The organism is Streptomyces sp. NPDC048441 (genome assembly GCF_043200235.1).
Lineage (GTDB): Bacteria > Actinomycetota > Actinomycetes > Streptomycetales > Streptomycetaceae > Streptomyces.
Window position 1 is genome coordinate 111,439 of the sequence record NZ_JBICXM010000014.1, and the last position, 56,417, is coordinate 167,855.

The 56,417-nt window shown below is 69.2% G+C and carries 52 protein-coding genes, 2 tRNA genes and 1 riboswitch (2 of these 55 only partly in view); of the genes, 25 read left to right on the top strand and 29 right to left on the bottom strand.

The annotated features are described in order from the left end of the window. Both ACGFSB_RS29875 and nagB read left to right on the top strand, forming a co-directional pair. A protein-coding gene (locus ACGFSB_RS29875; RefSeq protein ID WP_393405648.1) for an SDR family oxidoreductase crosses the window boundary here: on the top strand, positions 1-309 show its final stretch. 438 nt of this gene lie to the left of the window's left edge; the window shows 309 of its 747 coding nt (coding positions 439-747); its start codon lies beyond the left edge, outside the window; its stop codon occupies positions 307-309. Positions 310-562: 253 nt separating this feature from the next. Next, entirely contained in the window at positions 563-1,348 is a 786-nt protein-coding gene (nagB, locus tag ACGFSB_RS29880; RefSeq protein ID WP_393405895.1) for a glucosamine-6-phosphate deaminase, read from the top strand. Positions 1,349-1,510: 162 nt separating this feature from the next. Here nagB and ACGFSB_RS29885 read toward each other — a convergent pair whose 3' ends face one another. The 4 genes from ACGFSB_RS29885 to ACGFSB_RS29900 form a co-directional block, all read right to left on the bottom strand. After that, positions 1,511-3,004: a glycoside hydrolase family 3 protein gene (locus ACGFSB_RS29885; protein ID WP_393405650.1), complete on the bottom strand. Its 1,494-nt coding sequence runs from the start codon at positions 3,002-3,004 to the stop codon at positions 1,511-1,513. Positions 3,005-3,012: 8 nt separating this feature from the next. Continuing rightward, a complete protein-coding gene (locus ACGFSB_RS29890) occupies positions 3,013-3,819 on the bottom strand; it encodes a carbohydrate ABC transporter permease (RefSeq protein WP_393405897.1) in 807 nt (268 codons plus the stop codon). 56 nt (positions 3,820-3,875) lie between these two features. Further along, a complete protein-coding gene (locus ACGFSB_RS29895; protein WP_393405652.1) occupies positions 3,876-4,856 on the bottom strand; it encodes a carbohydrate ABC transporter permease in 981 nt (326 codons plus the stop codon). Between the two features lie 129 nt (positions 4,857-4,985). Further along, on the bottom strand, positions 4,986-6,260 hold the full coding sequence (locus ACGFSB_RS29900) for an extracellular solute-binding protein (protein WP_393405654.1): 1,275 nt from the start codon (positions 6,258-6,260) through the stop codon (positions 4,986-4,988). A 323-nt stretch (positions 6,261-6,583) separates the two neighbouring features. Between ACGFSB_RS29900 and ACGFSB_RS29905 the strand changes: the two genes are divergently transcribed. The 5 genes from ACGFSB_RS29905 (at position 6,584) to mctP (ending at position 11,847) form a co-directional block, all read left to right on the top strand. Next, the gene (locus ACGFSB_RS29905; protein ID WP_393405899.1) at positions 6,584-7,357 is read left to right on the top strand and encodes a GntR family transcriptional regulator; all 774 of its coding nucleotides are present in this window, start codon (positions 6,584-6,586) and stop codon (positions 7,355-7,357) included. A gap of 82 nt (positions 7,358-7,439) precedes the next feature. Next, complete coding sequence (locus ACGFSB_RS29910; protein WP_393405656.1) at positions 7,440-9,593, top strand: carbon starvation CstA family protein; 2,154 nt, start codon at positions 7,440-7,442, stop codon at positions 9,591-9,593. Then, positions 9,590-9,787 (top strand): YbdD/YjiX family protein, encoded by a 198-nt coding sequence (locus tag ACGFSB_RS29915; RefSeq protein ID WP_393405658.1) that lies wholly within the window; start codon positions 9,590-9,592, stop codon positions 9,785-9,787. The genes ACGFSB_RS29910 and ACGFSB_RS29915 overlap by 4 nt, the downstream gene beginning before the upstream one ends. A 144-nt stretch (positions 9,788-9,931) precedes the next feature. Further along, positions 9,932-10,201, top strand: coding sequence for a DUF3311 domain-containing protein (locus tag ACGFSB_RS29920; RefSeq protein WP_393405660.1), 270 nt, complete (start codon positions 9,932-9,934; stop codon positions 10,199-10,201). Further along, entirely contained in the window at positions 10,198-11,847 is a 1,650-nt protein-coding gene (mctP, locus tag ACGFSB_RS29925) for a monocarboxylate uptake permease MctP (protein WP_393405662.1), read from the top strand. The genes ACGFSB_RS29920 and mctP overlap by 4 nt, the downstream gene beginning before the upstream one ends. Before the next feature lie 94 nt (positions 11,848-11,941). Here the strand turns inward: mctP and ACGFSB_RS29930 are convergent, their stop codons facing one another. Further along, positions 11,942-12,679, bottom strand: a complete 738-nt coding sequence (locus ACGFSB_RS29930) for a hypothetical protein (protein ID WP_393405664.1) — start codon at positions 12,677-12,679, stop codon at positions 11,942-11,944. Between the two features lie 98 nt (positions 12,680-12,777). Beyond that, positions 12,778-12,915: riboswitch (cobalamin riboswitch) on the top strand. A gap of 135 nt (positions 12,916-13,050) precedes the next feature. Between ACGFSB_RS29930 and ACGFSB_RS29935 the strand changes: the two genes are divergently transcribed. From ACGFSB_RS29935 to ACGFSB_RS29945, 3 genes are all read left to right on the top strand, one after another. Beyond that, positions 13,051-15,453 carry a ribonucleoside-diphosphate reductase subunit alpha gene (locus ACGFSB_RS29935; protein WP_393405666.1) on the top strand — a complete coding sequence of 801 codons (2,403 nt, stop codon included), beginning with the start codon at positions 13,051-13,053 and terminating at the stop codon, positions 15,451-15,453. Further along, complete coding sequence (locus ACGFSB_RS29940; RefSeq protein ID WP_393405668.1) at positions 15,453-16,475, top strand: ribonucleotide-diphosphate reductase subunit beta; 1,023 nt, start codon at positions 15,453-15,455, stop codon at positions 16,473-16,475. Before ACGFSB_RS29935 ends, ACGFSB_RS29940 begins: the two co-directional genes overlap by 1 nt. Before the next feature lie 252 nt (positions 16,476-16,727). Further along, a complete protein-coding gene (locus tag ACGFSB_RS29945) occupies positions 16,728-17,735 on the top strand; it encodes a helix-turn-helix domain-containing protein (protein WP_393405670.1) in 1,008 nt (335 codons plus the stop codon). Here the strand turns inward: ACGFSB_RS29945 and ACGFSB_RS29950 are convergent. From ACGFSB_RS29950 to ACGFSB_RS29995, 10 genes are all read right to left on the bottom strand, one after another. Further along, complete coding sequence (locus ACGFSB_RS29950) at positions 17,689-19,044, bottom strand: cytochrome P450 (protein ID WP_393405672.1); 1,356 nt, start codon at positions 19,042-19,044, stop codon at positions 17,689-17,691. The two genes, ACGFSB_RS29945 and ACGFSB_RS29950, sit on opposite strands and share 47 nt — an antisense overlap. Then, the gene (cyc1, locus tag ACGFSB_RS29955; protein WP_393405674.1) at positions 19,041-20,162 is read right to left on the bottom strand and encodes an epi-isozizaene synthase; all 1,122 of its coding nucleotides are present in this window, start codon (positions 20,160-20,162) and stop codon (positions 19,041-19,043) included. Before cyc1 ends, ACGFSB_RS29950 begins: the two co-directional genes overlap by 4 nt. 322 nt (positions 20,163-20,484) lie before the next feature. Beyond that, positions 20,485-21,135 (bottom strand): peptide deformylase, encoded by a 651-nt coding sequence (gene def / locus ACGFSB_RS29960; protein WP_393405676.1) that lies wholly within the window; start codon positions 21,133-21,135, stop codon positions 20,485-20,487. Between the two features lie 64 nt (positions 21,136-21,199). Further along, positions 21,200-22,180 carry a tetratricopeptide repeat protein gene (locus ACGFSB_RS29965; protein WP_393405678.1) on the bottom strand — a complete coding sequence of 327 codons (981 nt, stop codon included), beginning with the start codon at positions 22,178-22,180 and terminating at the stop codon, positions 21,200-21,202. Between the two features lie 102 nt (positions 22,181-22,282). After that, complete coding sequence (locus tag ACGFSB_RS29970; RefSeq protein WP_393405680.1) at positions 22,283-23,515, bottom strand: HD-GYP domain-containing protein; 1,233 nt, start codon at positions 23,513-23,515, stop codon at positions 22,283-22,285. A gap of 71 nt (positions 23,516-23,586) precedes the next feature. Continuing rightward, entirely contained in the window at positions 23,587-24,930 is a 1,344-nt protein-coding gene (locus ACGFSB_RS29975) for an HD-GYP domain-containing protein (RefSeq protein WP_393405682.1), read from the bottom strand. A 234-nt stretch (positions 24,931-25,164) separates the two neighbouring features. Continuing rightward, positions 25,165-25,515, bottom strand: coding sequence for a mycothiol system anti-sigma-R factor (rsrA, locus tag ACGFSB_RS29980; protein ID WP_393405684.1), 351 nt, complete (start codon positions 25,513-25,515; stop codon positions 25,165-25,167). Next, positions 25,512-26,192: a sigma-70 family RNA polymerase sigma factor gene (locus tag ACGFSB_RS29985; RefSeq protein ID WP_393405686.1), complete on the bottom strand. Its 681-nt coding sequence runs from the start codon at positions 26,190-26,192 to the stop codon at positions 25,512-25,514. Before ACGFSB_RS29985 ends, rsrA begins: the two co-directional genes overlap by 4 nt. Before the next feature lie 221 nt (positions 26,193-26,413). Then, the gene (locus ACGFSB_RS29990) at positions 26,414-27,067 is read right to left on the bottom strand and encodes an alpha/beta family hydrolase (RefSeq protein WP_393405688.1); all 654 of its coding nucleotides are present in this window, start codon (positions 27,065-27,067) and stop codon (positions 26,414-26,416) included. Between the two features lies 1 nt (position 27,068). Beyond that, on the bottom strand, positions 27,069-27,884 hold the full coding sequence (locus ACGFSB_RS29995; protein WP_393405690.1) for an SOS response-associated peptidase: 816 nt from the start codon (positions 27,882-27,884) through the stop codon (positions 27,069-27,071). Between the two features lie 61 nt (positions 27,885-27,945). On the opposite strand from ACGFSB_RS29995, the gene ACGFSB_RS30000 reads away from it, so the two are divergent. From ACGFSB_RS30000 to ACGFSB_RS30015, 4 genes are all read left to right on the top strand, one after another. Beyond that, positions 27,946-28,668, top strand: a complete 723-nt coding sequence (locus tag ACGFSB_RS30000) for a M50 family metallopeptidase (protein WP_393405901.1) — start codon at positions 27,946-27,948, stop codon at positions 28,666-28,668. Positions 28,669-28,712: 44 nt separating this feature from the next. Continuing rightward, complete coding sequence (aroA, locus tag ACGFSB_RS30005) at positions 28,713-30,029, top strand: 3-phosphoshikimate 1-carboxyvinyltransferase (protein WP_393405692.1); 1,317 nt, start codon at positions 28,713-28,715, stop codon at positions 30,027-30,029. Between the two features lie 16 nt (positions 30,030-30,045). After that, positions 30,046-31,056 (top strand): ribosome small subunit-dependent GTPase A, encoded by a 1,011-nt coding sequence (gene rsgA / locus ACGFSB_RS30010; RefSeq protein ID WP_393405694.1) that lies wholly within the window; start codon positions 30,046-30,048, stop codon positions 31,054-31,056. A gap of 137 nt (positions 31,057-31,193) precedes the next feature. Continuing rightward, positions 31,194-31,517 carry a DMT family transporter gene (locus ACGFSB_RS30015; protein ID WP_393405696.1) on the top strand — a complete coding sequence of 108 codons (324 nt, stop codon included), beginning with the start codon at positions 31,194-31,196 and terminating at the stop codon, positions 31,515-31,517. A gap of 22 nt (positions 31,518-31,539) precedes the next feature. On the opposite strand, the gene ACGFSB_RS30020 is transcribed toward ACGFSB_RS30015, so the two are convergent. Further along, a complete protein-coding gene (locus tag ACGFSB_RS30020) occupies positions 31,540-32,145 on the bottom strand; it encodes a TetR/AcrR family transcriptional regulator (RefSeq protein WP_393405698.1) in 606 nt (201 codons plus the stop codon). A 182-nt stretch (positions 32,146-32,327) separates the two neighbouring features. Between ACGFSB_RS30020 and hisN the strand changes: the two genes are divergently transcribed. Both hisN and ACGFSB_RS30030 read left to right on the top strand, forming a co-directional pair. Beyond that, positions 32,328-33,128, top strand: a complete 801-nt coding sequence (hisN, locus tag ACGFSB_RS30025; protein ID WP_393405700.1) for a histidinol-phosphatase — start codon at positions 32,328-32,330, stop codon at positions 33,126-33,128. Between the two features lie 190 nt (positions 33,129-33,318). Further along, the gene (locus ACGFSB_RS30030; RefSeq protein WP_393405702.1) at positions 33,319-33,720 is read left to right on the top strand and encodes a cyclic nucleotide-binding/CBS domain-containing protein; all 402 of its coding nucleotides are present in this window, start codon (positions 33,319-33,321) and stop codon (positions 33,718-33,720) included. A gap of 88 nt (positions 33,721-33,808) precedes the next feature. Here ACGFSB_RS30030 and ACGFSB_RS30035 read toward each other — a convergent pair whose 3' ends face one another. Further along, positions 33,809-35,278, bottom strand: a complete 1,470-nt coding sequence (locus ACGFSB_RS30035) for a catalase (RefSeq protein ID WP_393405903.1) — start codon at positions 35,276-35,278, stop codon at positions 33,809-33,811. 126 nt (positions 35,279-35,404) lie between these two features. Here ACGFSB_RS30035 and ACGFSB_RS30040 point away from each other — a divergent pair, with 126 nt between their 5' ends. The 4 genes from ACGFSB_RS30040 to ACGFSB_RS30055 all read left to right on the top strand — a co-directional run bounded on the left by ACGFSB_RS30040 (position 35,405) and on the right by ACGFSB_RS30055 (position 38,898). Beyond that, a complete protein-coding gene (locus ACGFSB_RS30040; protein WP_393405704.1) occupies positions 35,405-35,821 on the top strand; it encodes a Fur family transcriptional regulator in 417 nt (138 codons plus the stop codon). A 217-nt stretch (positions 35,822-36,038) separates the two neighbouring features. Further along, positions 36,039-36,824 carry an ABC transporter ATP-binding protein gene (locus ACGFSB_RS30045; protein ID WP_393405706.1) on the top strand — a complete coding sequence of 262 codons (786 nt, stop codon included), beginning with the start codon at positions 36,039-36,041 and terminating at the stop codon, positions 36,822-36,824. Next, positions 36,821-37,699, top strand: a complete 879-nt coding sequence (locus tag ACGFSB_RS30050; RefSeq protein WP_393405707.1) for an ABC transporter permease — start codon at positions 36,821-36,823, stop codon at positions 37,697-37,699. Before ACGFSB_RS30045 ends, ACGFSB_RS30050 begins: the two co-directional genes overlap by 4 nt. After that, positions 37,696-38,898: an ABC transporter substrate-binding protein gene (locus ACGFSB_RS30055; RefSeq protein ID WP_393405708.1), complete on the top strand. Its 1,203-nt coding sequence runs from the start codon at positions 37,696-37,698 to the stop codon at positions 38,896-38,898. The genes ACGFSB_RS30050 and ACGFSB_RS30055 overlap by 4 nt, the downstream gene beginning before the upstream one ends. Positions 38,899-38,969: 71 nt before the next feature. Here ACGFSB_RS30055 and ACGFSB_RS30060 read toward each other — a convergent pair. From ACGFSB_RS30060 to ACGFSB_RS30075, 4 genes are all read right to left on the bottom strand, one after another. Beyond that, a tRNA-Met gene (locus ACGFSB_RS30060) sits at positions 38,970-39,043 on the bottom strand. A 222-nt stretch (positions 39,044-39,265) separates the two neighbouring features. After that, positions 39,266-41,113, bottom strand: coding sequence for a sel1 repeat family protein (locus ACGFSB_RS30065; protein WP_393405709.1), 1,848 nt, complete (start codon positions 41,111-41,113; stop codon positions 39,266-39,268). A 221-nt stretch (positions 41,114-41,334) separates the two neighbouring features. Beyond that, positions 41,335-41,408, bottom strand: a tRNA-Met gene (locus ACGFSB_RS30070). A 50-nt stretch (positions 41,409-41,458) separates the two neighbouring features. Continuing rightward, complete coding sequence (locus tag ACGFSB_RS30075; RefSeq protein ID WP_393405905.1) at positions 41,459-44,377, bottom strand: UPF0182 family protein; 2,919 nt, start codon at positions 44,375-44,377, stop codon at positions 41,459-41,461. Between the two features lie 146 nt (positions 44,378-44,523). Between ACGFSB_RS30075 and ACGFSB_RS30080 the strand changes: the two genes are divergently transcribed. After that, the gene (locus ACGFSB_RS30080; RefSeq protein WP_393405711.1) at positions 44,524-45,066 is read left to right on the top strand and encodes a PPA1309 family protein; all 543 of its coding nucleotides are present in this window, start codon (positions 44,524-44,526) and stop codon (positions 45,064-45,066) included. A 98-nt stretch (positions 45,067-45,164) separates the two neighbouring features. Here ACGFSB_RS30080 and ACGFSB_RS30085 read toward each other — a convergent pair whose 3' ends face one another. The 4 genes from ACGFSB_RS30085 to ACGFSB_RS30100 all read right to left on the bottom strand — a co-directional run bounded on the left by ACGFSB_RS30085 (position 45,165) and on the right by ACGFSB_RS30100 (position 48,357). Beyond that, positions 45,165-46,256, bottom strand: a complete 1,092-nt coding sequence (locus ACGFSB_RS30085) for a PDZ domain-containing protein (RefSeq protein ID WP_393405713.1) — start codon at positions 46,254-46,256, stop codon at positions 45,165-45,167. Positions 46,257-46,349: 93 nt separating this feature from the next. Continuing rightward, a complete protein-coding gene (locus ACGFSB_RS30090) occupies positions 46,350-46,520 on the bottom strand; it encodes a hypothetical protein (protein WP_393405715.1) in 171 nt (56 codons plus the stop codon). A 152-nt stretch (positions 46,521-46,672) separates the two neighbouring features. Further along, positions 46,673-47,137, bottom strand: coding sequence for a molybdenum cofactor biosynthesis protein MoaE (locus ACGFSB_RS30095; protein WP_393405717.1), 465 nt, complete (start codon positions 47,135-47,137; stop codon positions 46,673-46,675). Positions 47,138-47,244: 107 nt separating this feature from the next. Beyond that, positions 47,245-48,357 (bottom strand): NAD-dependent epimerase/dehydratase family protein, encoded by a 1,113-nt coding sequence (locus ACGFSB_RS30100; protein ID WP_393405719.1) that lies wholly within the window; start codon positions 48,355-48,357, stop codon positions 47,245-47,247. A 191-nt stretch (positions 48,358-48,548) separates the two neighbouring features. Between ACGFSB_RS30100 and ACGFSB_RS30105 the strand changes: the two genes are divergently transcribed. Beyond that, positions 48,549-50,030, top strand: coding sequence for a zinc-dependent metalloprotease (locus ACGFSB_RS30105; protein ID WP_393405721.1), 1,482 nt, complete (start codon positions 48,549-48,551; stop codon positions 50,028-50,030). After that, entirely contained in the window at positions 50,027-50,557 is a 531-nt protein-coding gene (locus ACGFSB_RS30110) for an NUDIX hydrolase (RefSeq protein ID WP_393405723.1), read from the top strand. Before ACGFSB_RS30105 ends, ACGFSB_RS30110 begins: the two co-directional genes overlap by 4 nt. Before the next feature lie 110 nt (positions 50,558-50,667). Here the strand turns inward: ACGFSB_RS30110 and ACGFSB_RS30115 are convergent, their stop codons facing one another. The 4 genes from ACGFSB_RS30115 to ACGFSB_RS30130 form a co-directional block, all read right to left on the bottom strand. Beyond that, positions 50,668-51,423, bottom strand: a complete 756-nt coding sequence (locus ACGFSB_RS30115) for an AIM24 family protein (RefSeq protein ID WP_393405725.1) — start codon at positions 51,421-51,423, stop codon at positions 50,668-50,670. Positions 51,424-51,439: 16 nt separating this feature from the next. Then, on the bottom strand, positions 51,440-52,120 hold the full coding sequence (locus ACGFSB_RS30120) for an AIM24 family protein (protein WP_393405727.1): 681 nt from the start codon (positions 52,118-52,120) through the stop codon (positions 51,440-51,442). A gap of 11 nt (positions 52,121-52,131) precedes the next feature. Next, positions 52,132-53,832, bottom strand: a complete 1,701-nt coding sequence (locus ACGFSB_RS30125) for a TerD family protein (RefSeq protein ID WP_393405729.1) — start codon at positions 53,830-53,832, stop codon at positions 52,132-52,134. A gap of 117 nt (positions 53,833-53,949) precedes the next feature. Continuing rightward, positions 53,950-54,546, bottom strand: coding sequence for a M48 family metallopeptidase (locus tag ACGFSB_RS30130; RefSeq protein WP_393405731.1), 597 nt, complete (start codon positions 54,544-54,546; stop codon positions 53,950-53,952). A gap of 219 nt (positions 54,547-54,765) precedes the next feature. Here ACGFSB_RS30130 and ACGFSB_RS30135 point away from each other — a divergent pair, with 219 nt between their 5' ends. Continuing rightward, on the top strand, positions 54,766-55,914 hold the full coding sequence (locus ACGFSB_RS30135; protein ID WP_393405733.1) for a ThiF family adenylyltransferase: 1,149 nt from the start codon (positions 54,766-54,768) through the stop codon (positions 55,912-55,914). Between the two features lie 41 nt (positions 55,915-55,955). Continuing rightward, positions 55,956-56,417 carry the 5' end (the start) of an ABC1 kinase family protein gene (locus ACGFSB_RS30140; RefSeq protein ID WP_393405735.1) on the top strand. It continues 927 nt past the right edge of the window, so only the first 462 of its 1,389 coding nucleotides appear in the window; the start codon lies at positions 55,956-55,958; its stop codon lies off the right edge, out of view.

A 56,417-nucleotide genomic window follows, 5' to 3' on the forward strand; every position in this document is an offset into this window, starting at 1 on the left:
GCCTTCCCGCTCACCATCGGGTACTCGATGACCAAGGGCGCGCTGAACGTTCTGACACACACACTGGCGCAGGATCTTGGCCCGCGCGGGATCACGGTCAACGCGGTGGCGCCGGGAATCATCGAGACGGAGATGATGACCGGCATCCCCGATGGCCAGCACACCGAGATGGCCGGTTACTCGGCCTTCGGCCGCATAGGCCAGCCCGCCGACGTGGCGGACATCGTCACTTTCGTCGCCTCGGACGACGCACGCTGGATCACCGGGCAGTACATCGACGCGACGGGAGGATCGGCGCTCGGGCTGTGACGGGCGGGCGCTGGGTCGACGGGGGAGGCTTGGTCGACGGGCGGGCGCTTGCTGGACGGGCGGGGCCTGCTCGACGGGCGGGGCCTGCTCGACGGGCGGGGCCTGGTCGGAGAGTCGAGCATGGAATGCGGGAACTCTGAGCCTGGAACCTGGGCTCTGGCGGGCCAGCTCTGCTAGATTGGTCTATACCACATAGTCCCCCGTGGGTCCCTCCCAGACCCGTGAGTCCCCTCTCCAGATCGGCAGGCCCAGCGTGGAAGTTGTCATCGTCCCGGACGCCAAGGCAGGCGGCGAGCTCATCGCGGAGGCCATGGCCGCCCTGGTGCGCCGTAAGTCTGACGCCCTGCTCGGTGTCGCCACCGGATCCACCCCGCTGCCCATCTACGAAGCCCTGGCCGCCAAGGTCGGCTCCGGTGCCGTGGATGCCTCGCGGGCGCGGATCTGCCAGCTCGACGAGTACGTGGGGCTGCCCGCCGGGCACCCCGAGTCCTACCGCTCCGTGGTGCTGCGCGAGGTCGTCGAGCCGCTGGGGCTCAGCGAGAAGTCCTTCATGGGGCCCGACGGCAGCGCGGAGGATGTGCAGGCGGCCTGTGAGGCGTACGACCAAGCACTCGCGGACGCCGGGGGTGTGGACCTCCAGCTGCTCGGGATCGGCACGGACGGGCACATCGGGTTCAACGAACCCTGCTCCTCGCTCGCCTCGCGCACGCGGATCAAGACGCTGACGCAGCAGACGCGGGTGGACAACGCGCGCTTCTTCGACGGGGACATCGAGCAGGTCCCGCACCACGTGATCACTCAGGGGATCGGGACGATCCTCGAAGCCCGGCATCTGGTGCTGCTCGCCACGGGTGAGGGCAAGGCGGATGCGGTGGCGGCGACTGTGGAGGGGCCGGTAGCGGCGGTTGTTCCGGCTTCGGCTCTGCAATTGCACCGACATGCCACCGTTGTCGTGGATGAGGCTGCTGCTTCCAAGTTGAAGCTTGGGGAGTACTTTCGGGCCACGTTTGCGGCGAAGCCGGCCTGGCAGGGGCTTTAGGCGGGCCCCTGGGCCTTATGCGAGGGTGCCGGGGCGCCACCTGCTGGGGGGTGCCCCGGCACCTTGTTGTTTGTAGCCACACCGGCCGGTGCGTGGGGGCTGGGCGCGCCCGCGCGGCGGAGCCGTAGGTGTCACAGCCCCGCGCCCCTTACGGGGCGCTTTCTAGGCCCCCGTGATGACCTCTGCCGCCGCCAAGCCGCAGACCCTTGCCGCGCCATGTGTGGCGATGTGGAGGGAGCCCGTCGGCGGGGACTGGGGGACGCCCATCTCGACGACGATGGTGTCCGGGCGGGCCGAGAGCAGCACGTCCAGAGACTCCGCCATCCACGCGTGCCGGTGGGCATCGCGGACCACCGCCACCACCCGCCGCTCCCCCGCCTCCGCGAGGGCCAGCGCACCCGCGTCGGCGCCCGTGAAGCTGCCCGTCTCCGTGCCCGGCAGCAGGCGCTCCAGCTCCGCTGCCACGCCCCACGGGGTCTCGTCACCCACCGCGATGTTGGCCATCGGGGTGAACGCGGCGACGTACGGAGGATCGGTGAGCGGGGCCGTGTAGGACTCGCCCCGGGTGACCGTCAGGGCGCGGCGGGCCGCGGTCAGGCCGATCTCGGTGCCGGGCGCGCCCCCCGGACGCTTGGCCGCGCCCGGCACCGAAGTCCAGTGGGCCAGCGCTCGTACACGCGTGGCCGCATCGGCGAGGCGCTCTTCCGAGAGTTCGCCGGAGCGGACGGCCGCGACCAGCGCGTCGCGCAGGCGCAGCACCGTGTCGTCGTCCGCGAGGCCGCCGCCCACGCAGATCGCGTCGGCGCCCGCGGCGATGGCGAGGACGCTGCCGCGCTCGATGCCGTAGGTGGCGGAGATGGCCTGCATCTCCATGCCGTCCGTGACGATCAGGCCGTCGTAGTTCAGTTCTTCGCGCAGGATGCCTGTCAGGATGCGGCGCGAGAGCGTCGCCGGGTACTCCGCGTCCAGGGACGGGACCAGGATGTGCGCGCTCATCACCGCTCGCGAGCCCGCGGCGATCGCCGCCCGGAACGGCGCCAGGTCACGCGCCCGAAGGACCTCGGAGTCCACCCCGATGCGCGGCACGTCATGGTGCGAGTCGACCGCGGTGTCGCCGTGCCCCGGGAAGTGCTTGGTGCAGGCGGCGACGCCCACGGACTGCAGCCCCTCCACGTACGCGGCGGTGTGCCGCGCGACCAGGAGCGGGTCCGCGCCGAAGGAGCGTACGCCGATGACGGGGTTGTCGGGGTTGGAGTTGACGTCCGCCGACGGCGCCCAGTTGAGGTTGACCCCGCAGGCGGCCAGGCGGCGGCCGAGCTCGGCCGCCACGTCACGGGTGAGTGCCGTGTCGTCGACCGCGCCGAGCGCGTGGTTGCCGGGGAAGGAGGAGCCGGAGCGGACCTCCAGTCGGGTCACGTCACCGCCTTCCTCGTCGATGGCAACCAGGACGTCGTCGCGCTCGGCACGCAACTGGGCGGTCAGCGCGGCCAGTTGTTCGGGCGATGCGATGTTCCGGCCGAACAGGCCGACCGACGCGAGGCCTTCGCCGATCCTGCGGAGCAGCCAGTCCGGCGCGCTCGTCCCGACGAAGCCGGGCTGGAGGACCGTCAGGGCGTCGCGGGTCAAGGTGTCGGTGGGGCGGGTGAGTGTCGTCATAAAGCGTGTTATCCCTTCACGGCGCCGTCGGTCAGACCGCTGACGGCCCTGCGCTGCAGGAAGACGAAGAGGACCAGGATCGGGATGGCGAAGAGCGAGGCAGCGGCCATGGTGGCACCCCAGTCGTCTCCGAAGGCTGTCTGGAAGCCGGAGAGCCACACCGGCAGCGTCTTGGCATCCGCCTCCTTGTTGAGGACAAGGACGAGCGGGAATTCGTTCCAGGCGGTGATGAAGCCGAAGAGCGAGGTGGACATCAGGCCCGGTGCGAGCAGCGGCAGGATGACCCGGCGGAACGCCTGCATCCGTGAACAGCCGTCCACCATGGCCGACTCCTCCAGCTCGCGCGGCACCGCGGCGACGAAGCCGCGCAGTGTCAGGAGCGTGAAGGGCAGGATCATCACCATGTAGAAGAGGGTGAGCGGGACCAGGCTGTTCAGCATGTCGGCGTCGCGCACGATGATGTAGATCGCGATGACCATGACTTCCCAGGGCGCCATCTGGGCGAGCATGAAGCCGATGATGAAGCCCTTGCGGCCCTTGAACCGCATCCGGGCGAGCGCGAACGCCGACGCGAGGCCGATGATCAGCGAGAAGACCACGGCGAGGACCGTGACGGTGAGGGAGTTGCCGACCATGGTCCAGAAGTGGTCGGCCTCGATGGCCGTCTTGAAGTGCTCGAACGTCGCGTCGGTCGGGAACCACACCGGGTCCTCGCTGATGATGTCGCCGGTCGGCTTGAAGGCCGTGGCGAACATCCAGTAGACCGGGAAGACGAAGCCGATGAAGAGTACGACGGCCACCGCGTTGGGCCAGATACGGCGGATGCGGCGGCTACGGTGACCACGGCGGGACGTCGACGAAGCGGTGCTCGTCACAGCTCGTCCTCCTCTTGCTTGAGCACGATCCGCAGATAGAAGGCGGTCAGGGACAGCAGGATGACGATGGTGAGCAGCGCAATCGCCGCACCCATGCCGAAGTGCTGGTTGCCCATGCCCTCGATGTAGGCGTAGACGGGCAGGATCTCGGTGAGCCGGTCGGGGCCGCCCTCGTTGAGCGCGAAGACCTGTGCGAACGCCTTGAAGACCCAGATGATCTCGAGGAACGTCGTCGCGTAGAGGAAGGGCCGCAGGTAGGGCATCGTGACGTTGGTGAAGCGCTTCCACGCGCCGGCGCCGTCCAGTGACGCGGCTTCGTAGAGCTCCTTCGGGATCGTCGTCGTCGCGGCGTACAGGTTGATCGCCACGAACGGGATCGACTGCCAGACGATCAGGACGATGACCACGAAGAAGGTGGAGTACTGGCTGCCCATCCAGTCGTACTCGGCCATCGAGTGCCAGCCGGCCTTGTCGAGGACCCAGTTGACGACACCGAAGCGCGTCGCGAACAGCCACTGGTAGACGGTCGTCGATGCGATGACCGGCATCGCCCAGGCGAGCACGAGTCCGACGAGGAGCAGTACGCGCATCCGCTTGCCGAGCCGCGCGAGCAGCAGGCCCACCAGGGTGCCGAGCACCATGATGAGTACGACGTTGACCGCGGTGAACGCGATCGAGCGGCCCGTGACCCGCCAGAAGTCCTCACCGGCGAGGACGTCCTTGAAGTTGTCGATCCCGTTCCACTCGGTGAGGTGGAGGATGAACTGCCTCATGTTGAGGTTCTGGAACGACAGGATCCCGTTGTTGACCAAGGGCCAGCCGAGGAACACCAGGGTGGCCGCGATCGCGGGCAGCAGTAGCAGGTAGGGCGCGAGCGACCTGGCCCGCTCGCGGGGCTTGCCCGGATCCCCCGGCCGTCCGTCCGATTTCAGATCCTCCGTCGGGCCGGAGGGCGGCCGTTCGGTCTGCACGGTCATGCTCGCCATCTCTTTCGTGGGCATCGCTGGGCATCGCGGAACGCAGCGCTGTGCCGGGGCAGCGGGCCCGGGGGCGGATGACACCCCGGGCCCGAAGTCCCCGGCTGGAGCGCGCCCTTACTGCTTCTGCTACTGCTTCTGCGACAGACGCTTGTTGAACTCGCCCTCGACCTGCTTGGCGGCATCGGTGTTCGACTTACCGCCAAGGACCGCGGTCATGTAGCTCTTGATCGGGTTCGGCGGGTTCTCCACCGCGGCCCACTCCGGGATCAGCGGCGTGGTGCCGCCGCCGGCGGTGGCGGGGGCCATGGCCTCGGCGGCCGGGTTGCCCTTGAGCTGGGCCTCCAGGGACTGCTTGTTCGGGATGACGCCGCCTTCCTTGGCGAGCGCGCCCTCGTGCTCGTCGTTCAGCGCGATCTTCAGGAACTCCTTGGCGAGCTCCTGCTTCTTGCTGGTCGCGGCGACGGCGAGGTTTGAGCCGCCGAGAAAGACACCCTCGGGCTTGGCGGTGGTGGCGCCGGGGATCGTGAAGTAGCCGATATCCTTCTCGATCTTCGGGTTGGCCTTGATCGCGGTCGCGGCCTCCCAGCTCATCCCGATGAAGGCGCCGGTCTTGCCCTTGGCGAAGACCTCGGCCTGCTGCGGGGTGGCCTCGTCCTTGTTCTTGGGGGCCTTGGAGAGGTCCGCGAACTGCTTGTACGTCTTCATGGCCGCGGCGACCTTGGGGTCGGCGAGGTTGGAGACGTACTTGTCGCCGTCCTTCTTGACCAGTTCGGCGCCCTCGCCGAGGGTCAGGCCGACGAAGTGGTACCAGTTCTGGCCCGGCAGGTAGATCGGCTCGGCCTCGGTCTTGGAGCCGACCTGCTTGAGGTCCTTGAGGAACTCGGCGCGGGTCTTGGGGGTGTCCTTGATGCCGGCGTCGGCCCAGACCTTCTTGTTGTAGATCACGACGCGGTTCAGGACGAACCACGGGGCGGCGTACTGCTTGCCGTCCACGACCGAGGACTTGTTGATCGACTCGGTCCAGTCGGCGCCGAGCCCCTTCTTGAGGTCGCTGAGGTCGGCGAGGCCGCCGGTCTTGGCGTACGCGGCGGTCTGTGTGTTGCCGATCTCGAAGACGTCGGGCGGGTTCTCCTCGGAGAGGGCCGTCGTCAGCTTCTGCTGGATGCCGTTCCACTGCTGGACTTCGACGTTCAGCTTGGCGCCGGTCTTCTTCTCGAAGGCGGCCTTCACGTCCTTGGACCAGCCGGGGGGCGTGGAACCGTCCATCGCCCAGAGCGTCAGGGTCTCCCCCTTGAAGCCGTCCGCCCCGGCCTTCTTGTCGTCACTGTCGTCGCTGCCGCAGGCCGCGATCGACACCAACATGCCCGCGACACCGATGGCCGCTATGAGCTTGCGCTGCACGTCACCCTCCTCAAGGGATGCCAGTCAACCCCCCACCCGCAGCGACCAATAGGACCGAGATCTGCCCGTGGGACTGGAACCTGGTCTTTAATGGTGTAGACCAGTACGGGGAGCTTGGCCTAGACCTTTAGGGGTGTCAAGGGTGTATAAGAAGGGCTGTCAGGTCCGTTATCGGACCGACACCTGAGGGACGCAGCCTCCCCCCAGCTCTCGACTTCGCTCGAGCAAGGGGGACCCCCACGACCCGGTACGTGCCACGATGTGAGCCGCGACAGACGGAGGAGCCGGTGACGGCAGCAGCACAGGAGCCGGGAAGGCAGCACATGGTCAGCGAGGCAGGCAGTACAGAGACCGACGCGGGCGGGGCCCCGAGCGTCGGCCGCACCGCGCGCGTGCCCAAGTACTACCGCCTGAAGCGGCACTTGCTCGACATGACGGAGACCCTGCCGCCCGGCACCCCGGTCCCCCCGGAGCGCACGCTCGCCGCCGAGTTCGACACCTCCCGTACGACGGTGCGCCAGGCCTTGCAGGAGCTGGTCGTCGAGGGCCGCCTGGAGCGGATCCAGGGCAAGGGCACCTTCGTGGCCAAGCCCAAGGTCTCCCAGGCGCTGCAACTCACCTCGTACACCGAGGACATGCGGGCCCAGGGCCTCGAACCCACCTCACAGCTCCTTGACATCGGCTACATCACCGCCGACGACACTCTCGCCGGTCTCCTCGACATCAGCACCGGCGGCCGTGTCCTCAGGATCGAGCGGCTGCGGCTCGCGAACGGCGAGGCGATGGCCATCGAGACGACGCATCTCTCGGCCAAGCGCTTCCCCGCCCTGCGCCGCTCCCTGGTCAAGTACACCTCGCTCTACACGGCACTCGCCGAGGTGTACGACGTCCATCTGGCGGAGGCCGAGGAGACCATCGAGACCTCCCTCGCGACCCCGCGCGAGGCGGGCCTGCTGGGTACCGACGTGGGCCTGCCGATGCTGCTCCTGTCGCGGCACTCCCTGGACGGCGGCGGCCAGCCGGTGGAATGGGTGCGCTCGGTCTACCGCGGCGACCGCTACAAGTTCGTGGCTCGCCTCAAGCGGCCCACGGACTGACCTCCGTACGGGGTCTGGCGCGGGGTCGCCCCGCTGCTCTACGTTCCTCCCGTCATCGCATGATGAACGGGAGGACGACCCGGTGCGCACAGCGAATCCCCGATCCATCGTCATCTGGACCCTCGTCGCGCTGGTGGGCGCCGCGGGCTGGACCGTGCTCGCGCTCTCGCGCGACGAAGAGGTGTCGGCGGCCTGGATGGTCGCGGCGGCCCTCGGCTCGTACGCCATCGCCTATCGCTTCTACTCCAAGTTCATCGTCGACCGTGTCCTGAAGGTCGACAAGAAGCGGGCCACTCCGGCGGAGCGCCTGAACAACGGCATCGACTTCCACCCGACCGACCGCCGCGTCCTGCTCGGCCACCACTTCGCGGCGATCGCGGGTGCGGGGCCGCTCGTGGGACCCGTACTGGCCGCGCAGATGGGCTACTTGCCGGGCACGATCTGGATCATCGTCGGGGTGATCTTCGCGGGCGCCGTGCAGGACATGGTCGTCCTCTTCTTCTCCACGCGGCGCGACGGCAAGTCGCTCGGGCAGATGGCGCGCGAGGAGATCGGTCCTTTCGGCGGGGCCGCCGCGCTGCTCGCCGCGTTCGCCATCATGATCATCCTGCTCGGGGTGCTCGCCCTCGTCATCGTCAACGCGCTCGCGGACTCGCCGTGGGGGACCTTCTCCATCGCGATGACCATTCCGATCGCGCTCTTCATGGGCTTCTACCTGCGAATCCTGCGGCCAGGGCGGGTCAGCGAGGTCTCCCTCATCGGGATCACCCTGCTGTTGATCGCGCTTGTCGCGGGCCGCTGGGTCGCCGAGTCGTCCCTCGCGGACACTTTCACCCTCGCGCCGTCGACGCTGGTCATCTGGCTGGTGGCGTACGGGTTCATCGCCTCGATCCTGCCGGTGTGGATGCTGCTCGCGCCGCGCGACTACCTCTCCACCTTCATGAAGATCGGCACGATCCTGCTGCTCGCGCTCGGGGTCGTCATCACGCTGCCGACGCTGAAGATGGACCCGGTGACCGACTTCGCCTCGCGCGGCGACGGACCCGTCTTCGCGGGCTCGCTCTTCCCGTTCGTCTTCATCACCATCGCCTGCGGGGCCCTGTCCGGTTTCCACGCGCTGATCTCTTCGGGTACGACACCGAAGATGGTCCAGAAGGAGACGCAGATCCGGATGATCGGCTACGGCTCCATGCTGATGGAGTCGGCCGTCGCGATCATGGCGCTCGTCGCGGCGAGCATCATCGATCCGGGCCTGTACTTCGCGATGAACGCGCCCGCGGGGGTCATCGGGGACAACGTCCAGGCCGCGTCCCAGGCCGTCGCGGGCTTCGGATACTCCATCTCCCCCGAGGACCTTGCGCAGGCCGCCAAGAACGTCGAGGAGTCCTCACTCCTCTCCCGCACCGGTGGCGCGCCGACGCTCGCCATCGGGGTCTCCGAGATCTTCTCGAAGGTCACCGGCGGCTCCATGCGGGCATTCTGGTACCACTTCGCGATCATGTTCGAGGCGCTCTTCATCCTGACCGCGCTCGACGCGGGCACGCGCGTGGGCCGCTTCATGCTCCAGGACATGCTCGGGAACGTGTACAAGCCCTTCAAGAAGGTCAGCTGGAAGCCGGGGCTCGTCATCACGAGCGCGATCGTCACCGGTCTCTGGGGCTACTTCCTGTGGGTGGGCGTGCACGAGCCGCTCGGCGGGATCAATCAGCTCTTCCCGATCTTCGGCATCTCCAACCAGCTCCTCGCGGCGGTCGCGCTCGCCGTCTGCACGACGCTCCTGGTGAAGTCGGGCCGCCTCAAGTGGGCCTGGATCACCGGCATTCCGCTCGCCTGGGACGCCACGGTCACGCTCACCGCCAGCTGGCAGAAGGTGTTCTCCAGCGACCCGCGCGTCGGCTTCTTCAAGCAGCGCTCGATCTACCAGGACGCGATCGACGACGGAAAGATCCTGCCGCCCGCCAAGTCCATGGACGACATGCACACCGTCGTCACCAACTCCACGGTGGACGGCGTCCTTTCGGCCGCGCTCGCCCTGCTCATCGTCATCGTGATCGCGGACGCGGCCCGGATCTGCGTCAAGCACGTCCGCAACCCGCAGTCGTCCAAGCTGAGCGAGGCGGAATACGTCGAGTCGAAGCTGACCGCACCGGCCGGGCTCATCCCGACCCAGGAGGAGAAGGCGGAGCTGGCCGCCGCGGAGGCGAGGGCTGCCGACGACGTGCAGGTGCCGTCATGACGTGGATCCTGCGTGGGCTGCGCTGGGTGCGTTGGTACGCACGGGAGTTGACCGACGAGTCCGCGTACGACCGTTATGTCGCGCACACGCGGAAGACGCATCCCGGGGCATCCGTCCCCTCCCGGAGGGAGTTCGAGCGAATGCGGACGGATCAGCAGGAGTCAGACCCACGGCAAGGGTTCCGCTGCTGCTGAACAGGCGCCCATCAGGGACTGATCAGGCATGTCGAGGACATCGCGGCCTCGTCCGGTATCCGGACGGGGGTTCCATAGATCAAATCTCTCGCTTAGATTTCCCGCACGTTAAAGGTGAGATAAGCGAGAAAGCGGAGCCGCGAAGTGTCAGATGCGCCTGAAGTGAGCAGACCGGTGATCACGCCGGTCCGCGTGATCATTGCCCTCTGTCTCGTCGCGCCGTTCGTGGCGATGCTCTGGGTGAGCTCCTACGCGAAGGTCGAACCGACCTTCATCGGCATCCCGTTCTTCTACTGGTACCAGATGCTGTGGGTGCTCATATCCACCGCCCTCACCATGATCGCGTACAAACTGTGGCAGCGTGACCAGCGCGCCCGCAAGGCCGAGCAGGCCCAGGGGGGTGCGACCCGATGAACGTGCTCGCAGCGGACACGGGCGGTGTCAACGGCATCGCCCTCGGCGTCTTCATCTTCTTCTTCATCGCCGTCACGGCGATGGGCTTCCTGGCAGCGCGCTGGCGCAAGTCCGAGACCGAGAGCCTGGACGAATGGGGCCTGGGCGGCCGGTCGTTCGGCACCTGGGTCACCTGGTTCCTGCTCGGCGGCGACCTCTACACGGCGTACACCTTCGTGGCCGTCCCGGCGGCGATCTACGCGGCGGGCGCGGCGGGATTCTTCGCGGTGCCGTACACGATCCTCGTCTACCCGCTGATCTTCACCTTCCTGCCGCGCCTCTGGTCGGTGTCGCACAAGCACGGATACGTGACCACGTCCGACTTCGTGCGCGGCCGCTTCGGTTCGAAGGGGCTCTCGCTCGCCGTCGCGGTCACCGGCATCCTCGCCACGATGCCGTACATCGCGCTCCAACTGGTCGGCATCCAGGCCGTACTCGACGTCATGGGCGTCGGCGGCGGTCCCGACACGAACTGGTTCATCAAGGACCTGCCGCTCCTGATCGCGTTCGCGGTGCTCGCCGCGTACACGTACTCGTCGGGTCTGCGCGCCCCCGCGCTGATCGCGTTCGTGAAGGACGGCCTGATCTACCTCGTCATCGCCGTCGCGATCATCTACATCCCGATCAAGCTGGGCGGGTTCGACGAGATCTTCCAGGCGGCGAGCGACAAGTTCTCCGCGACGAACGAGGCGGCGGGCAAGCCGGTCGCGGGCCTCGCACCGGGTGCCACCGGGCAGTGGACGTACGCCACGCTCGCGCTCGGCTCCGCGCTCGCGCTCTTCATGTATCCGCACTCGATCACGGCGACGCTCTCCTCCAAGAGCCGCAACGTGATCCGCCGCAACACCACGATCCTGCCGCTCTACTCCCTGATGCTGGGCCTGCTCGCGCTGCTCGGCTTCATGGCGATCGCGGCCGGGGTGAAGGTCGAGAACGGGCAGCTCGCGATCCCGCAGCTGTTCGAGACGATGTTCCCGGACTGGTTCACGGGCGTCGCGTTCGCGGCGATCGGCATCGGCGCGCTCGTGCCGGCCGCCATCATGTCGATCGCGGCAGCGAATCTCTTCACCAGGAACATCTACAAGGACTTCCTCAAGCCGGAGGCGACGCCCGCGCAGGAGATGAAGGTCTCCAAGCTGGTCTCGCTCCTTGTGAAGGTCGGCGCGCTCGTCTTCGTCCTCACCATGGACAAGACGGTCGCGATCAACTTCCAGCTCCTGGGCGGCATCTGGATCCTCCAGACCATGCCCGCGCTGGTCGGCGGCCTGTTCACGCGGTGGTTCCACCGCTGGGCGCTGCTCGCGGGCTGGGCGGTCGGCATGATCTACGGGACGGTCGCCGCGTACGGTGTCGCGTCGCCGACGCAGAAGCACTTCGGCGGCTCGTCCGACGAGATCCCCGGCATCGGCGAGATCGGCTACATCGGCCTCACGGCGTTCGTCCTGAACGTGGTGGTCACCGTGGTCCTCACCTTCGTCCTGCGCGCCATGAAGGCCCCTGACGGCATCGACGAGACCTCTCCGAGCGACTACACGGCGGACGCGGGCGACCCGGGCGTCGTGGAGGAGCTGCCGGCGGCCACGGCGGGGGCGCCGGGCGGGCACTGAGTCTGTTCTCGTACGTACGTGAATGACGCGGGCCGCCGGAGTGATCCGGCGGCCCGTTGTCGTGCGCCGCCTCAAGAAGTCTTACGAGGCCGTGTCACGAAGCCTTGTAGAGCTCCGTCCGGACCCGCGCCGCGGCCTTGGCCGCCGAGGAGATCGTCAGGTCCTTGTGCGGGCCCGCGTCCACCAGCACGAGCACGCCGCCGACCCGCACCTCGGCCTTGTAGTACCGGGTCGCCGCGTCGTAGTCGTCGCCGCCCTCGTACCGCTTGCTCTCCAGGATCGCCTCGTCGCCGATGTCCGGCAGATCCTCGACCGCGTGATGCTCCACCACCGGGGCCGCGTCGGTGTCGACGGTGACGCTGGGGCACGCCTTGTGGAGCTGCCGGCGCAGTTCGACGTGGCGCTCGGCCCGCGCGTCCGGCATCGAGACCAGGGTCTGGGAGAGGACGGGGTCCTCGTCGTCGGCGTTCGCCCCGGGGAAGGGGCTGATCATGTGTCCCGCGGTCGTCCCCCGCATCTCGAACAGCTCCGTGCTCGCCTTCTTGCCCGGAGCGCAAGCGCCCCAGTCACCGCCCCCGTAGAGCCGGCCGTCGACCCCCGATGTGGCATTGAGCGCCTTGGCCTTCGGGCCCACGGCCTTCGCCGGAAGCAGCGCCGCCGTCAGCTCGGCAGCGGTGAAGACCGTGCCGGGATCGGCGTCACCGTCGACACCGGGCGCCGCGGTCGGCTTCGGGGTCCGGGTGGGCTTCGCCTCAGCCTCACTCCCGCCCTCCCCGCACCCGGTGAGCAGCATCAGCAATACCGCGGCACAGCCCGCGACACGTCCTCGCACGGCGACTCCCCCTGTTCGGCCATCAGTTCGGCCATCAGTTCGGCCGCCACCCTAGGGGATGCGCGCGCGACACAAGATATGGGGCTGCCGCCCGGAGCCAGCACAAGATGTATGCTCGTGCTCGCTGTCGCCGCAGGGGAATCCGGTGCAAGTCCGGAACTGTCCCGCAACGGTGTATGAGTACGCATTTGTCGTTCTCGCGAGTCCGAAGACCTGTCGGCAGCGCGCCCGTTCCGACCGGTCCGGGTACCAACGACGTCCGGGCCTCGCGGAATGGGCTGGTGGACGCGGAGCGCAGCCCTGCCCTGGGCGCCCCCGTGTGTCACTCGCCCCCTCCCCAAGGCTCAGAGCCGAGCGAGGGAGTGCTCCACGTGACCATCGCGCCAGCCGAACCTGCGTCAGCGCAGACCACCGACGGTCAGCAGACCGCCGACGGCCCAGGAACCGCGCTGCTGCGTACCCTGACCGACCTCACCGCCGACCTCCCCGACGCCGACCCCGGCAGAGTCGCCGCCGCCGCGCTGCGGGGCCGCTCGGCCAGGGCGGATCTGGCGGAGCTGCGGGAGCTCGCGACCGAGGCGGCCGCGGGGCTCATCTCCGAGGACCCCACCTACTCGCAGCTCGCGGCCAGGCTCCTCAGCCTCAGCATCCGTGACGAGGCCGCGTCGCAGGGCGTGCGCTCCTTCTCCGAGTCGGTCGCCGTGGGGCACCGCGAGGGCCTGATCGCGGACCGCACCGCCGCGTTCGTCGTCGACCACGCGGAGCACCTCGACGGTCTCGTGGACGCCGCCCTCCAGGACGGCGCGGACTTCCGCTTCGGCTACTTCGGCCTGCGCACCCTGCACAGCCGCTATCTGCTTCGCCACCCGATCACCCGGCACGTCATCGAGACCCCGCAGCACTTCATGCTGCGCGTCGCGAGCGGTCTCGCCGAAGACGGCAGCACGCGTGCGCTGGACGAAGTCGCCTCCCTGTACCGCCTGATGAGCCGCCTGGACTACCTGCCGTCCTCGCCGACGCTCTTCAACTCCGGCACCCGTCACCCGCAGATGTCCTCCTGCTATCTGCTCGACTCGCCGCTGGACGAGCTGGACTCCATCTACGACCGCTACCACCAGGTCGCGCGCCTCTCCAAGCACGCGGGCGGCATCGGCCTCTCGTTCTCCCGCATCCGCGCCCGCGGTTCGCTGATCCGCGGCACGAACGGCCACTCCAACGGCATCGTGCCGTTCCTCAAGACCCTGGACGCCTCCGTCGCCGCCGTGAACCAGGGCGGCCGCCGCAAGGGCGCCGCCGCGGTCTACCTGGAGACCTGGCACTCCGATATCGAGGAGTTCCTGGAGCTGCGCGACAACACGGGTGAGGACCAGCGGCGCACGCACAACCTCAACCTCGCGCACTGGATCCCGGACGAGTTCATGCGCCGGGTCGCCGCCGGTCAGGACTGGTCGCTGTTCTCCCCGGCCGACGTGCCCGAGCTCGTCGACCTGTGGGGCGACGAGTTCGACGCCGCGTACCGCACGGCGGAGGACGCCGGGCTCGCCCGCAAGACCATCCCGGCCCGCGATCTGTACGGCCGCATGATGCGCACCCTCGCGCAGACCGGCAACGGCTGGATGACCTTCAAGGACGCCGCCAACCGCACCGCCAACCAGACGGCGGAGCCCGGCCACACCGTCCACTCCTCCAACCTCTGCACGGAGATCCTGGAGGTCACGGACGACGGCGAGACGGCCGTCTGCAACCTGGGTTCGGTGAACCTCGGCGCCTTCGTGGACAAGGCAGCCGGTGACATCGACTGGGAGCGGCTCGACGAGACCGTCCGCACCGCCGTCACCTTCCTCGACCGCGTCGTCGACATCAACTTCTACCCGACCGAGCAGGCCGGGCGCTCGAACGCCAAGTGGCGGCCCGTGGGCCTGGGCGCCATGGGTCTCCAGGACGTCTTCTTCCAGCTGAAGCTGCCGTTCGACTCGCCCGAGGCGCGTGCGCTCTCCACTCGCATCGCCGAGCGGATCATGCTCGCCGCGTACGAGGCGTCCGCCGACCTCGCCGAGCGCAATGGCCCGCTCCCCGCCTGGGAGAAGACCCGCACCGCGCGCGGCGTACTGCACCCCGACCACTACGGTGTCGAGCCGACGTGGCCGGAGCGCTGGGCGGCGCTGCGGGAGCGCATCGCCACGACCGGTATGCGTAACTCGCTGCTTCTCGCCATCGCGCCGACCGCCACGATCGCCTCCATCGCGGGCGTCTACGAGTGCATCGAGCCGCAGGTCTCCAACCTCTTCAAGCGCGAGACGCTGAGCGGTGAATTCCTCCAGGTCAACGCCTACTTGGTGGAGGAGCTCAAACGGCTCGGCGTCTGGGACGCGCAGACCCGCGAGGCGCTGCGCGAGGCCAGCGGATCGGTGCAGGGCTTCAGCTGGATCCCGGCGGATGTGCGCGAGCTCTACCGCACCGCGTGGGAGATCCCGCAGCGCGGCCTGATCGACATGGCCGCCGCGCGCACGCCGTACCTGGACCAGGCGCAGTCCCTGAACCTGTTCCTGGAGACGCCGACCATCGGCAAGCTCTCCTCGATGTACGCGTACGCCTGGCAGCAGGGCCTGAAGACCACGTACTACCTGCGTTCGCGCCCGGCGACCCGCATCGCCCGCGCGGCGGCGGGCCGGACCGAAGCCGCCGAGCCCGCCCCCGTACCCGCTCAGGCGACGGCCGAAGAGGCCCTTGCCTGCTCCCTGGAAAACCCCGAGTCCTGCGAGGCCTGCCAGTAATGTCCAGCACCACCAACGCCGAAAAGAACCTCCTCGACCCGGGCTTCGAGCTGACCCTGCGTCCCATGCGCTACCCCGACTTCTACGAGCGCTACCGGGACGCGATCAAGAACACCTGGACCGTCGAGGAGGTCGACCTCCACTCGGACGTCGCCGACCTCGCCAAGCTCTCACCCGGCGAGCAGCACATGATCGGCCGCCTGGTCGCGTTCTTCGCGACCGGCGACTCGATCGTCTCCAACAACCTCGTGCTCACGCTCTACAAGCACATCAACTCCCCCGAGGCACGGCTCTACTTGAGCCGCCAGCTCTTCGAGGAGGCCGTGCACGTCCAGTTCTACTTGACGCTGCTCGACACCTATCTGCCCGACCCGGAGGACCGCGCGGCGGCCTTCGACGCGGTCGAGGAGATCCCCTCCATCCGTGAGAAGGCCGCGTTCTGCTTCCGGTGGATGGACTCCGTCGAGAAGATGGACCAGCTGGAGAGCAAGGCCGACCGGCGCCGCTTCCTGCTGAACCTGATCTGCTTCGCCGCGTGCATCGAAGGGCTCTTCTTCTACGGGGCGTTCGCGTACGTCTACTGGTTCCGCTCGCGCGGTCTGCTGCACGGCCTCGCCACCGGCACCAACTGGGTGTTCCGCGACGAGACGATGCACATGAGCTTCGCCTTCGAAGTCGTCGACACCGTCCGCAAGGAGGAGCCGGAGCTCTTCGACGACGCGCTCCAGACGCAGGTCACCGACATGCTCAAGGAGGCCGTCGAGGCCGAGCTGCAGTTCGCGCGCGACCTGTGCGGCGAGGGCCTGCCCGGCATGAACACCGACTCGATGCGCGAGTACCTGGAGTGCGTCGCCGACCAGCGGCTCCAGCGGCTCGGCTTCGCGCCGGTCTACGGCTCGTCAAACCCGTTCTCGTTCATGGAACTTCAGGGTGTCCAGGAGCTGACCAACTTCTTCGAGCGGCGCCCTTCGGCCTACCAGGTCGCGGTCGAGGGTTCGGTCTCCTTCGACGACGAGTTCTAGTCCGGCCGGCACGTCTGGTACGTCCGAGCTGCGCGGGGCGGATTCCGCCTCGCGCAGCTCTCGGTCGATCCGGCGGTCGTGGACGTACCCGACGAGCGAGGGTGCGGCGAGGAGAAGGAAGACGATCAGGACGGTCGCGTATGCGCTGAATGCGTTCATGTCCTTACTGTCCTGCGCGCCAGACAGAAGCGTCAGTGGCAGGACTGCCACACACCATCGACTTACTGCCACTCCTGCGGCACACTGACGAACATGCTGAAAAACGTGGCCGCCGTGCTGCTTGACGGCGTGAATCCCTTCGAACTCGGCGTCGTCTGCGAGGTGTTCGGCCTCGACCGCAGCGACGCGGGCCTTCCCGTGTACGACTTCGCGGTGGTCGCCGGGGAGGGCGGGACCCTGAGCAATCACGCGGGGTTCTCGATCACCACTCCGTACGGCCTCGACCGGCTCGAAGAGGCCGACCTCATCGCCGTGCCCGCGGGCCAGGCTTTCGTGGACCGCGACTATCCCGAGGATCTGCTCGACGCCCTGCGCCGCGCGGTCGACCGCGGCGCCCGCATCCTCTCCGTCTGCTCCGGCGTCTTCGTGCTCGGCGCCGCGGGCCTGCTCGACGGCCGCCGCTGTGCCGTGCACTGGAAGCACTCCACGGAGCTCGCGGTGCGCTATCCGCGCGCCAGGGTCGAGCCCGACGTGCTGTACGTGGACGAGGGCCCGGTCGTCACATCGGCCGGCACCGCCGCCGGGATCGACGCCTGCCTGCACATCGTGCGCCAGGAACACGGCATCGAGGTGGCCAACGCCATCGCCCGGCGGATGGTCGTACCGCCCCATCGCGACGGCGGCCAGGCCCAGTTCGTGGAACGCCCGCTGCCGCGCACGGCATGTGACACGGTGGGCGGGGTGCTCGCCTGGATGGAGCGCCATCTGGACGCGGACGACATCACGGTCGAACGGCTCGCGGAGCGCGCCCACATGTCGCCGCGCACCTTCGCGCGCCGCTTCCAGCAGGAGACCGGCACCACGCCCTACCGCTGGCTGCTGCGCCAACGGGTGCTCCTGGCCCAGGAGTTGCTCGAGGGGTCCGACGACACGGTGGACGCGATCGCCGGGCGTGCCGGGTTCGGCAACGCCGCGGCGATGCGTCATCAGTTCCTGCGAGCGCTCGGCACCACACCGAACGCCTACCGCCGCACCTTCCGCGGACCGGCGGCCGTCAGCGCCGCTCGGCCCGGAGAAGGAGGTTCTTCGGCTGCAGCGTGATCCCGATCTTCGTGTCGGCATCGGATTCCGCTACGGGCTCCAGGCGCCACTTCGGGGCCACCGTCGCCAGGATGATGGCGAGTTCGGCCAGGCTGAAATGGTCGCCGGGGCACTTGCGGTTACCGGTACCGAACGGCATCATCGCGAACTCCGGTACGTCCGACGCACGTTCCGGATTCCAGCGGTCCGGGTCGAACCGGAGATGCTGCTCGAAGGAACGCGGATCGCGTTGCATCGCGTACACGCTGTAGACGATGTCGGCACCGGCCGGAATGCGGTAGCCACCCAGAGTGGTCTCTCCGACCGACCGGCGCGTGAATATCCAGGCGGCCGGCCGTATACGCATGGCCTCGGTGACGACATTCCGGGTGTGCGGAAGGTCCTTGACGTCGGCGAAAGTGATCTCCCGGTCCGGCGCGACCGAATTTACCTCTTCAACCAATCGCCCTTCCTGCTCGGGGTGTTCGGCCAGCAGATGGAACGTCCACGCCAGGGTCGACGCGATATTCTCGGCACCCGCCACGACAAGGGAGATCACGTGGTCGTGGATCTCCTGATCGCTGAGCGGCTGCCCTGATTCATCGTGCGCCCGCAGCATTTCGGCCAATAGGTCGCCCCGGCTCGCATCCGCCGCCCTGCCTTCGGCGACGATCTCGTCGACCACCGCGTGCAGATCGGCGAGCGCGCTCTGGAAGCGGCGGTTGCCCTGGGTCGGCACGCGGTACAGCGGCCCGACCGAGAGGACCATCCTGCGGTAGAGCCCCTCGAAGACGGTGTGCAGCGATTCGGCGATGCGGTCCGCCTTCTCACTGATCGCGTCGACCTCCAGGAGCGAGCGGGACACGATACGCACGGCGGTGCGGAACATCTCCGCGTTGATGTCCACCGTGTCGCCAGGACGCCAGCGCGCGGCCGTCAGGCGAGCCTCCTCCTCCATCACCTTGGCGTAGTCGGCGATCCGCTCGGGCCTGAACGCGGGCTGCATCATGCGCCGTTGACGCCGGTGCAGCTTGCCGTTGCTGGTCGCCACTCCCTTGCCCAGGAGCACTTCCAGGGTGTCCCAGAGCGGCCCTCCGACGATGTAGTCGGGGCTCCTGAGCAGCTGCCCGACAAGATCCGGATCGCAGACCGCGTACGCGGTCCTGGGTCCGAGCCTGATGCGTACGAGATCACCGTGGTCCCGCAGCGCGGCGAGGAAGCCGAGCGGGTCGCGCACCAGGTTCCAGGCGTGGCCGATGAGCGGGGCGCCGCCACTGACGAGCGGTGGAACTGCCGCGGGTGTCGCGGGTATCGCGGATTCAACGCTCATTCTTCACCTACCAATTCGATTTCGGCCAAGTCGGTCGTTCCCGCGTCGCTCACATACGGGGGAATCGACCTGTCGTCCCAGCTGTCCACCCGATAGCGTCCGGATTCGTGGTGGAACCAGTACACGGAAGAGAACCAGTTCCGCATATTGAAGACGCAGGATTCCACCGCGACCGCGAGCCTCTTCCCGTGCACGCTTCCGTCGGACAACTGCCCGGCGAAGCAGAGCACTTCTTTTTCTGCCGCGAGGAAATCCGCTATGCATCCGGTCACCCGCCGGTGGACTTCCGTCACGGCCTCTTCGAGGGAAAGGCCCTCGTGCTGGATCAGGCTGATTCCGAGATTGTGCAGTTCATCTCCCGCGAGTTCTTTGGGAAGTGAGCACAGGTCGTTGTACCAGGCGGAGAAATCCTGCGTGGCGAGCGCCGCCCGCCGATATGCGGGATGTTTCCGCACCTCCCGCGGCAGTTCGTACCGTGCCGTGGGTTCGAGCAGGTCGATCCACGCCCAGTGGGCGAAGGTCAGCCTGCGCAGCTCGATGTACGCCTCGACCGTCGGGACCGTTCCGGTCCTGCGGTTCCTGAACTCCAGGTCGTACGCCTCGATCACGCTGTGGAAATGCCGGGCGAACCGGGCGTTCCACCCCGTACCGAGGTGGGAGTACAACCGGAGCACGCAGTCCGCGAACCCCGCTACCAGCGGGTCACGGTGGTGGAGCTGCTGCCGGGGGGCCCGCAGCACCTCGTGGAGCCCGCGGCACAGGCGGCGCCACTGCGCCGCCCTGCCGTGCACCGAGTCGCGGTCGTGCCGGTCGTCCCACGCGAAGAACCAACTACTGAGGTCGGCTATCGCGCTGAGCAACTCATCGGGCGCGCCAATGTAGTAGCCGGCCACCAGATCCGTGTAGCACAGGCTGTCGGCGTACCGCTCGACCTTGTCCGCGGGCATCAGCCGCATTTCGCGCAGCCATGTCCTGGACGTTTCCTGAAGCGTCGGCCAATACGGGTGGAGTCGTCGTGGAAAATCTGCCTCGATCACCGGGAGTACCAGCGCCGGTGGTACGGATACCGCCGGTGTCTGTGGCTGTGTCGGTGATGTGCCATATGAATATGCAGGCACGAGCTAGCCCCTCTCAGCCGCCTGAGGACGCGCCCCCTCCCGCTGTACCGGGCGCGCGCCGTTGCGTATCCCCGCGCCTTTCCATTCAGCACCACAACTGACCGTTCAGGGAACAGATTTGCGCCATTCACTACCCCCTAGTGCCGAAAAAATCCCGCTACGTGACTGATTATGGATCTCCATGAGCCTGTTTTGCTCGCACAACTGACCGGTACATGCGAACGGCCCCTGGCCGGGAAGGAGTTCCCGGCCAGGGGCCGCAGGTGGCTCGCGGTGCGCGCGTGCCTGAAGTCGACTCAGTACGTCAACTCGGTAAGTCGACTCAGTCGTTCGCCACGACGGGGTAGCGGGGCGTGCCCTCTTCCATCTGCCGCAGCGCGTCCTTGCGGTCACGCTTGGACAGGCGGTCGATGTACAGGTAGCCGTACAGGTGGTCCGTCTCGTGCTGGAGGCAGCGCGAGAAGTAGCCGGTGCCGCGCACCTGGACGGGGTTGCCCTTCTCGTCCTGGCCGGTCACTTCCGCGTAGTCGGGGCGGGCCAGGTCGGCGTACGCCGTGGGGACGGAGAGGCAGCCCTCGCCCGCTTCGTCCAGGCGGCGCCGGTCGGCGGGGAGCTCGCGCACCACGGGGTTGCAGACCGCGCCGACGTGCCGCTTGCCCTCGTCGTCCATGCAGTCGTAGACGAAGACCTTCAGGTCCACGCCGATCTGGTTGGCGGCCAGGCCCACGCCCTCGGCGGTCCGCTGGCTCGCGAACATGTCGGCGACGAGCTGCTCGAGCTCGCCGTCGAAGTCGGTGACGTCCTTGCACTCCTTGTGCAGCACGGGGTTGCCGACGACCGTGATGGGCCGGGACGTGCCGCGCTCGCGGTAGGCCGTCTCGCGCTCTTCGCAGTCCTCGGTGTCGATGACGAAGCCCTCGTCGTCGACGGGGAGCACTCCGCCCGAAGCCTGCTGCTCAGTGTCCTGCGCCATTGTCCGACGTACGCCTTCCTGGGAACCCACAAGAGATAGTGCCGGTACAGCCTACGGCCAGGAGTCAGCAGACCTCTTCCAGATCCCGCCAGTCACGGGAGTCCGGGCTGTCCGCGACCCAGCCGTCGAGCAGCCCGCGCACCAGGGCCGCGGGCGCCGCGAGGCCGCACTCGCGCTCGGGCACCCACAGGGCGCCGGGGCTGCGGTGGCCGAGCGGCCCGGGGTGGCCCGGCTCGCTGTGGTCGTGCGGGTCCAGGTGCTCGCCGTCGCCCTCGTCGCTCGGCATCCGGCTCTCGGAGCACATGCGGCAGAGCAGCCGTACGGAGGAGGACCAGTCCTCTGCGGCGAAGCCCGCGTCGGCGGCGAGCTTCTCCAGGGCGTCCCTGTCGTCCTCGGTGGCGGCCTCCAGGAGGACCACCCAGGTGGGGACCGGTGAGGGGGCCCACAGCTCGATCTCGTCGAAGACGGGGTACGAGTGCCCTTCGGCCGTCGTCCGCTCGCCGTGCGGGACGCCGTCGTGCAGCACGACCTCGCCCCAGCGGCGCCCGGAGGAGGGCAGCGGGATGGAGAGCAGCTCGATACGGGCGGGGTCGAGCCTGCGCCCCCAGACGACCTCGGCCTCACCCTCGGGCGAGAGGCGCACGGCGGCGCTGCCCAGGTCCATGCCGGTGGGCTCCCCGGATGCGGCCACACCGCCAGGGACGCGCAGGCCGTACGCCTGCCAGGCGCGCCGGGCGAGCGGCCAGTCCTGGAGTGCGGTTGCCGCGATGCCGACGTTCCACCAGTCAGGGGCGCCCATCGACCGGTCGAGCAGCGCGACGGCCCGCAGGCCCGCGGCCCGCGCCTGGTCCCAGTCGTGCCGGAACTTGTGGAGCAGGGCGAGGTTGAACCAGGACTCCGAGAGCCACGGCTCCAGATCCGCCGCGCGGGTCAGGAGTGCGCCCGCGTCCTCGTACCGCCCGTCGCCGATCAGCGTGAAGGCGCGGTCGGTGGCCTGCCGCCATGAGGCGGAGGGCCGGTGCCGTCCCTTGCCGAAGATCCTCACGATTCCCTGCCTGCCAGTTACCGAGTTCCAGATTTCCTGCGTGCCTGAGGGCCTCTTCGCATCCAACCACGTACGGTCGGACGGCCGCTCATTACCCATGGGTTACCCAACCGGCGGCAAGCTATGACCGCCCCGTGAAAGCACCCGGGCCAGGGCTTCCACGACTTCCGGCTGGTAGTCCCGCCCAGTGCCCAGACGCAGCCGTTCCAGGGCGTTGAGGGGCCCTCCAGGACCTTCTCCCCGTGCCATCTCGTCATACGCGTTGGCCGCCCGGACGATACGGGCGGTGAGCGGCTGATCGCGGTACGGATCCGCCTGCCGCTCCACGACCACGGCGACGTCCCCGTCCACCCCCGTCTGACGCACGACGGCGCCCCCGAGCAGGGCGATGCGCCGCTGCTCCGCGTCCGGCAGGGCCGCGGTGGCCCCCGCCGGTACCGGGTCGAGCAGGGAGAGCTGCCCGATGTCGTGCATCAGGGCCGCGTACTCCAGGACGCCGAGGTCCGGCTCGGAGAGACCGAGCTCCCGCCCGACGGCCCTGCTGAGCGCGGCGACGCGGCGGGCATGGCCCTGCGGGGTGTACCCGGCGATCTCGGTGGACCTGGCGAGCGAGGTGATGGTCTGCCGGTAGGTGGTCCGCACGGTGGCGTACCGCCGGAACGACAGCTGGGTCAGGAGCAGCGGCAGGCTGAACACCGGCAGCGCCCAGAGCCCCGCCACGGCGACCGCGAGCGCCATGACGGCCCCCGTCGCGCACACGGCGGACCCGATGCCGAGCATGGCCCGCAGCTCGTCGCGCAGGAGCGGTCCGAAAGGCCAGCCTGTCCTGGCGTACGCCATGGCCGCGGCGAGCACGGCGTCGCACAGAGCGGTCAGGACGAGCAGCGCGACGATGACGACGGCGAAGCCGGGCCCCAGCCCCACCCACTCCTCCAACTTCCCCGCGTTGTACAGCGGTTGGAAGCACGCGGCGGCGAACCCGACGGTGAGCACGCGCCGCGCCACATGATCGAGGGCGGGCCCCTTGCCGAGCGCCACATGCGGCACGGCCCCGACGAGCGCGGCTGCGACGACCACGGCGATCACCTGGAGCACGCCATGGTGCGTGGCCCGCCCCCCGGCCTCCCCGAGCAACGCGTACGCGAGCGCCCCCGCGGCCCCGAGCGGCGCAGGCTCCCGATCACTCCCCCCGGCCCCCCACCGAGCCAGCTCCCCCACAGCGACAAGCCCCCCGAAGGCAAGAGCGATCCCCCCTTCGGCGACCCCGTGCCAGAGGGTCAGGGCGAGGGCGAGGAGGGTGAGGAGGGTGGCAGAGCCATAGATCAGGCCCGCCACCGTTGTGGGCAGGCGTCCCGCAAAGGAAGGGTGGACACAACCCCCACTGCCGGGTGCGGACGAAGCGCCGCTCACCGCGCTGCCGTCCCCGGCGCCGCAGGAACACCGGAGGCCCCCTGCCGAGGCGCCGGCACACCCCCGGCAACATCAGCGGTCACCGCCGGGTTCCACCCATACCGGTCAAGCGCCCGCTGCAAGGCGGCAACCATCGCAGGATCGAACTGCGCCCCCGCACAACGGGAAAGCTCAGCCAGCGCGGCAGCAACAGGCCGCCCCCGCCGATAAGACCTCGTAGAGGTCATCGCGTCGAACGCGTCCGCGACAGCCACCACCCGAGCGAACTCAGGAATCTGCCGCCCGACAAGCCCGTAGGGGTACCCGCTCCCGTCGATCCGCTCATGGTGATGCAGGATCGCCGCCCGCGCCTCCCCGAGGAACCCGATCCCGCGCACCATCTCGTGCCCGTACTCGGGATGCAGCTCGATGACCCGCCACTCCTCAGGCGTCAGCGGCCCGTCCTTCCGCAGCAGCCGCGTCGGCACGCCCAGTTTGCCGACGTCGTGCAGGATCCCGGCGAACCGCAGGCTCTCCACCCGCTCGTCCGCCATGCCCAGCTCCCGCGCGATCATCACGGAGGCCCGCCCCACCCGCTCGCTGTGCCCGCGGGTGTACTGGTCCTTGATGTCGACGGCCTGTACGAGCGCCCGGATCGTGGCCTGATGGGCGGCCCGCTCCCGGTGGTACTGCGCGAAGACCCAGCAGGACACGCCCATCGGAAGCAGCACGAGCAGCGCGGCGAGCGGCCCGTACGGACTGCGCCAGAGGACGGCCATCATCAGCCCCGCGAGCCCGTGCACGGCCACCGGCGCGAACGACCGCGGGAAGAGCCCGCGCCACGCGGCCCGCACCGGCACCCGCTCCGCCGTCGCCAGGATGCCGCCGTCCAGGACCGTCAGTACGACGGAGAAGGCGAGGACAGCGGCTCCGGCGGGCACGAGTGCGTACGGAAAATGGGGCGCGGCCACCGCGGTCGGCCCGCCGCACACCCCGTACACCCACGCCGACGCCCAGGCGGCCAGGGCGAGTTGGGCGGCGCGCCAGACCCTGCGGACCCACCGGGGGCGACGCTCGACGCGGGCAAGGAGCGCCCCCGGCACGGCGACGAGCGCGGCGGCGGCGGGCGGCAGCAGGAAGACGGCGGCGAGCAGCACGGGGAAGAAGGTGCCGAGGCCGTTCTGGGCGCGGCGGCCGATGATGCGGCACCGCGTGACCTGTTCGCACCCGGCGTAGAGCACGGCGAGCAGCCCGAGAGCGGCCCACGGCGTGTGCGAGGTCAGCGCGGGCGCGGCGCAGGCGGCGGCGCCGGTGGCGGCCAGCAGGATGTAGGCGCGCGCCCACGGAGCGATGGACCGCATGGCACTGTCTCCTCCCCCGTGACCGCCCCCCCCAGGGACCACGTTCCAAGGTCCGGAGACTAGAACGGCTACCCCCTGTTCCGAGCCCTCCTCGCGGAAATTGGCACGTACGAGTGACAGTGAAGTGGCAGGGAAGTAGCAGTGAAGTGGCGGCGGGAGTGGCGGGAGCGGACAGAAAAAAGCAGGCCGCGACGGACTCCCGTCACGACCTGCTCAAACTCAACTACCGTAAGGTCAGGCTTCCTTGGCGCGGGCCGTCAGGCCTTTTGCCGTCGCGCCGCCCTCGGCGGTCACCGTCTCCACCGTCACATCGTGGTCGGGCACCGCCTCGCCCGAGCGGATCAGATCGATGCGTCCCATGACCTTGGCGCGCAGGTCGGTCGGTACGTCGTCCTGACCGCAGCAGCGCTTCACCAGCTTCTTGACGGCCTGCTCAAGGCCGTACTTCTCCAGGCACGGGGAGCACTCCTCGAAGTGCGTCTCGAACTTGGTGCAGTCGCTGTCCGGCATCTCGTGGTCCAGGAACTCATAGAGATGGTCCAGGACTTCACTGCAATCCGTCTCGTGCGGCTCTCCGCAGCTCATGAGCCTGAGCCTTTCGCTTCGTTCGACGACTCTGACGCGGCGCCGGCGGGGACGAGGCCGCGGTCGCGGGCGTAGTCCTCGAGCATGCCGCGCAGTTGGCGACGGCCGCGGTGCAACCGGGACATCACCGTACCGATGGGTGTCCCCATAATGTCCGCGATCTCCTTGTACGCAAAGCCCTCTACGTCGGCCAGATAGACGGCGATGCGGAATTCCTCGGGGATCGCCTGCAACGCGGACTTCACGTCCGAGTCCGGCAGGTGATCGAGCGCCTGCGACTCGGCCGAGCGCAGACCGGTGGACATGTGCGACTCGGCACGCGCGAGCTGCCAGTCCTCGATCTCCTCGGCGGCGCTGCGCTGGGGCTCGCGCTGCTTCTTGCGGTACGAGTTGATGAACGTGTTGGTGAGGATGCGGTAGAGCCAGGCCTTGAGGTTGGTGCCCTCACGGAACTGGTGGAACGACGCGTACGCCTTGGCGTAGGTCTCCTGCACCAGGTCCTCCGCGTCCGCCGGATTGCGCGTCATGCGCAGCGCCGCCGAGTACATCTGGTCGAGGAAGCCCAGAGCGTCCCGCTCGAAGCGGGCGGTGCGCTCCACCTGTGTCTCGGCGCTTGCGTCGGGTCGCTCCGCCTGGCCGTGCTCGGCCCCTGCGTCGGTCCCAGTGACCGGACCCACCTCCTCCGAAGACGTGGCGAGGCCGAAAGCAGCCCCACTCGAATCGGAGGATAGACGACGATCCGGTCCCGCCGCCGCTCGAATAGGAGCGGTCTTGGGCGCGCTCAGCACCGTCCATTCCAGGTCAGAGGCGCTGGAGCGGGCCGGGCAGATGGTCGAACCCATGCGGCGGACTTCCTCTCGTACTAACAGCGTTTAGCGTCTGTTCGGCACAACAGAGGTCATCCGCGCAACATTCCCGTCCACCGCGTGAGGCCATCCGTGATGAGCGTCATGGCCTCGGCCTCGGTGATGTCCGCGCGCTTGGGGATCGCGAAGCCGTGATCGCCGAAGGGGACCTCCACCAGCTCGTACGTCCCTTCGGGGAACTCCGCGGGCTTCCCGAAGGGGTCGTTCCCGCCCTGTACGACGAGGGTGGGCACCCCGGCGCCCAGGAGCTCCTGCGCGCGGGACTTCTCCGGCTTGCCCGGCGGGTGCAGGGGGAAACTGAGGGCCAGTACGGCGGCGGCGCCCAGCTCTGTGGCGGTACGGCAGGCCACGCGGGCCCCCGCGCTGCGGCCGCCCGCGATCACCGGGAGGCCGGGCTTCGCCACGGCGGGCCACAGGCCACGCCAACCCACGTCCAGCGTCTTGGGAGCGGGCGCCAGCTTCTTCCCGGCCACCCGCCACGGCTGCTCCACCAGAGCGACGGTCACGCCGTGCGCGGGCAGGGCGGCGGCGATGGCACGCAGGTCGCGGGCCTCGATGCCGCCGCCCGCGCCGTGGCTGAGGGCGAGGATCAGCCGCGCCTTCTTCTCGGGTGCCGGGTGCCAGGTGATGCGCGCCTCACCGGCGCCGGTCTCGACGATCTCGCTCTTCGTAGCGTCCTTGGTCACGTCAGAAGAGTGTGCCTTCTTCGGGGCCCTCCAGCTCCTTCAACAGCTCCGGGCCATTGTTTCGTACGTTGCTGACCGCCGTCGATACCGGGAAGGCCCGCATCAGGCCGTGCGGCGGCGGCTCCAGGAGCGGGCGCAGGTCCTCGACGTCCGTGCGCGCCGGGTCGAGCCAGGCGTCCCAGCGGTCCGGTGTCAGCATCAGCGGCATCCGCGGGTGGATGTCGGCCAGCGAGCGCGGCCCCTCGTCCGGCGCGACCGCCAGGGGCGAGCTCTCCGCCTCCGTGGTGATCACCGTGCACGTCACCCACCAGGCCAGGGGGTGCTCGTCCGGCAGTGTCTTGTCGCGCCAGAACTCGTAGAGCCCCGCCATCGCGAAGACCGAGCCGTCGGCCGGGGTCACGAAGTACGGCTGCTTGCGCGGGCGCTTCTTCTTGCCCTCGACCTCGAGATCCCGCTCGCCGGGTGCGGTGACCCACTCGTAGTAGCCGTCGGCCGGGATGACGCAGCGCCGGGAGGAGAAGGCCCGGCGGTAGGAGGGCTTCTCGTGCACCGTCTCCGCTCGGGCGTTGATCATCCGGGCGCCGCCCTCGGGCGTCTTCGACCAGGACGGCACGAGACCCCACTTGAGTGTGCGCAGCTGGCGAACCGGGCGGGGGTCCTCCGCGTCTTTCACCGGACGGTCGAGGACCGCGTAGACCTCCTTCGTGGGGGCCACGTTGAAATCGGGAGCGAGGGCCTCCTCGGGCTCCCACTTCTCAATCTCAAAGACTCCTGCGAGATCCTCGGGCCTACGACTCGATGCATACCGTCCGCACATACGTGCCAGACTGCCAGACCCCGTACGACCAGAGGAGTCAGTCCCGACAATGGCTGCAGCAATGGAAATCACCGCGAACGCCAGCCTGACCGACCTCTGGGACCGGGTCTTCGGCACACAGGCCGCCCCCGACGAGTGGCTCGTCATCATCACCGGGCTCGTCGCGCTCGCCGTCGTCGTCCCGCACGGCGTCTGGCGGGTGGCCCGCAACGCGATCACCATCGCGCACGAGGGCGGCCACGGCCTGGTCGCCCTCCTGACCGGGCGCCGCCTCGACGGCATCCGGCTGCACTCCGACACCAGCGGCCTCACCGTCTCCCGTGGCAAGCCCACCGGCATCGGCATGATCCTCACCGCCGCGTCCGGCTACACCGCGCCGCCCCTGCTGGGCCTCGGCGGCGCCGCGCTGCTCGCCGCCGGCCACATCACGGCGTTCCTGTGGATCGCGACGGCGCTGCTCATAGTGATGCTGGTCATGATCCGCAACGCGTACGGCGCCCTCACCGTGATCATCACCGGCGGCACCTTCCTGCTCGTCTCCTGGCTGACCAGCTCGCAGGTGCAGGCGGCGTTCGCGTACGCGGTGGTGTGGTTCCTGCTCCTCGGCGGCGTACGTCCCGCCTTCGAGCTGCAGTCCAAGCGCAGGCGCGGTGGCGCGGGCGACTCGGACGCGGACCAGCTGTCGCGGCTCACGCACGTCCCGGCGGGGATGTGGTTCTTCCTCTTCCACGCCGTCTCACTGTGCTCACTGATAGGCGGAGGGCGCTGGCTGCTCGGCCTCTGAGCAGCGTCGACTGCGCCGTTACCGTGAGCCACTAAAGTGTGGGCATGACCGTTAACCCAGCGCACAGCACCCTCTGGCCAGCCCCGCACGCGAGCGGAGCCGTCGCCGCGACGGTCCATGTGCCCGGGTCCAAATCGGTCACCAACCGCGGCCTCGTCCTCGCCGCCCTCGCCGCCGAGCCCGGCTGGCTGCGCCGGCCGCTGCGCTCCCGCGACACCTTGCTGATGGCGGGCGCCCTGCGCGCACTCGGCGTCGGCATCGAGGAAGGCGTGGGCCCCGACGGTTCCGGTGAGGCCTGGCGGATCATCCCCTCCGGCCTGCACGGCCCTGCCACGGTGGACGTCGGCAACGCGGGCACGGTCATGCGCTTCCTGCCCCCGGTCGCCACCCTCGCGGACGGTGCGATCCGCTTCGACGGCGACCCCCGTTCGTACGAGCGTCCGCTGAACGGCGTGATCGACGCCCTGCGCGCGCTCGGCGCCCGCATCGACGACGACAGCCGCGGCGCGCTCCCGCTGACCGTGCACGGCGGCGGCGCCCTGGACGGCGGCCCGGTCGAGATCGACGCCTCGTCGTCCTCCCAGTTCGTGAGCGCCCTGCTGCTCTCGGGCCCTCGCTTCAACCAGGGTGTCGAGGTACGTCACACCGGCTCCGCCCTGCCCTCCATGCCGCACATCCGGATGACCGTCGACATGCTCCGGGCGGTCGGCGCCCAGGTCGACACCCCGGAGTCGGGCGGCGAGCCGAACGTGTGGCGGGTCACCCCCGGCGCCCTGCTCGGCCGCGATCTGACCGTCGAGCCCGACCTCTCCAACGCCCAGCCGTTCCTGGCCGCGGCCCTGGTCACCGGCGGCAGCGTGACCGTCCCCGACTGGCCCGCGCACACCACGCAGCCCGGTGACGCGCTGCGCCGGATCTTCACGGAGATGGGCGGCTCCTGTGAACTGACCGAGCAGGGGCTCGTGTTCACCGGCTCGGGCTCCGTGCACGGCATCGACGTGGACCTGAGCGAGGTCGGCGAGCTCACCCCCGGCATCGCGGCCGTCGCGGCCCTCGCCGACTCGCCGTCGACCCTGCGCGGCGTCGCCCACCTGCGGCTGCACGAGACGGACCGCCTCGCTGCTCTCACCAAGGAGATCAACGAACTCGGCGGCGACGTCACCGAGACCGCCGACGGCCTGCACATCCGGCCGCGCCGCCTGCACGGCGGGATCTTCCACACGTACGACGACCACCGCATGGCCACCGCGGGCGCCATCATCGGCCTCGCGGTGGAGGGCGTTCAGATCGAGAATGTCGCGACGACGGCGAAGACGCTGCCCGACTTCCCCGACCTCTGGACCGGAATGCTCGGGAACTGACGGGCGGATCCAGAACATGCGCCGCTACGGAAAGAACCCCGACGAGGACGACATCCGCGTCCGCCCCAACCGCAAGGGCAACCGCCCGCGCACTCACATCAGGCCCAAGCACGAGGACGCGTCGGACGGCATGGTCCTCACCGTCGACCGCGGTCGCCTGACCGTCCTGGTCGACGACCGGATCGTGATGGCCATGAAGGCCCGCGAACTGGGCCGCAAGGCCGCCGTGGTGGGCGACCAGGTCGCGCTCGTCGGCGATCTCTCCGGCAAGAAGGACACGCTCGCGCGCATCGTGCGCATCGAGCCGCGTACGTCGGTCCTGCGGCGCACGGCCGACGACGACGATCCCTACGAGCGTGTGGTCGTCGCCAACGCCGACCAGCTCGCCATCGTCACCGCCCTCGCCGATCCGGAGCCGCGCACGCGTCTGATCGACCGCTGCATCGTGGCGGCGTACGACGGCGGTCTCACGCCGCTCCTCGTCCTGACCAAGTCCGACCTGGCGTCCGCCGACAAGATCCTGGAGACCTACTCCACGCTCGACATGCCCTATGTCGTCACCAGCCGCGAGGAGTTCACCGACGGCGCGGAGCTCGCCCGGGTGCACGAAGTGCTCGACGGGAAGATCACCGCGTTCGTCGGCCACTCCGGAGTGGGCAAGACGACGCTGGTGAACGCGCTCGTTCCGGAGGAGCGTCGGCGCAGCACAGGGCATGTCAACGCCGTCACGGGCCGCGGCCGCCACACCACCACGTCGGCACTCGCGCTGCCTCTGGGCGACTCCGGCGGATGGGTGGTCGACACTCCGGGCGTGCGGTCCTTCGGCCTGCACCACGTCGACCCGTCCCGCGTCATCCTCGCCTTCCCCGACCTGGTGCCGGGGACGGAGGGCTGCCCGCGCGCGTGCAGCCATGACGAGGCGGACTGCGCGCTCGACGCGTGGGTGGCGGAGGGTCACGCGGACCCGCAGCGGCTCTACTCGCTGCGCAGGCTCCTCTCGACCCGTGAGCGACGCGACGGCGACTGACCTCGCGGTTGTTCGCGTCCACGTGTTCGCGGCCACGTGTTCGCGTCCGCGGTGGGGCGGCAAGGGCATAATCGCACCAAGCCCGGTCCGAGCCAGGCGAAGCGGTCACCGAACGTAGAGTCGCGGGAGGCAGATACATGGCGTGGCTGCTGGTTGTCGTCGCAGGGTTCCTGGAGACCGGTTTCGCGGTCTGTCTCAAGCTCTCGCACGGCTTCACCCGGCTCTGGCCGACGATCACCTTCGCCGCCTTCGCCCTTGGCAGCTTCGGCCTGCTCACGCTGGCGCTGCGGAAGCTCGACGTGGGTCCTGCGTACGCGGTCTGGACGGGCATCGGGGCCGCGGGCACCGCCATCTACGGGATGATCTTCCTCGGGGACGTGGTCTCCACGCTCAAGCTCGTGTCGATCTCGTTCGTCATCGTCGGCGTCATCGGCCTGCAACTGTCGGGCTCCGCGCACTGATCGGTCATCTGCCAAGGGGTGGTCAGGGGGTGCTCCAGCGCCCGATGATCTCGCGCACCGACTCCGCCGGATCCTCGCCCTTCCGGGACGGCGCGATGACGTACGACAATGCCATCCGCACGGCGCTCTCGCAGACCACGGCCAGCTCTTCGGTGTCCTTGGGCCGCGCCCTGCCGTTCAGCGCGTTCACCGCCTTGTCCCGTACGAGGGCGAGCAGTTCGGCGGGGGTCGGAACCCCCGCATCCGCGCGCCGCTGTGCCGGTACGGGCGACAAGGAGACGCCCGGCCTGCTCGGCGTGGGCAGGCGTTCGCTCCAGCAGCCGGTGAGCATGGCCCGCGTCAGGGCGCTCCCGTGCGCGGCGTCGATCGTCCACGCGCTCACGGCGGCGAGCCGGTCCACCGGACCGCCCTCCACGGCCAACGCGCGCTCCACACCGTGCAGATACGTGTCGGTCTCGCGCCGGAGCAGGGCGCGCGCGAGGCCGTCCTTGCTGCCGAACTCGTTGTAGAGGGTCTGCCTGGACACCCCGGCGGTGGCCGCGACATCGACCATGCGCACGGCCGGCCACGGTCGGCGGGCGAGCGCCGTACAGGCCGCGTCGAGTAAGGATTCCCGAGCTGCAGGCATCGTTGCCTCCATGGGCCGAAGCGGCTCTGCGGCCAGAGTTGACGTGCTCGACAGCAGTGTCAATAGTCCCGGCGCGTGCCCGCAAATCCCGGTGCGAGCCCGCACGGTATACGCCATGTCCCGGAATGGCCCGGACATACGGCGTTGTGGCTCAGGCACAACGAGATCGATACTGTTCACTCATGCCCGACTACCACGATGATCTGCGTCTTGCCCACGTCCTCGCGGACACCGCCGACGCCGCGACGATGGACCGGTTCAAGGCCCTCGACCTCAAGGTCGAGACCAAACCGGACATGACGCCGGTGAGTGAAGCGGACAAAACGGCCGAGGAGCTGATCCGGTCGAACCTGAAGCGGGGGCGGCCGCGCGACGCGATCCTCGGCGAGGAGTTCGGCGTCGAGGGCACCGGACCGCGCCGCTGGGTGATCGACCCGATCGACGGCACCAAGAACTACGTACGCGGCGTACCTGTCTGGGCCACGCTGATCTCGCTGATGGAGGCGGGCGAGGGCGGCTTCCAGCCGGTGGTGGGTGTCGTATCGGCGCCCGCCCTCGGCCGGCGCTGGTGGGCGGCGAAGGGCGGCGGCGCGTACACCGGGCGCAGCCTGACCTCCGCGACGCGGCTCAAGGCCTCCAAGGTCTCGCGGCTGCAGGACGCCTCGTTCGCGTACTCCTCGCTCACGGGCTGGGAGGAACAGGGCCGCCTCGACGGATTCATGGACCTCTCGCGTGCGGTCTGGCGCACCCGTGGCTATGGCGACTTCTGGCCGTACATGATGGTCGCCGAGGGCTCGATCGACATCTGCGCGGAGCCCGAGCTCTCCCTCTGGGACATGGCCGCGACGGCGATCATCGTGACCGAGGCGGGCGGCACCTTCACCGGCCTCGACGGAGCACCGGGACCGCACAGCGGCAACGCGGCGGCGTCGAACGGCCTGCTCCACGAAGAGCTGCTCGGATACCTCAACCAGCGCTACTGAGGTACCTCAACCAGCGCTACGGAGGTACCTCAATCAGCGCTACGGAGGCGTGCGCCCCACCCGCGCGCGCCGAACCGGCAGCACGCACCCCCTTGTTGACACCGCGCATGGCTGCGACTCTGAGAGTTCCCCCACTTGTGAACTTGTGAATCGCTTCTCGTAGGTGATTCCCCAGGAGGTGGCTCAGCCCATGCTCGTCCGTGACGCCATGAGCACGATGGTCCTCACCATCGGCCCCGCCCACACACTGCGCCAGGCCGCCAGGCTGATGTCGACGCGTCGCGTCGGCGCGGCCGTCGTCCTCGACCCCGACACCTACGGCCTGGGAATCCTGACCGAGCGCGACGTCCTCATCTCGTTGGGCAGCGGCCAGAACCCCGACACCGAGACCGCGGGCACCCACACCACGACCGACGTCGTCTTCGCCGATCCGTCCTGGACCCTGGAGGAAGCCGCGGAAGCCATGTCGCACGGCGGCTTCCGGCACCTGATCGTGATGGAGGCGGACGGCCCTGCCGGGATCGTCTCGGTCCGCGACATCATCCGCTGCTGGGCCCCGAGCAGGCAGCACGAACCGGCGGTGCCGGCCTGAGCAAGCCCCGGTGACGAGAGGCGGGCCGGGCCCCCGAGGGGATCCGGCCCGCCCTTTTCTCTCTGTTCTCTCCCTACGACAAGCGACCTCAGCCCCGGAGGGCCTGGACCGCGGCCTCGAGGCGCTTGCCGAAGTCACCGTCCGCCTGACGGAAGTTGTTGACCGCGCGCTCGGCGATGTCGTCGCGCGAGACGCCCGCGATGTTGCCCGCGAGGTTCTCGATCAGCCGCGCCTGCTCGTCATCGGACATCAGCCGGTAGAGGTTGCCCGCCTGCACGAAGTCGTTGTCCTCGGCGTGCGAGGGGGTCTCGTGGTTGCCCGTGCCGCCGGTGACGGCGCTGGTCGCCCAGAGCGGCTTGTCCGTCTGGAACGGGCCGCCGAAGGAGTTCGGCTCGTAGTTCTTCGTACCCTTGTGGCGGCCGTCGTACAGCGCGCCGTCACGCGAGTGGGTGCGCGCCTCGGTGGCATGCGGGCGGTTCACCGGCAGGTGGTCGGCGTTGATGCCGACGCGGTAGCGGTGGGCGTCCCCGTACGCGAAGAGGCGGCCCTGGAGCATCTTGTCGGGGGAAGGACCGATGCCCGGCACGAAGTGCGCGGGGCTGAAGATGCTCTGCTCGACCTCACCGAAGATGTTCTCCGGGTTGCGGTTGAGCTCCAGCTTGCCGATCTCGATCGGCGGGTAGTCCTCGTGCGGCCACACCTTGGTGAGGTCGAAGGGGTTGAAGCGGTAGTTCGCCGCGTCGGCCGCCGGCATGATCTGCACCTGCACGGTCCAGGACGGGAACTCACCGCGCTCGATGGCCTCGCGCAGGTCACGCTGGTGCGAGTCGGGGTCCTTGCCTGCCAGGACCTCGGCGTCGGCAGCGGTGAGGTTCTCGATCCCCTGGTCAGTCTTGAAGTGGTACTTGACCCAGAAGACCTCACCGGCCTCGTTGTTCCACTGGAACGTGTGCGAGCCGAACCCGTCCATGTGGCGGTAGGAGGCCGGGATGCCGCGGTCACCGAAGAGCCAGGTCACCTGGTGGGTGGTCTCGGGGCTGAGCCCCCAGAAGTCCCATACGTTGTCGGCCTCCTGGGAGCCCGTGTACGGGTCGCGCTTCTGGGTGTGGATGAAGTCCGGGAACTTGATGGCGTCCCTGATGAAGAAGACGGGGGTGTTGTTCCCGACCAGGTCGTAGTTCCCCTCCTCCGTGTAGAACTTCAGCGAGAATCCGCGCGGGTCACGCACGGCGTCGGCCGCGCCGAGGTTGCCGGCCACGGTGGAGAACCGCAGAAACGTCTCGGTCTGCTTGCCGACCTCGGAGAGGAACTTCGCGCGCGTCCACTGCGAGACGTCGCGGGTCAGCGTGAACGTTCCGTACGCACCGGCGCCGCGTGCGTGGACGATGCGCTCCGGGATGCGCTCCCGGTTGAAGTGCGCGAGCTTCTCGAGCAGCAGCTGGTCCTGGATCAGCATCGGCCCGCCGACACCCGCGGTCTCGCTGTTCTGGTTGTCGGCCACCGGCGCGCCGGCCTCCGTGGTGAGCGGTCCCTGCGTCACGTGCGCCTCCTGCGTCATTTCCTGCAAGTCCTGTCCTTGGCGTTGCCTGCCACCGACCCTACAATGGACTTTGTCTAAGTCAAGCAGTCATCCAAAGTCACACCTCGTCGGGACTTAGGCCCTTCGCCTGCTAGGCTGGTTCTCATGAGCGACCTGTTGGAACGACTGCGTGGACGCGGTTGGCGCATGACCGCGCAGCGACGCGTCGTGGCCGAGGTCCTCGACGGGGACCACGTCCACCTGACGGCGGACGAGGTGCACGCCCGTGCCATCGACAAGCTGCCCGAGATCTCCCGGGCGACCGTCTACAACACCCTGGGCGAGCTGGTGACCCTCGGCGAGGTCCTCGAGGTCTCGACGGACCGCAGGGCCAAGCGGTACGACCCGAACGCCCACCGCCCGCACCAGCACCTGGTCTGCGCCCGCTGCGGCGCGATCCGCGACGTCCACCCCACGGGCAACCCCTTGGCAGGCCTCCCCGACTCGGAACGCTTCGGCTTCACGGTCGAGGGCGTAGAGGTCACATACAGGGGCACTTGCCCGGACTGCGCGGGGGCATAGCTCCGGTCCGCTCGGCCTGCGGGCGGGCGTTCCGCAGGGCGATGGGGGTCTCCCCTGCTCGAGCGAAGCCGCGAGCTTGGGGAAGGGTGGGCACAGGCCGACCGCGGTCAGCAGTCGGCAGCGAATCTCAGCCAGAGCAGACCCCTTCCGGAATCTGACGGTGCGTCATATCGTCGGCGGGCCCTGATATCCGCCTGCCCTCCGCAAGGAGACCCCCGTGGGAGATCCGCGCCCCAAACTCGAAGCCCACGCAGTGACAAGAACCTTCGGCCGCGGCGCCAAAGCCGTGGACGCCCTGGGTCCAGTGGACCTGCACATCGCCCCAGGCGAATTCACCTGCATAGTCGGCCCTTCCGGCTGCGGAAAATCAACCCTCCTCCGCATAGCCGCAGGCCTCCTGCGCCCCAGCAGAGGCGAGCTACACATCCGCACAGCCGCGCAGCGACCCGCGGCGATGATCTTCCAGGACTACGGCATCTACGACTGGAAAACCGTCCAGGCCAACGTCAGATTCGGCCTGGACATCCAGCAGACCCCCCGCCGCGAGGCGAACGCCCGAGCCACGGACTGGCTCACCCGCCTGGGCCTGGCCGACTTCGCCGACGCCTACCCCGCCACCCTCTCCGGCGGTATGCGCCAACGCGTGGCCATCGCCCGCGCCCTGGCCGTGGAGCCCGAGATCCTCCTGATGGACGAGCCGTTCGCGGCCCTGGACGCCCAGCTCCGCACGATCCTCCAGGACGAACTCCTCGACCTCACCCAGACCACCCACACCACCACCCTCTTCATCACCCACAGCCTCGAAGAGGCGATCGTGCTCGGCGACCGCGTCCTGGTGATGTCCGCACGGCCGGGCCGCATCATCGCCGAACACCGCCCGCCGTTCCCGAGGCCCCGCACCGGCGACGTACGCACGACACCAGAATTCACCGCCCTCAAGGGCGAGTTGTGGGACCTGCTGCGCGGCGAAGTGGTCCGCGAGGACAAGGCGGTCCCGGCATGACAGCAACGAACACCCCACGCAAAGCCGCCGCCCCCGAAGACGGCGTACTCGTCCGAAAACCGGGCCCCCAGGAACTCCACCCCACCCGCACCCACCGCAGACGCCGCACCCTGGAGATCACGCTCGCGGCGGCCGTACCCCTCGCCCTCGTCCTCCTCTGGCAACTGGCCGCCACCCAGGGCTGGATCGACGACCGCGTCTATCCGGCTCCCCAGACGATCATCGAAGACGGCTGGGACCGAGCGGCGGACGGCGAGCTGTGGCCGGACGTATGGGCCACGCTCAAGCGCGTACTCGCCGGATACGCGATCGGCACGGTCACCGGTTACGCCCTCGGCCTGCTCATGGGCTCGCTCTCTCTCGTACGGGCCGCACTCGAACCGCTCCTGGACGCGCTGTACGTCGTACCGAAACTGGCCCTCCTGCCCGTCTTCCTGAACATGTTCGGCCTCGGCGAGGGCCCGCAGATCGCGCTCGTGGCGGCCACCGTCTTCTTCTTCGTCTGGATCTCGACCATGGCGGCGGTGCTCGCCGTACCGTCCGGACACCGCGACGCGGGCCAGGTCTTCGGCGCGTCACCGTGGCAGATGTTCCGCCACGTCCTGCTCCCCGCCTCGCTGCCCGCCGTGCTCGTCGGCGCGCGGATCGCGGCCGGGGTCGCGGTCCTCGTCATCGTCGCCTCGGAGCAGATCGCCGCGGCGGACGGCCTCGGCCACCTGATCTTCGACTCGCGGGCCCTCTTCCAGAACGACGTGATGTTCGTCGGCATCGTCTGTGTCGCCCTGCTCGGCGTCATCTTCTCCGAACTGGTCAGGATCGCGGGCCGGTTGCTCACCCCCTGGGCCCCACAAGACCGCGGCAGAAGCCAGTCATGATCCATTCGCACGCGTACGGAGGCTCCATGCGCATCCGCACCCGCATCCGCATCCGCATCCGCACCACTACCCTCACGCTGCTCATGGTGGGCTCACTGCTCGCCTCCGCGGGCTGCGCGAAGGAGGACGACACCGACGACATCACGGACTCGGCGGCGAAGGCGAAGCCCCGCGCCATCAAGGCGGTCCCCGGCTGCGGCAAGGGCAGCTGGACGGACCCGTCCGACCTCGCCGAGGACCGTGCGCCCGCCCGCTGCGACAAGGGCAGCCCCGCCCCACACCCCCTCCGCAAGGAGCGCAGCCTCACCATCGCGACCGGCACCCTGAGCGCCGAGTACGTCGCGCCTCTCCAAATGGCCGTCGAGAAGGGCGAGTTCAAGAAGGAGGGCCTGAACGTCCACCTCAAGGTGCTTCCGACCCCCGACGCGCTCCCCCTCCTGGCCAAGGGAGACATCGACGCCCAGTGGGCGGCCCCGGAGGCGGCCGTCATGAACGGCATCACCAGCGGCTTCACCATCAAGTGGGCGGCCGGGAACTTCTCCCCCGCCCCCAAGTCCAAGAGCGGCCTGTGGGTGAAGCTGAAGAAGGGCGAGAGCGCGGGCCACGTCCCGATGGACGGCCGCACACTCGGCACGATGATCGGCAAGGGCTCGGTCATCTCGTACCCCATGGGCAAGGCCCTGAAGAAGCACGGCGGCGGCCTCGACAAGATCCAGTTCCAGCAGCTGGGTTCGGCCGACGTCCTGACCGCCCTCCAGAACGGCGGCACCGACTCCGCCTGGCTGCTCGACCCGGTGTGGCGCAAAGTCGACGGCGACAAGCAGTACGCCTTCCTGGGCGGCCAGCCCCAGGGCGAACCGCTCGGCGGCCTCCTGTTCGGCCCCAACCTCCTGGACGAGGACCCGGACGCGGGCGTCGCGCTGCTCCGCGCGTACATCAGGACCGTGAATACGTACTTCGCGGGCGACTACAAGGCGAACAAGGGCTTCGTGACCGAACTGGCGAAGCTCCTGAAAACCGACGAAACGGTACTGAAGTCGACTCCGTCGCTCCGGATGGACTGGGAGATCAGGTCCGGCACGACGGACCGTCTTCAGGAGGCGTACGAGGCTGCGGGCGTCGCCAAGGGTGACAAGGTCCCGGAGGAGAAGGCGGTGGATCGCAGGCTGTACGAGGAGGCGGTGGGCCACAAGCCCTAGCTGTAGCCCCTCCCCCCGGACACACCGAAGGCCAGGAAGCAATTGCTTGCTTCCTGGCCTTCGGTCTTTAGTAGCGGGGACAGGATTTGAACCTGCGACCTCTGGGTTATGAGCCCAGCGAGCTACCGAGCTGCTCCACCCCGCGCCGTTGTGTTGTAAACATACGCCACACGCCCCGACCAGCGCAAATCCCTTCCGCAGCCCGCCGCTGTGGGCAGGCGTTCCGCAGGGCGATGGGGGTCTCCCCTGCTCGAGCGAAGCCGAGAACTTGGGGAAGGGTGGGCACAGCCCGACCACCGGGCCGCACCCGCCCGACAACCGCAGGCGCGAACAAGCACAGGCGCAGGCGCAGCCACAGCCGCACGCGCTAAGCAGTCAGCTCCTGCTGAAGCGCCTCGCGCAACCGAGCAGCCCGCTCGGAAACAGAAGCGGGCCCAAGCTCCACGGCACGGGAAGCCCACCGCTGCCCCTCAACCAGCTGCCCACGCCGAGCGTAAAGCAGCGCCAGCCGCAGCGCGGCCCGCCCATGCCCCGCGTCAGCGGCCCGCGTCCACCAGAGCGCCGCCTCCGGCTCACTGCCCTCGCGGGCAAGGAGCAGCCCCAGATTGAACGCCCCGTTCCGGCTGCCCGCGTCCGCCGCGAGGCGGTACCACCGAGCCGCCTCGACGACATCCCCGCGCCCAGCGGCCAGCATCCCGACGCGCACCTGCGCACGCCGGTGCCCCTGCTCGGCCGCCCGCTCGTACCACTCCTCACACTCGGTCTTCTCGGCAGCGGGCTCACCGAGCGCCGGTGGCCCGGCAGGCGGCCGGCGGGCGTCGAGGACAGTGCCGAGCCGGTAGGCGGCCTCCGCGCTGCCGCCGCCCGCCGCGCACCGCAGATGCCGCTCGGCGTCCTGCTCGTCGCCGTCCCGCAGCCGCGCGGTGCCGACCTGGAGCGCGGCCTCGGTGTGTCCGGCCGCCGCCGCACGCTCGTACCAGGGCAGCGCGGAGCCCTCGTCGTCGCGGGACGCGTACAGAATCCCGAGGTTGAAGGCCGCGTCCACACTGCCCGCCTCGGCGGCCTTGGAGAACCACGGCTCAGCGCCCGCCGCGTCGCCGCCCTGGAGCAGCAGCACGGCAAGCGCGTTGGCGGCCTCGCGGTGATTGGCGTACGCGGCACGCCGATACCACTGGTCGGCCTGCGCGGTCCGCCCCTGCTCGGCGCAGAGCAGACCGAGGTTGTACGCGCCGTTCACATCGCCCGCGTCCATGGCAGCGCGATACCACCGTTCGGCGGTCTGGTTCTCACCGCGCTCGGCGTGCAGCGCACCCAGGGCGTTCGCCGCGTTCCCATCGCCGTCCTGGGCTGCTTTCAGCCACCAGACGGCGGCGCTCTCCTCGTCGCCCGCGTCACGCAGCAGGAAGCCGAGGGCGCAGGCGGCACGCGCCTCCCCGTCCTTCGCGGAGTTCAGGTACCACCGTCCCGCCTCCTTCAGCTCGCCGCGCTGCTCCAGGATCGCGCCGAGGTGCAGCGCGGCCCGCCGGTGCCCGCGCGCGGCGGCCTGGCGGTACCACTGCTCGGCCTCGTCGGCAGCGGACCGTACGCCTACTCCTGTGTCGTCGGCACCCGCGGCGCCCGCGGCACGCTCGGTGCGCTCGGTGCGCTCGGTGCCCTCCGCGGCGGCCCGCCGGTCGAGCGCACGGGCGATCCGGTAGGCGGCCTCGCGGTGGCCGCGCTCGGCCGACGCCCGCATCCAGCGCTCGGCGCCCTTGTCACCGCGGTGCTCGAGAAGATCGGCGAGGGCGTACGCCCCCAGGGCATGGCCCTGCTCGGCGGACTGGCGCAGCCAGTACTCGGCGGCGGGCTCGTCGCCGCGCTCGCGGTGGTGCCGCCCGAGCGCGTGCGCGGCCGCGGCGGAACCGGCCACGGCGGCGACCCGCCACCAGCCGGCCGCCTCGTCGGCGTATCCGCGCTGGTGGAGGAGGACGCCGAGATTGTTGGCCGCGGCGCGATCACCCTCGGCGGTCGCCGCGCGCAGGAGAGATTCAGCCCCGTCGAGATCACCACGGCGCAGGAGAAGGCTTCCGAGGACGCTCATCGCATCGACGTCTCCGCCCTCGGCGGCCAGTCGATGACGCATCTCCTCGGCGGCCGCCCCGGGATCCTCCCGGTCGGCCGGCTGCACAAACCGCCCTGTCTCCAACAGAGTTGCCTTGTCCCCCATAACGTCCATCGTCGCACCACCTGCAACCTGGGTACACCTGGTATACCGCAGCCAGTGAGGTCACTTCAGCGTTTTGTCGACATGCCCACAGAGAGATAAGTGAAACACAGTTTTCCCAACTCCCCCCAGGCGGAGCACGGTTCGCACAGAACAGCGGACGGCACCACGGGCCCCACCCACACACAACGAAGGCCCGGATCCGATAAGGATCCGGGCCTTCGTCCTACTAGTAGCGGGGACAGGATTTGAACCTGCGACCTCTGGGTTATGAGCCCAGCGAGCTACCGAGCTGCTCCACCCCGCGCCGTTGTGTTCAAACCGTACCACGGCGCGGGGTGGGTGTTTCGCAGCTGGTCAGCCGCCCTTCTTGTCGCCGTTCTTGTCGCCGTTCCCGGCGTCCTTCTTGTCGCCCTTGCCGTCCTTCGACGCGGTCTGGGCGTCCTCGGCTACCTGCAGCGCGTCCTCGAGCTTCTGCTGCGCTTCGCCGTAGGCCTTCCAGTCGCCGTCCTTCAGCGCCTGCTGCCCGTCCTCGAACGCCTTCTGGGCGTCGTCCAGGGCGGCCTGCACCGTCGGATCGCTGGTCTTGGGCGGCTTCGTCGGATCACCGGTGTCCTGGCCCGGTGGCTTGGTGGTCCCATCAGCTCCGAAGACCTGGTTGAGGCCATCACTCAGGGAGTCCGCGAAGGCGGTCTCCGTGCCGTAGGACACAGCGACCTTCTTCAGCAGCGGATACGCCGACTTGCGTCCCTGTACGTAGACGGGTTCGACGTACAGGAACCCGTCGTCCAGTGGCACGGTCAGCAGGTTTCCGTAGAGGACGTCGGAATCGGCGCCCTTCATGTCCCGGACGAAGTTGCCGACTTCCGTCATGGAGTTCAGTTTGTTCTGGACCTGTTCAGGGCCGTCCACGTCGCCCGTGACTCTCAGTAGCTTCATGCTGCCGAAGTTCTTGCTTCTGGCATCGGCGTCGACCGTCATGAAGGCACGTAGGTTGGGGCGCCCACTGGGGGTGAACGTCGTCGTCAGCGAGAACTGCTGCTGCGTCTGACCCGGTGTCTTCATGGACAAGTAGTACGGCGGTACCGCGCTGTTGTCCTTCTTCGTCGGGTCGTTCGGCACCTGCCAGGCGTCACTCGCGTTGTAGAACTGGCCGGCGTCCGTGACGTGGTAGAGCGTGAGGAGCTCGCGCTGCACCTTGAACATGTCCTGCGGGTAGCGCAGGTGGTCCATCAGGGCTTTGGGGATCTCGCTCTTGTCCTTGACGGTGTCCGGGAACGCCTTCTTCCAGGTCTTCAGGACCGGGTCCTTGTCGTCCCAGGTGTAGAGCTTGACCTCTCCGGTGTACGCGTCGACGGTCGCCTTCACCGAGTTGCGGATGTAGTTGACCTGGTTCTGCTGGGCCACCACCGCGCGCTGGTCGTCGGCCTCGGACAGCGAGTCGGCCGTGGTGTCACCGAGCGTGGTCCGCGAGGCGTACGGATATCCGTTCGTGGTCGTGTAGGCGTCGACGACCCACTGGATCCTGCCGTTGACCACTGTCGGATAGCTGTCGCCGTCGATCGTCAGCCAGGGGGCCACCGACTCGACGCGTTCCTTGGGGGTGCGGTTGTAGAGAATCCGCGAACCCTCGCCGATCGCGCCCGAGTACAGCATCTGCGGTTCGCCGAAGGACACGGCGTACGCGGCGCGATTGACCGGGTTGGAGAGATTGACGCCGCTGTCGCCCTTGTAGCTGTACGTCTTCTGGCCGCCCCCGTCCTCTTCGTAGTCGAGCTCCTTCTGGGGCCCGCCCACGATCGAGTACTGGGTGGTCTTCTCGCCGTAGTAGATCCGCTGCTCGTACTCGCCGAGCTTGCCGGAGGTGGGCAGGCCGGACTCGGTGAAGTCCGGGGCGCCCTTGGAGCCCTTCTTGGTCTCCGTTCCCTTGGCCGTGACCATTCCATAGCCGTGGGTGTAGGCGAAGTGGTCGTTGATCCAGTTGCGCTTCTCGAGCTTGTCGAGGCTGAGCTCACGAAGGCCGACGATGGTGTCCTGGCCGTTGTAGCGGTCGACGTCCAGCGTCTTCGGGAAGCGGTAGTACTCGCGCTCCTGCTCCAGCTGCTGGAACGTCGGCGAGACGATGTTCGGGTCGTTGAGGCGGTAGTTCGCGGCCGAGTCGGCGTTGTCCCGCTTCCCCTTGGGGTCCTCGTCGGCCTTCCCCGCGCCCGTGTAGTCCTCGGGCTTCACTCCGCTGATGCCGTAGGCGTCGCGCGTGGCCTTGATGTTCTTCTCGATGTACGGCGCTTCCTTGGCCTGCTCGTTCGGCTGGACCTGGAACTTCTGCACGATGGCCGGGTACAGACCGCCGATGAGAATGGCGGAGAGGACCATCAGGCCGAAGCCGATGACCGGCAGCTGCCAGGTGCGCCGCCACAGCGTCCCGAAGAAGAGCAGGGCGCAGATGACGGCGATGCAGAACAGGATGGTCTTCGCCGGCAGGTACGCGTTCGCGTCCACGTAGCGAAGGCCCGTCCAGTTGCCCGTCGCCTTGAAGTCACTGGCCTTCACCGCGAGGCCGTACCGGTCGAGCCAGTACGCCACGGCCTTGAGCGCCACGAAGACGCCGAGCAGCACCGACAGATGCCCCGTAGAGGCCGCCGTCGCCCGCGCGCCGGGGCTGGTGATCCGGAGCCCGCCGTACAGATAGTGCGTGAGGGCGGCGGCGATCAGGGAGAGCACCGTCGCCGCGAAGCCGAAGCCGAGCAGGAAGCGGTACCAGGGCAGGTCGAACGCGAAGAACGACACGTCCAGGTGGAACTGCGGGTCCTTCTGGCCGAAGGAGACGCCGTTCACCCACAGGAGCCACGTGCGCCACTGTCCGGCGGCCGACGCGCCCGCGATCAGGCCGATGAGCGTGGCGATGCCGAGCAGCAGCCACTTCTTGTACGGCGCGATGCTCATGCGGTACCGGTCGAGGCTCTGTTGCTCCATCGACATGGCGCTCAGCGGCGGGCGCAGCCGGTGCGCCAGCCAGATGTTCACTCCGACCGCGGCCGCCATGAGGAGGCCGAAGACGAAGAACAGGCCGACCTTGGTCCACAGGGTCGTCGTGAAGACCGACGAATAGTTGACCGAGCGGTACCAGAGCCAGTCCGTCCAGAACCCCGCGAACATGACGAACAGCATGGCGAGAACCGCCAGGATGCCCAGTGTCATGAGCAGGGTCCGGACGCGACGGGACGGTCGGCCCACTCTGATCCGTGGCCCCGTCGGGCCTCCGCCGCGGTCCGGCATCTGGAAAGCCAAGGTGCGCACCTCGAAGTTCGATGTTGATTCTGTTGATCCGTCAGGGCCCTGTGATCGTGGACCCACACCTATGCAACTTACTCACGCTTTACTCGGTTCCCGTTTCTGGGGACTAACGAGGCAGGATTGTGACTATGTCCAACACTCCCATGGCAGCGAGCCCCCTCACCCGAGCCGTACTCGAGATCGATGAGTACGCGTCCGGCCTCGGTTGGGACCGGCCCGCACGCCTCTTCGCGCTCGTCGACACGGCGCGACTGCGCACCCAAGAACCCGGCCTCGCCACCCAGCTCGGCCTCGACAATTCCTCGGAGGAGACCGGCCTCACCCCCATCGAGCAGGAGGAGATTCCGGAGGGCAAGCCGCTGGACGAGTTCCTCGGCACCATCGCCTGGCCGGACGCCGTGGTGGGCTGCGCCCTCACGGTGGAGCGCCTGATGCTGCCGCCGTCGGCGGAGACGTCTGTCCCGGAAGGGCTCAGCGAGGCTCAGCTCGCGAAGTGGGTGGCCGAGCATCCTGACCGCCAGGAGGTCCGCATGAGCGTCGCGGTGCTCCGTGACGGTGCACGCGAATCGGCGCTGCGGCTGCGCAAGAAGGACTCGCCGAACGAGGTCCTCACGGGGTCCGACCTGGTGCCGGGCCTGGCGGATGCGCTGGCGGCGACGTTCGCGGAGTAACCCCGCCTTGTTCTCGTACGCGGGTGGGGGCGACCCCACCCGCGTACTTCTGTGCGCGCGTACTTCTGTCCGCGGTGTGCGCTGTCGCTGCTACTTCGCTACTTCGCCGTGCACTGCGGCAGGTCGGCGGTGTCGCCCTTGCGGATGGCCTTGAGGGACTTCACCGCGTCGTCGATGGTGTTCACCTTGACCAGCGTGAGGCCGTCGGGAACGTCCTTGGCCGCGGTGGCGCAGTTGTCCTTCGGCGTCAGGAAGTACTCGGCGCCCTTCTGGCGCGCACCGACCGTCTTCATACCGATGCCGCCGATCGGACCGACCTTGCCCTTGTCGTCGATCGTGCCGGTGCCTGCCACGAACTTGCCGCCGGTGAGGTCGCTCGGGGTCAGCTTGTCCACGATGCCGAGCGCGAACATCAGTCCGGCGCTGGGGCCGCCGACATCGGCGAGCTTGATGTCGATGGTGAACGGGAACGTGTGGTCGGTGCCCGCCCGGATGCCGACGATCGCGTGGTCGTCGTCGTCCTTCGCCTTCTCCGTGGTCATCTTGATGTCGTCGGTCCGGGTCGCTTCCTTGTCCGCCTTCTCGGCGGCGGCCGCCTCCTTGACGGGGACGACGCTGAAGACGACTTCCTGGCCCGGCTTGTGCTTGGTGACCAGATCGGCGACGTCCGTCATCTCCTTCACGGGCGTGCCGTCGACCTTCCGGATGACGTCGCCCGCGTGCAGCTTGCCCTCGGCGGGGCTGTCCTTGAAGACGGTGGAGACGATGACCTGGGACTTCACCGGCAGGTCCAGCTCCCGCAGCGCCGCGACCTTGGCGCTCTCCTGGGACTGGCTGAACTCCTCGGCGTTCTCCTGGGACGACTGCTGCTCGGTCTTGCCGTCCGGGTAGAGAGTCTCGTGCGGCACCACGATGTTGTCGTGGGAGAGCCAGCCGTAGACGGCCTCGGCGATGTTCATGTTGTAGTCGGCGCCGGTGACCCTGACCGTCGTCATGTTGAGGTGCCCGGTCGTCGGATAGGTCTTGTGGCCGGAGATCTGCAGCACCGGCTCGCCGCCGTGGTCGCCGAGGGTGTTCACCGTGGGACCCGGGGACATCTCCGAGTACGGCACTTTGATGAGGACTCCGGCGCAGAGCAGCGCGATCAGCATCAGGGTGGAGGCGAGCATCGTCGCGGTGCGGCGTGGCATGGAACGACAGTACGGGACCTGCCTGTCAGTGCACCGCTGGGGCCAGTCCGTACGGGGCCTGCGGGGGCACCTGGTGGGGTCAGGGCCGGTGGCTCAGGTTCCGGTGTGGGACTTCTCCATCGCCTCGCGGAAAGCCGCGTAGCCGTTGAGTTCGGTGTTGTCCCCGGTCTTGCCGGACTTGCCGTTACGAGCGGCCAGGGCAGCCCAGAGCCCCGCACCGACAGCTGCCGCAAGCGGAATCAGCAACCAGGCAAGTGATGCCATGTCGACCTCCCGACCCCATGAGCGACCGCAACTGACTGATCAGCAGATTAACCATCTGCTACGGCAACGCTCACGCCAGGGGTCGGGTTACGCAACCGGAGGCACTTGGGCCAACTGGCTCGGCAGCCTCAGGAGGAGAGGGGGCAGGAAGATCAGCAGGCGCCGACCCACTCCTCCTTGCCATCGGAGAAGCGCTGGTGCTTCCAGATCGGGACCTCGTGCTTGAGGTCGTCGATCAGCTTGCGGCAGGCCGCGAAGGCCTCCGCGCGGTGCGGGCAGGAGACGGCCACGACCACGGCGAGGTCGCCCACCGCCAGGTCACCGACGCGATGGACGGCGGCCAGGGCGCGTACCGGATATTCGGCGACGACCTTCTCGGCCACCCGGCGCATCTCGGCCTCGGCCGTCGGGTGCGTCGAGTAACCGAGCTCGTCGACGTCCACACCTCCGTCGTGGTTGCGCACGGTCCCTACGAAGAGCGCCGTGCCGCCCGCGGAGTCGTCGCCGACGGCCCGGAACACCTCGTCCAGGGAAAGCGGGGCATCTCGGATCGCGAGGAGCCGGATGGGGTCCTTGGCGGCCTGCTCGCCGGGGTGGTCGTTCGTGGTGCGTGCCATGCGGCCATGGTGCCGCACGGCACGGACATCACGGAATAGCGCTTTCGCCCGGCACGCGCGCGTGCCGCGTTGGAGCTCTCTACAGGCCCGCAGGTCAACCGGGACTCTCAGATCCGGCGCCGGGCCTTCCGCGCGCGCCGCACCACCGCCGCCGCACCGAGCAGCGCGACCGTCGCGCCCGCGGCGCCCGCGGCCGTCGCGTCCTTGCGCCCGAGCCTGCGTCCCGCCACGGTCCGGCGCCCCGCGACCTCTTCGAGGAGCTCCGCGAGGACCTCCTCGTTGGTCCACTGAGGCCGCCATCCCGCGTCGTGCAGCCTGCTGACGCTGACCACCCACGGATACATCGTGTACGCGAGGTCACCGGCCGGAGACGGAGTGAGACCGATCCGGTGCAGTCGGGCCGCCGCGCCGAGGGCGACGGTGGAGGGCAGCTCCATGCGCCGGATCTCGCTGAGCTCCTCGACCTCCTCCTGCTCGAGCCACCCGTCACAGCCGACGGCCAACTCCCCGTCGACCTTCTCCAGGACGGCGTACTCGAGGGCGCTGCACAGGTCCTCGACGTGGCAGAACTGCCAGGCCGGGCGCGAGCCCGCCACCACGAGCAGCCGGGGCGACTCGAAGTACCGGGTGAGCGCTGTGTCGGTGCCGCCCACCAGGACCGCGGGGCGCACCACGGTGACGTTCAGACCGGGGTGCGCACGGGGCGCGCGCCGGGCGAGCCGCTCGACCTCCAGGAGATCGCCGACGCCGGTCGCCTCCGCGGTCGCACGCAGTTCGGAGTCTTCGGAGAGGGGCAGTTCGTTGTCTTCCAGCGCTCCGTAGACCATCGCCGACGTGCAGAGCACGACCCGGTGGACGCCGGCAGCCGCGGCGGCCGTAAGGACGGTCTGCGTACCGCGTACGTTGTACGCGGTACGGGCCGCCGCGTCGGTCTCCAGGTCGAGATCGAGCGCGAGGTGCACCACGACGTCCGCGCCGCGCAGCTTCTCGGCGATCGCGGGATCCCTGACGTCCAGGATGTGCCACTGGGCCTGGGCGCACTCGCCCCGCCGCTCGTCGATGGCCACGACCTGCTTGATCTCTTCGGACGCGGCAAGGCGCTCGGTCAGCAGCGCGCCCACGCCGGACGCGGCACCGGTGACCGCGACCACGGGCCCGCGGACCGGGGCCGGAGTTGAGAGGTTTCGCGCTGCGCGAACCTGTGGATCTGGGGAACTCACCAGGCGTCTCCAGCGGTTGTCTTCAGTACGTACGCGAATGACGCGTACGTACCAGGTGGCATCCATCCTGCCGCAGGCCATGAGTAGGCGGAGCACTGAGGCCCGAACCCGTCACGGTGTCTACGCTGGGTGGTGTTGTAGGGCAGCCGCCGCCGGACTTGTACCGGCGGCCTGACGAGCCGAGGAATCCCGTGAGTGACACCCCATTCGGATTCGGCCTTCCGCCGGAGGAGCCGGAAGACGGCGACGAGGGCAAGAAGAAGGAATCCCCCGGACAGGGACAGGGCGGGGGACAGAGCTCCGGTGGCCCTGGAAACCCCTTCGGCTTCGGAGGCCTGCCCGGCATGGGCGGTGCCGGCGGCGCCGGTGGTGACAATCCGTTCGCCGCGATGTTCGGTTCGATGAATCCGAACGACCTGGGCGCCGCGTTCCAGCAGCTGGGCCAGATGCTCTCGTACGAGGGCGGCCCGGTGAACTGGGACATGGCCAAGGACATCGCCCGCCAGACCGTCTCCCAGGGGACGCCCGACGGCACCAAGGACGCGAGCGTCGGTCCCGCCGAACGCGCCGCGGTCGAAGAGGCCATCCGCCTGGCCGACCTGTGGCTCGACGACGCGACGTCGCTGCCGTCCGGCTCGGGCGTGGCCGTGGCCTGGAGCCGCGCCGAGTGGGTCGAGGCGACCCTCCCGGTGTGGAAGGAGCTGGTCGACCCGGTCGCCGAGCGCGTCGGCCTGGCCATGGGCGACGTGCTTCCCGAGGAGATGCAGGCCATGGCGGGCCCGCTGATCGGGATGATGCGCTCCATGGGCGGAGCCATGTTCGGCCAGCAGATCGGCCAGGCCGTGGGCGTGCTCGCGGGCGAGGTCGTCGGCTCCACCGACATCGGCCTGCCGCTCGGCCCGGCGGGCAAGGCGGCCCTGCTTCCGTTGAATGTCGAGGCGTTCGGCAAGGACCTGGGCGTCCCCCAGGAGGAGGTCAGGCTCTACCTGGCGCTGCGCGAGGCCGCCCACCAGCGGCTCTTCGCCCATGTGCCGTGGCTGCGCTCGCATCTGTTCGGCGCGGTCGAGGGCTATGCGCGCGGAATCAAGGTCGACACGGCCAAGCTGGAGGACGTGGTCGGCCAGCTCGACCCGCAGAACCCCGAGCAGTTGCAGGAGGCGCTCCAGCAGGGCATGTTCCAGCCGGAGGACACTCCCGCCCAGAAGGCCGCCCTGGCCCGCCTGGAGACGGCTCTCGCGCTCGTCGAGGGCTGGGTGGACGCGGTGGTGCACGCGGCGGCGAAACCCCGCCTGTCGTCCGCTGACGCCCTCCGCGAGACGCTGCGCCGCCGCCGCGCGACGGGCGGCCCCGCCGAGCAGACCTTCGCCACGCTCATCGGCCTTGAGCTGCGCCCGCGCCGGCTGCGGGACGCCTCGCGCCTGTGGGCCTCGCTCACGGACGCACGGGGCGTGGACGGCCGCGACGGCCTGTGGGCGCACCCGGACATGCTGCCGACGGCCTCGGACCTGGACGACCCGGACGGCTTCGTGCACCACGAGCAGCTGGACTTCTCCGAGCTGGACAAAATGCTCGGCGAGGCCGCGGGCGGCGGCGCCCCGAAGCCGGACCTCAAGAAGGACGCCTCCGAAGACAAGAGCGACAAGGCCGAGGACGAGGGCGACGACAGCAAGTGAATCTGTACGACGACGCCGTCCTCGTACTGAAGGGCTACGAGGACGAGGACCAGGAAGAGCTGCGCCAGTACTACCTGGACCATCTCGCCGCCCATCCGGACGACGGCATGTGGAAGGCCTGCACGGACGGTCACGTGACGGCGAGCGCGCTGGTGATCGACCCGTCACGCGGGCGCGTGCTGCTGACCCTTCACAAGAAGCTGCGGATGTGGCTTCAGATGGGCGGCCACTGCGAGCCGGGCGACCCGTCGCTGGCCGCTGCGGCGCTGCGTGAGGCGACAGAGGAGTCCGGGGTGCCGGGCCTCACCCTCCTGCCGGGAGGCCCGGTGCGCCTGGACCGGCACCCGATTCCGGGGCCCTGCACGCAGCACCTCGACGTTCAGTACGCGGCGCTGGCCCCGCAGGACGCCGTCGAGGCCATCAGCGACGAGTCCCTGGACCTGCGCTGGTTCGCGTACGACGAGGTGGCGGGCGTGGCCGACACGTCAGTCGTACGCCTGATGGAAGCAACCAGAGCGCGCCTGTAGAAACCCGCTCAAGAGGCGCCCCGTAAGGGGCGCGGGGAACTGCGCGACCAGCCACAAGCCGGTCCGCAGTTCCCCACGCTCCTTCTGGTTGGGCCCCACCCGGAGAAGGTTCAGCTCCAGACGTTCCCCTGATTCTGCCCACGCGCACCCTGTTGGCCCATGCCGTACTGAGCCCTGGCGCCCTGCCCGATAACCGCGTTCTGGGGCGGCAGCATCTCGCTCGGCTGGACGAGCGCGTAGCCCTGGCCCATGAAGCTGAGCTCCCAGCCCTCGCCGGTGTTGCCGCGGCGCCGCCACACGCCCGATGAGTGCGTCTGGGCCTGCATCTGCACCCGCAGGCCGTTGGACCAGGCGACGATCGCGTCGGCGTCGGCGTTCACGTACTGGTCCGGCGTTACCTGCAGCATCAGCGGCTGACCCGAGGTCATCAGGGCGACCTTGCCGCGGCCCGTGATGTTGAGCTGGTACTTGCCGGAGCCGGAGATGCCGTACTGGCTGTCCACGGCGATGACCTGATGGGTCAGCGACGAGTCGAGCGCGAGGACGTAGCTGCTGTCCACGGTCAGACCGTCCTGGCCCACATCCACTACGTGGATGTACTGGGCGAGGTTGGCCAGATAGACCGTCCCCTGGCCGTGACAGCGCATCAGGTCCAGGCCCTCGCCGGTGTGCGCGCGGGCCCGCTGGTTGCCCTGGCTCTGATACTCGGCGTCGAACTCGATCAGACCCTGGTAGGCGACCATGGCGCCCTTGCGGGCGAGGACGTCGTCGCGGCCTTCGAGGGCGACCCGCAGCAACTGCGGGTTCTGGACGGTGTAGCGCTCCTGAGACTGCTGCTCGGTCTGCGCGAAAAGTGGGCTCTGCATGGTGTGTTGCTCCCCCTCAGCCCCGGGCTCGGAGACGGTCGGTGCTGTCCTCGCTGGGCTGTACGACGACGATGCCCTCTCCGGAGAAGCCCATCTGGTAGGCCTCGCCGCTGCCACGCCCGATGAGGGAACCGGCCTTGAAGCTGCGCTTGCCCTTCACCTTGAGGTTCGGGGACCAGGCGATCAGGGCGTCCGGGTCGACGTACGTCTCGTCCTCGCCGCGACCGCAGTCGACGACCATCGGAGTGCCACGCGAGGTCAGCGCCACCCAGCCCTGACCGGAGATCTTGATGTTCCACAGGCCCTGACCGGCGAACTTGGCCAGGCCCTTGACCCGCTCGACGCCCCACTGAAGGCTCGTGTCGAAGGCCAGCAGGTTCGTGCCGTTCACCGAGAGCGAGTCGCCCGCCAGGTTGACGACGACGACGTCGGCTCCGTAGTCGGCGAGATAGAGCAGGCCGTCTCCGGAGCACTTCATCAGAGGTGCGCCCTCGCCGGTCATCCACTCCTTGGCGATCTGACGTACGGCGGGCGGATTGGGCTCGTACTGCACGAACCCTTCGTAGGCGACCATCGAGCCCACGCGCGCGAGGAGGTCGTTTCCGGTCTGCATGGCCACCTTGAGCATGTGGTTGCCATGGTTCTCCATACGGGCGGCGACAGGCGCCGGGGCGAAGCCCGCGAGTTGCTGATTCATGACGGGCTCCCTCAGACCTCGAACGGCTGGACGATGATGAAGTTGCCGGGTGCGCCCCGGAACTGGAGGTTCACGCTCTCCCCCGTGGAGCCCGCGTACGCGTTGCTGCGCAGCCGCACCTGGCTGGAGACGATCGCCTGAGCCGCTGCCGACCAGGCGACCACGGCGTGGCAGTCGGCGAAGGTCGTCGGCGTGACGGGCAGGACGACGGGCACGCCGTGCGTCTTGACGATGACCGTGCCGGTGCCCTGGAACTGCATCACGAACAGCGCGCCACCGGGGATGCCGTGGCCCTCGATCCTGCGCACCTCGTGCTGGAGCGACTCGTCGAACGCCAGGACGTTCTCCGCGGAGACACAGATCGCGTCCCCCTGGAGCTCGATGGGGTGCAGATGCGTGGCTTCCTCGGCGAGGAAGACCTGGCCACGGCCGGAGCAGCGCATCAGCTGCATCTCCTGGCCGGTCGAGTTGCCCACGACGCGGCCCGCGAAGCCCGCGCCCTTGTAGCTGAATTCGACCTTGCCCTGGTAGAGCACCATGCTGCCCTGCCGGGCGAGCACGGCCTGTTCACTGATGCCGAGGTCGACGCGGACCAGCTTCTCGTTCTGCTGCGTCCAGCGCTGGCCGGTGGGGGCTTCGCGGTACGCCGCGAGGGCCGCGGTCACACCGCCGCCCTGCGGGGCTCCCTGCGGGACGCCCGCTCCGTACGGGGACGGGGCGGCGGGCTGACCGGGGAACTGGCCGGGGGGCTGCTGGCCGTAGCCGGGAGGCATCGAGGCGGCGGGCTGTTGGCCGTATCCGGGCGGCGGGGGCGCGGACTGGCCGGGGACCTGGCCGAACTGCGGCTGCTGCGGCGGCTGGCCGGGCTGTCCGTACGGCGCCGGGGCCGGCGGGGGCGGCGGCACCGTGCCGCCGGGCGGCTGGTGCAGCGGCGCCACGATGGTCTGGGCGCCGTGCACCCCCGGGTCGGCGGGGGCCGGGGCGGGCGGCGGAGTGGCGCCCTGCTGCGGCGTCGCGAAGTTCTGGGCGGGGGCAGGGGCCGGAGCAGGCGCGGGGGCCGGTGCCGGTGCCTGCGCGGGTGCCGCGGACGGTGCCGGAGCGCCGAACGCAGGCGGCGCGGCGGCCTGCCCCGGCGGCGCGAACGACGGGGCACCGGCCTGCGGCGCCTGGGCCGCGGGCTCCTCCTCCGCCACTTCGCCACCGAAGTTCTTCAGGAGCGCGTCGAGTCCGCCGTCGAAGCCCTGGCCGATCGCGGCGAACCGCCAGACGTCCTTCAGATAGAAGTCGCCCAGCATCACGGCACGTTCCGTGGAGAACTCCGCGCCGTTGAAGGAGTAGCGGGCCACTTCCTCGCCGCCCGCGACGATCCGGATGTATCCGGGGGCGACCTGCGACATCTGTCCGGCGCCGTCGATCGTCGCGGTGAACGACAGCTTCTGGATCTGCGGCGGAATCCGGTCGAGCGTGACCCGGAAGGACTCGGTGTCACCGGCCTGCGTGCCGAGGAGCTGGATGGACTCCTCGGGCGACTTCGGCTGGTTGAAGAAGATGAAGTAGCTGTCGTCCGAAAGCCGCTCGTCCGCGTCCAGGCCGAAGCAACTGATGTCGAAGCTCAGTCCGGGGGCGGAGATCTGCACGCCTACGTACAGATCGGTGCCCGCGGTGAGGTCACTGATCTTGGCCTTGTGGCCGCGTTGGAATTCCCTGGCCATACGTAACGACCGTCCCCCATCCCGAATGTAAATGCGTCGGGTCAGGCTAACCGCAAAGTCCGACAGCGAGCCAAGCCGGTACAGACCCGGTACACAACGCGGGAGTACGGCGGAAGTTCACTCTTCACGGGCGGCGGGCAAGTGGGGCAGCCGGTCGGCCGCGACCACACCTTCCAGGTACCCACGGGCCCTCTCCGTACGGGGATACGCCTCGAGGAGCCGCCAGAAGTTGGGGCCGTGACCGGGGACGAGGAGATGCGCGAGCTCGTGGACGAGGACGTAGTCGACGACATACTCGGGCATTCCCTGCAACCGGTGCGAAAGACGGATGCTGCCCTCCGACGGGGTGCACGAGCCCCACCGGGTGTTCTGGTTCGTGACCCAGCGAACGGACGTGGGCCTGGCGCGGGCGTCGAAGTACTGCTCGGAGAGCCGCTCGGCGCGCTCGGCGAGCTCCGCGTCACCCAGGACCCGCTTGCTCTCCTGGGCCGCGAGCTTGTCGAGCATGACGTTGACCCAGCGCTGTTCCTCCGCCTCCGACATGCGGGCGGGGATGAGCACGACGGTCCGATCGCCCTCTCGATATGCGGAGACCGTTCTGCGGCGGCGGGCACTCCGTCTCACCTCGACCGCGCTCGCCCCCGAGCCGGGTGACGGCGGGCTTGTCGTGCTGCGCTGTGGGTTTGCGGCGCGGTGCAGTGGGTCGGCGGGCACGCCCCGACGTTACCCGCTGGGCATGGGGGAAGTCCCGCCTCCGGGACGGTTCGGCGGGGTTCCGCTCCCCGTCCGATCGATTAGTACGACGAACACCCACCGCCTGTGGATAACTTTCCGCGGTCGTTCGCCCTGCCGGGCATTCTGGCAGTCGAGCGGTGCTGCGGACGGGGACCGCACGCCGGAGGACCACGGGGAACCACGGGGGAATGGACCACCATGCATCCGATCTTGAAGCCCGCGCTGCGGCGCGGCTGGCGCGATCTGAACACCATCCAGTTCGGCGTGGCGCCCGCCCATGCCCTGGTGCTCGGGCCGGTGGACACAGCGACGGGCAGCTTTCTCCCGCTCATGGACGGGACCCGCGGATTGCCGCTCCTGCGCGAGGAGGGCAAGCGGATGGGCCTGCCCGACGAGCACGTGGACATGCTCGTGCGGCGGCTTTCCATGGCCGGGCTCCTCGACGACGCGACGGGAGGCGGCGAGGCTGCCGATGCCCTGCGCGAGCGGAGCGGTGCCATGGACCGGCTCCGCCCCGATCTGGCTTCCCTGTCGCTCATGGCTCCCGAACCGGGCGACGGGATGAGAAGGCTGGCGGCGCGGCGTGTCATGCGGGTCCAGGTCCGGGGAGCGGGCCGGGTGGGGGCGGTGATGGCTTCTGTCCTGTCGGGAGCGGGCGTCGGTCACGTCGATGTGATGGAGGGAGGAGTCGTCGAACCCTGGGATGTGGCGCCGGGCGGGCTGCCCGCCGATGCGGTCGGCGACCGCAGGGACGTGGCGGCGCGGCGGGCCGTGCGACGGGCGGCCCCCGACCGCCCGCCCCGTCGGGTCGGGCGCGGGGCAGGGGATCCGGGTGAAGGGGAGGCGGGGCTCTCCCTCGTGATCATCGCCCCGCGGGACGGGCTCGACGCCCACGCCCCCGATCCGGTCACCGCTGAGCCGCTCATCTCGTCGGGGACGCCTCATCTCTATGCGGGAGTGATCGAGGGAACCGGAGTGGTGGGGCCGCTCGTCCTGCCCGGCACGACAGCGTGCGCGGGCTGTCTCGCGCTGGGGCGCGCGGACCGGGATCCCACCTGGCCGCGCATGGTGGCGCAGTGGCGTTCGGGGCGGGCGCGCCATGTCTCGGCGTGCGATCTGGCACTGTCGACCACGGTCGCCGGCCTCGCCGCGGCACATGCCCTGGCCTTCCTGGACGGGGCGGCGACGGCGAGTGCGGGAGTCCGCTGGGAGGCATCCGTGCCCGGTTTCGACTGGCACGCGCGGCCGGTGCCGCCCCATCTCACGTGCCCCTGCGGGGCGGGTGTGGCGGATAAGGGGGCACACTTCACCGAGGCTCCAGAGCCGCACGACACAATGGCCGGGTAGGCGTCTGACAAGGCGCGGCTGTCTGGGACTTGGAGGGGCGCATGTCTGATCTTCCCCGGAAGGCGGTAACCCGTACCGCCAAACTGGCCGCGCTGCCACTCGGCTTCGCCGGGCGGGCGACCTGGGGGCTCGGCAAGCGGATCGGGGGCAAGTCGGCGGAGATCGTCGGCCGTGAACTGCAACAGCGCACGGCGGAGCAACTGTTCAAGGTGCTCGGCGAGCTCAAGGGCGGGGCCATGAAGTTCGGCCAGGCCCTTTCGGTCTTCGAGTCGGCGCTGCCGGAAGAGGTGGCGGGGCCGTATCGCGCCGCGCTGACGAAGCTGCAGGAAGCGGCGCCGCCGATGCCGACGCGCACCGTGCACGCCGTGCTCGACGAGCGGCTCGGCAAGGACTGGCGCGAGCTGTTCCTGGAGTTCGAGGACAAGCCGTCCGCCGCCGCGTCGATCGGCCAGGTCCACCGGGCGGTGTGGAACGACGGCCGTGAGGTCGCGGTCAAGGTGCAG

What these genes read in the sequence shown, in the direction of transcription:
- aroA (WP_393405692.1), top strand. Translation starts at nt 28,713, where the DNA reads ATGACCGTTAACCCAGCGCACAGCACCCTCTGGCCAGCCCCGCACGCG.
- ACGFSB_RS30125 (WP_393405729.1), bottom strand. Translation starts at nt 53,832, where the DNA reads ATGGCCAGGGAATTCCAACGCGGCCACAAGGCCAAGATCAGTGACCTC.
- ACGFSB_RS30020 (WP_393405698.1), bottom strand. Translation starts at nt 32,145, where the DNA reads ATGCCTGCAGCTCGGGAATCCTTACTCGACGCGGCCTGTACGGCGCTC.
- def (WP_393405676.1), bottom strand. Translation starts at nt 21,135, where the DNA reads ATGGCGCAGGACACTGAGCAGCAGGCTTCGGGCGGAGTGCTCCCCGTC.
- ACGFSB_RS30030 (WP_393405702.1), top strand. Translation starts at nt 33,319, where the DNA reads ATGCTCGTCCGTGACGCCATGAGCACGATGGTCCTCACCATCGGCCCC.
- ACGFSB_RS29905 (WP_393405899.1), top strand. Translation starts at nt 6,584, where the DNA reads ATGGTCAGCGAGGCAGGCAGTACAGAGACCGACGCGGGCGGGGCCCCG.
- rsrA (WP_393405684.1), bottom strand. Translation starts at nt 25,515, where the DNA reads ATGAGCTGCGGAGAGCCGCACGAGACGGATTGCAGTGAAGTCCTGGAC.
- ACGFSB_RS30000 (WP_393405901.1), top strand. Translation starts at nt 27,946, where the DNA reads ATGGAAATCACCGCGAACGCCAGCCTGACCGACCTCTGGGACCGGGTC.
- ACGFSB_RS30080 (WP_393405711.1), top strand. Translation starts at nt 44,524, where the DNA reads ATGTCCAACACTCCCATGGCAGCGAGCCCCCTCACCCGAGCCGTACTC.
- ACGFSB_RS29975 (WP_393405682.1), bottom strand. Translation starts at nt 24,930, where the DNA reads ATGCGGTCCATCGCTCCGTGGGCGCGCGCCTACATCCTGCTGGCCGCC.
- ACGFSB_RS29945 (WP_393405670.1), top strand. Translation starts at nt 16,728, where the DNA reads ATGCTGAAAAACGTGGCCGCCGTGCTGCTTGACGGCGTGAATCCCTTC.
- ACGFSB_RS29950 (WP_393405672.1), bottom strand. Translation starts at nt 19,044, where the DNA reads ATGAGCGTTGAATCCGCGATACCCGCGACACCCGCGGCAGTTCCACCG.
- ACGFSB_RS30135 (WP_393405733.1), top strand. Translation starts at nt 54,766, where the DNA reads ATGCATCCGATCTTGAAGCCCGCGCTGCGGCGCGGCTGGCGCGATCTG.
- ACGFSB_RS29940 (WP_393405668.1), top strand. Translation starts at nt 15,453, where the DNA reads ATGTCCAGCACCACCAACGCCGAAAAGAACCTCCTCGACCCGGGCTTC.
- mctP (WP_393405662.1), top strand. Translation starts at nt 10,198, where the DNA reads ATGAACGTGCTCGCAGCGGACACGGGCGGTGTCAACGGCATCGCCCTC.
- ACGFSB_RS30085 (WP_393405713.1), bottom strand. Translation starts at nt 46,256, where the DNA reads ATGCCACGCCGCACCGCGACGATGCTCGCCTCCACCCTGATGCTGATC.
- ACGFSB_RS30115 (WP_393405725.1), bottom strand. Translation starts at nt 51,423, where the DNA reads ATGCAGAGCCCACTTTTCGCGCAGACCGAGCAGCAGTCTCAGGAGCGC.
- ACGFSB_RS29885 (WP_393405650.1), bottom strand. Translation starts at nt 3,004, where the DNA reads ATGACGACACTCACCCGCCCCACCGACACCTTGACCCGCGACGCCCTG.
- ACGFSB_RS29895 (WP_393405652.1), bottom strand. Translation starts at nt 4,856, where the DNA reads ATGACCGTGCAGACCGAACGGCCGCCCTCCGGCCCGACGGAGGATCTG.
- ACGFSB_RS30015 (WP_393405696.1), top strand. Translation starts at nt 31,194, where the DNA reads ATGGCGTGGCTGCTGGTTGTCGTCGCAGGGTTCCTGGAGACCGGTTTC.
- ACGFSB_RS30090 (WP_393405715.1), bottom strand. Translation starts at nt 46,520, where the DNA reads ATGGCATCACTTGCCTGGTTGCTGATTCCGCTTGCGGCAGCTGTCGGT.
- ACGFSB_RS30075 (WP_393405905.1), bottom strand. Translation starts at nt 44,377, where the DNA reads ATGCCGGACCGCGGCGGAGGCCCGACGGGGCCACGGATCAGAGTGGGC.
- ACGFSB_RS29915 (WP_393405658.1), top strand. Translation starts at nt 9,590, where the DNA reads ATGACGTGGATCCTGCGTGGGCTGCGCTGGGTGCGTTGGTACGCACGG.
- ACGFSB_RS30055 (WP_393405708.1), top strand. Translation starts at nt 37,696, where the DNA reads ATGATCCATTCGCACGCGTACGGAGGCTCCATGCGCATCCGCACCCGC.
- ACGFSB_RS30050 (WP_393405707.1), top strand. Translation starts at nt 36,821, where the DNA reads ATGACAGCAACGAACACCCCACGCAAAGCCGCCGCCCCCGAAGACGGC.
- rsgA (WP_393405694.1), top strand. Translation starts at nt 30,046, where the DNA reads ATGCGCCGCTACGGAAAGAACCCCGACGAGGACGACATCCGCGTCCGC.
- ACGFSB_RS30065 (WP_393405709.1), bottom strand. Translation starts at nt 41,113, where the DNA reads ATGGACGTTATGGGGGACAAGGCAACTCTGTTGGAGACAGGGCGGTTT.
- ACGFSB_RS30120 (WP_393405727.1), bottom strand. Translation starts at nt 52,120, where the DNA reads ATGAATCAGCAACTCGCGGGCTTCGCCCCGGCGCCTGTCGCCGCCCGT.
- ACGFSB_RS30035 (WP_393405903.1), bottom strand. Translation starts at nt 35,278, where the DNA reads ATGACGCAGGAGGCGCACGTGACGCAGGGACCGCTCACCACGGAGGCC.
- ACGFSB_RS29995 (WP_393405690.1), bottom strand. Translation starts at nt 27,884, where the DNA reads ATGTGCGGACGGTATGCATCGAGTCGTAGGCCCGAGGATCTCGCAGGA.
- ACGFSB_RS30040 (WP_393405704.1), top strand. Translation starts at nt 35,405, where the DNA reads ATGAGCGACCTGTTGGAACGACTGCGTGGACGCGGTTGGCGCATGACC.
- hisN (WP_393405700.1), top strand. Translation starts at nt 32,328, where the DNA reads ATGCCCGACTACCACGATGATCTGCGTCTTGCCCACGTCCTCGCGGAC.
- ACGFSB_RS30095 (WP_393405717.1), bottom strand. Translation starts at nt 47,137, where the DNA reads ATGGCACGCACCACGAACGACCACCCCGGCGAGCAGGCCGCCAAGGAC.